The organism is Rhodococcus sp. NPDC057529, assembly GCF_042802055.1.
GTDB lineage: Bacteria > Actinomycetota > Actinomycetes > Mycobacteriales > Mycobacteriaceae > Rhodococcus_F.
Window position 1 is genome coordinate 57672 of sequence record NZ_JBHVEY010000020.1, and the last position, 57671, is coordinate 115342.

General features: G+C 69.1%; 49 protein-coding genes and 3 pseudogenes (1 of these 52 only partly in view). 27 read left to right on the top strand and 25 right to left on the bottom strand.

Going from position 1 to position 57671, the window contains the following annotated elements; genetic code table 11:
* Window positions 1–215: 215 nt before the first annotated feature.
* Window positions 216–707: a hypothetical protein gene (locus ACFU5V_RS31715; RefSeq protein WP_378703870.1), complete on the bottom strand. Its 492-nt coding sequence runs from the start codon at window positions 705–707 to the stop codon at window positions 216–218.
* A gap of 193 nt (window positions 708–900) precedes the next feature.
* Window positions 901–1134 carry a hypothetical protein gene (locus tag ACFU5V_RS31720; protein ID WP_378703872.1) on the bottom strand — a complete coding sequence of 78 codons (234 nt, stop codon included), beginning with the start codon at window positions 1132–1134 and terminating at the stop codon, window positions 901–903.
* A gap of 621 nt (window positions 1135–1755) precedes the next feature.
* On the opposite strand from ACFU5V_RS31720, the gene ACFU5V_RS31725 reads away from it, so the two are divergent.
* Together ACFU5V_RS31725 and ACFU5V_RS31730 are read left to right on the top strand one after the other, a co-directional pair.
* On the top strand, window positions 1756–2886 hold the full coding sequence (locus tag ACFU5V_RS31725) for an ATP-binding protein (RefSeq protein WP_378703874.1): 1131 nt from the start codon (window positions 1756–1758) through the stop codon (window positions 2884–2886).
* Between the two features lie 337 nt (window positions 2887–3223).
* The gene (locus ACFU5V_RS31730; RefSeq protein ID WP_378704021.1) at window positions 3224–3529 is read left to right on the top strand and encodes a WhiB family transcriptional regulator; all 306 of its coding nucleotides are present in this window, start codon (window positions 3224–3226) and stop codon (window positions 3527–3529) included.
* A gap of 222 nt (window positions 3530–3751) precedes the next feature.
* On the opposite strand, the gene ACFU5V_RS31735 is transcribed toward ACFU5V_RS31730, so the two are convergent.
* Window positions 3752–3991 carry a hypothetical protein gene (locus ACFU5V_RS31735; protein ID WP_378703875.1) on the bottom strand — a complete coding sequence of 80 codons (240 nt, stop codon included), beginning with the start codon at window positions 3989–3991 and terminating at the stop codon, window positions 3752–3754.
* Window positions 3992–4139: 148 nt separating this feature from the next.
* Between ACFU5V_RS31735 and ACFU5V_RS31740 the strand changes: the two genes are divergently transcribed.
* On the top strand, window positions 4140–4484 hold the full coding sequence (locus ACFU5V_RS31740) for an Lsr2 family protein (RefSeq protein ID WP_378703876.1): 345 nt from the start codon (window positions 4140–4142) through the stop codon (window positions 4482–4484).
* 84 nt (window positions 4485–4568) lie between these two features.
* Here the strand turns inward: ACFU5V_RS31740 and ACFU5V_RS31745 are convergent, their stop codons facing one another.
* A complete protein-coding gene (locus ACFU5V_RS31745) occupies window positions 4569–5069 on the bottom strand; it encodes an N-formylglutamate amidohydrolase (protein WP_378703877.1) in 501 nt (166 codons plus the stop codon).
* 395 nt (window positions 5070–5464) lie between these two features.
* Here ACFU5V_RS31745 and ACFU5V_RS31750 point away from each other — a divergent pair, with 395 nt between their 5' ends.
* From ACFU5V_RS31750 to surE, 6 genes are all read left to right on the top strand, one after another.
* Window positions 5465–5671 carry a hypothetical protein gene (locus ACFU5V_RS31750; protein WP_378674541.1) on the top strand — a complete coding sequence of 69 codons (207 nt, stop codon included), beginning with the start codon at window positions 5465–5467 and terminating at the stop codon, window positions 5669–5671.
* 519 nt (window positions 5672–6190) lie between these two features.
* A complete protein-coding gene (locus tag ACFU5V_RS31755) occupies window positions 6191–6523 on the top strand; it encodes a hypothetical protein (RefSeq protein WP_378703879.1) in 333 nt (110 codons plus the stop codon).
* Between the two features lie 5 nt (window positions 6524–6528).
* A complete protein-coding gene (locus tag ACFU5V_RS31760; RefSeq protein WP_378703880.1) occupies window positions 6529–8424 on the top strand; it encodes a hypothetical protein in 1896 nt (631 codons plus the stop codon).
* Window positions 8424–9221 carry a hypothetical protein gene (locus ACFU5V_RS31765; protein ID WP_378703882.1) on the top strand — a complete coding sequence of 266 codons (798 nt, stop codon included), beginning with the start codon at window positions 8424–8426 and terminating at the stop codon, window positions 9219–9221. The genes ACFU5V_RS31760 and ACFU5V_RS31765 overlap by 1 nt, the downstream gene beginning before the upstream one ends.
* 159 nt (window positions 9222–9380) lie before the next feature.
* Window positions 9381–10328, top strand: coding sequence for a 1-phosphofructokinase family hexose kinase (locus tag ACFU5V_RS31770; protein ID WP_378703884.1), 948 nt, complete (start codon window positions 9381–9383; stop codon window positions 10326–10328).
* On the top strand, window positions 10325–11092 hold the full coding sequence (gene surE / locus ACFU5V_RS31775) for a 5'/3'-nucleotidase SurE (protein WP_378703886.1): 768 nt from the start codon (window positions 10325–10327) through the stop codon (window positions 11090–11092). Before ACFU5V_RS31770 ends, surE begins: the two co-directional genes overlap by 4 nt.
* Before the next feature lie 290 nt (window positions 11093–11382).
* Here surE and ACFU5V_RS31780 read toward each other — a convergent pair whose 3' ends face one another.
* Complete coding sequence (locus tag ACFU5V_RS31780; protein ID WP_378703888.1) at window positions 11383–12291, bottom strand: hypothetical protein; 909 nt, start codon at window positions 12289–12291, stop codon at window positions 11383–11385.
* Window positions 12292–12326: 35 nt separating this feature from the next.
* Between ACFU5V_RS31780 and ACFU5V_RS31785 the strand changes: the two are divergent.
* Window positions 12327–13161, top strand: a pseudogene (locus tag ACFU5V_RS31785) (SDR family oxidoreductase); the annotation flags it as partial.
* A gap of 129 nt (window positions 13162–13290) precedes the next feature.
* Here the strand turns inward: ACFU5V_RS31785 and ACFU5V_RS31790 are convergent.
* Window positions 13291–13560 (bottom strand): Rho termination factor N-terminal domain-containing protein, encoded by a 270-nt coding sequence (locus tag ACFU5V_RS31790; protein ID WP_378703890.1) that lies wholly within the window; start codon window positions 13558–13560, stop codon window positions 13291–13293.
* A gap of 36 nt (window positions 13561–13596) precedes the next feature.
* Window positions 13597–13839 carry a CsbD family protein gene (locus ACFU5V_RS31795; protein ID WP_378703891.1) on the bottom strand — a complete coding sequence of 81 codons (243 nt, stop codon included), beginning with the start codon at window positions 13837–13839 and terminating at the stop codon, window positions 13597–13599.
* Window positions 13840–14198: 359 nt separating this feature from the next.
* Between ACFU5V_RS31795 and ACFU5V_RS31800 the strand changes: the two genes are divergently transcribed.
* The 3 genes and pseudogenes from ACFU5V_RS31800 to ACFU5V_RS31810 all read left to right on the top strand — a co-directional run bounded on the left by ACFU5V_RS31800 (window position 14199) and on the right by ACFU5V_RS31810 (window position 15661).
* Window positions 14199–14729 carry a hypothetical protein gene (locus tag ACFU5V_RS31800; RefSeq protein ID WP_378703892.1) on the top strand — a complete coding sequence of 177 codons (531 nt, stop codon included), beginning with the start codon at window positions 14199–14201 and terminating at the stop codon, window positions 14727–14729.
* Window positions 14730–14845: 116 nt separating this feature from the next.
* Window positions 14846–15130: pseudogene (locus ACFU5V_RS31805) on the top strand (YetF domain-containing protein); the annotation flags it as partial.
* Window positions 15131–15412: 282 nt separating this feature from the next.
* The gene (locus tag ACFU5V_RS31810) at window positions 15413–15661 is read left to right on the top strand and encodes a DUF6480 family protein (RefSeq protein WP_378704023.1); all 249 of its coding nucleotides are present in this window, start codon (window positions 15413–15415) and stop codon (window positions 15659–15661) included.
* 59 nt (window positions 15662–15720) lie between these two features.
* On the opposite strand, the gene ACFU5V_RS31815 is transcribed toward ACFU5V_RS31810, so the two are convergent.
* The 8 genes from ACFU5V_RS31815 to ACFU5V_RS31850 all read right to left on the bottom strand — a co-directional run bounded on the left by ACFU5V_RS31815 (window position 15721) and on the right by ACFU5V_RS31850 (window position 20716).
* Window positions 15721–16134 carry a lipopolysaccharide assembly protein LapA domain-containing protein gene (locus ACFU5V_RS31815; protein ID WP_378703894.1) on the bottom strand — a complete coding sequence of 138 codons (414 nt, stop codon included), beginning with the start codon at window positions 16132–16134 and terminating at the stop codon, window positions 15721–15723.
* Window positions 16135–16313: 179 nt separating this feature from the next.
* Entirely contained in the window at window positions 16314–16796 is a 483-nt protein-coding gene (locus tag ACFU5V_RS31820; protein ID WP_378703895.1) for a hypothetical protein, read from the bottom strand.
* Between the two features lie 9 nt (window positions 16797–16805).
* Entirely contained in the window at window positions 16806–17264 is a 459-nt protein-coding gene (locus tag ACFU5V_RS31825; RefSeq protein ID WP_378703897.1) for an SRPBCC family protein, read from the bottom strand.
* A gap of 176 nt (window positions 17265–17440) precedes the next feature.
* Entirely contained in the window at window positions 17441–17692 is a 252-nt protein-coding gene (locus ACFU5V_RS31830; RefSeq protein ID WP_378703899.1) for a hypothetical protein, read from the bottom strand.
* 250 nt (window positions 17693–17942) lie between these two features.
* A complete protein-coding gene (locus ACFU5V_RS31835; RefSeq protein ID WP_378703901.1) occupies window positions 17943–18311 on the bottom strand; it encodes a hypothetical protein in 369 nt (122 codons plus the stop codon).
* A gap of 23 nt (window positions 18312–18334) precedes the next feature.
* Window positions 18335–18574 (bottom strand): hypothetical protein, encoded by a 240-nt coding sequence (locus ACFU5V_RS31840; RefSeq protein WP_378703903.1) that lies wholly within the window; start codon window positions 18572–18574, stop codon window positions 18335–18337.
* 368 nt (window positions 18575–18942) lie between these two features.
* Complete coding sequence (locus ACFU5V_RS31845) at window positions 18943–20250, bottom strand: hemolysin family protein (protein WP_378703904.1); 1308 nt, start codon at window positions 20248–20250, stop codon at window positions 18943–18945.
* A 208-nt stretch (window positions 20251–20458) separates the two neighbouring features.
* A complete protein-coding gene (locus tag ACFU5V_RS31850) occupies window positions 20459–20716 on the bottom strand; it encodes a hypothetical protein (RefSeq protein ID WP_378703906.1) in 258 nt (85 codons plus the stop codon).
* A gap of 537 nt (window positions 20717–21253) precedes the next feature.
* Here ACFU5V_RS31850 and ACFU5V_RS31855 point away from each other — a divergent pair.
* Window positions 21254–23959: a cation-transporting P-type ATPase gene (locus ACFU5V_RS31855; RefSeq protein ID WP_378703907.1), complete on the top strand. Its 2706-nt coding sequence runs from the start codon at window positions 21254–21256 to the stop codon at window positions 23957–23959.
* 130 nt (window positions 23960–24089) lie between these two features.
* Entirely contained in the window at window positions 24090–25253 is a 1164-nt protein-coding gene (locus ACFU5V_RS31860; protein ID WP_378703908.1) for a PQQ-dependent sugar dehydrogenase, read from the top strand.
* A 113-nt stretch (window positions 25254–25366) separates the two neighbouring features.
* On the opposite strand, the gene ACFU5V_RS31865 is transcribed toward ACFU5V_RS31860, so the two are convergent.
* Window positions 25367–26434: a calcium:proton antiporter gene (locus tag ACFU5V_RS31865; RefSeq protein WP_378703910.1), complete on the bottom strand. Its 1068-nt coding sequence runs from the start codon at window positions 26432–26434 to the stop codon at window positions 25367–25369.
* Window positions 26435–26960: 526 nt separating this feature from the next.
* Between ACFU5V_RS31865 and ACFU5V_RS31870 the strand changes: the two genes are divergently transcribed.
* Window positions 26961–27404 carry a pyridoxamine 5'-phosphate oxidase family protein gene (locus tag ACFU5V_RS31870; RefSeq protein WP_378703911.1) on the top strand — a complete coding sequence of 148 codons (444 nt, stop codon included), beginning with the start codon at window positions 26961–26963 and terminating at the stop codon, window positions 27402–27404.
* Here ACFU5V_RS31870 and ACFU5V_RS31875 read toward each other — a convergent pair.
* On the bottom strand, window positions 27355–27747 hold the full coding sequence (locus ACFU5V_RS31875; protein WP_378703913.1) for a CNNM domain-containing protein: 393 nt from the start codon (window positions 27745–27747) through the stop codon (window positions 27355–27357). The genes ACFU5V_RS31870 and ACFU5V_RS31875 overlap by 50 nt on opposite strands.
* On the opposite strand from ACFU5V_RS31875, the gene ACFU5V_RS31880 reads away from it, so the two are divergent.
* Complete coding sequence (locus ACFU5V_RS31880) at window positions 27662–28129, top strand: PASTA domain-containing protein (protein ID WP_378704025.1); 468 nt, start codon at window positions 27662–27664, stop codon at window positions 28127–28129. The genes ACFU5V_RS31875 and ACFU5V_RS31880 overlap by 86 nt on opposite strands.
* A 469-nt stretch (window positions 28130–28598) precedes the next feature.
* On the opposite strand, the gene ACFU5V_RS31885 is transcribed toward ACFU5V_RS31880, so the two are convergent.
* Both ACFU5V_RS31885 and ACFU5V_RS31890 read right to left on the bottom strand, forming a co-directional pair.
* On the bottom strand, window positions 28599–29255 hold the full coding sequence (locus tag ACFU5V_RS31885; protein WP_378703914.1) for a response regulator: 657 nt from the start codon (window positions 29253–29255) through the stop codon (window positions 28599–28601).
* Entirely contained in the window at window positions 29252–30265 is a 1014-nt protein-coding gene (locus tag ACFU5V_RS31890) for a histidine kinase (protein WP_378703916.1), read from the bottom strand. Before ACFU5V_RS31890 ends, ACFU5V_RS31885 begins: the two co-directional genes overlap by 4 nt.
* 131 nt (window positions 30266–30396) lie before the next feature.
* Here ACFU5V_RS31890 and ACFU5V_RS31895 point away from each other — a divergent pair, with 131 nt between their 5' ends.
* Window positions 30397–30672, top strand: a complete 276-nt coding sequence (locus ACFU5V_RS31895; RefSeq protein ID WP_378703917.1) for a hypothetical protein — start codon at window positions 30397–30399, stop codon at window positions 30670–30672.
* 148 nt (window positions 30673–30820) lie between these two features.
* Window positions 30821–33793 carry a UPF0182 family protein gene (locus tag ACFU5V_RS31900; RefSeq protein ID WP_378703919.1) on the top strand — a complete coding sequence of 991 codons (2973 nt, stop codon included), beginning with the start codon at window positions 30821–30823 and terminating at the stop codon, window positions 33791–33793.
* Between the two features lie 64 nt (window positions 33794–33857).
* Here ACFU5V_RS31900 and ACFU5V_RS31905 read toward each other — a convergent pair whose 3' ends face one another.
* Complete coding sequence (locus tag ACFU5V_RS31905; RefSeq protein ID WP_378703920.1) at window positions 33858–34187, bottom strand: hypothetical protein; 330 nt, start codon at window positions 34185–34187, stop codon at window positions 33858–33860.
* An 899-nt stretch (window positions 34188–35086) separates the two neighbouring features.
* On the opposite strand from ACFU5V_RS31905, the pseudogene ACFU5V_RS31910 reads away from it, so the two are divergent.
* The 3 genes and pseudogenes from ACFU5V_RS31910 to ACFU5V_RS31920 all read left to right on the top strand — a co-directional run.
* Window positions 35087–35302: pseudogene (locus ACFU5V_RS31910) on the top strand (MaoC family dehydratase N-terminal domain-containing protein); the annotation flags it as partial.
* A gap of 455 nt (window positions 35303–35757) precedes the next feature.
* Entirely contained in the window at window positions 35758–36057 is a 300-nt protein-coding gene (locus tag ACFU5V_RS31915; protein ID WP_378703922.1) for a hypothetical protein, read from the top strand.
* Between the two features lie 248 nt (window positions 36058–36305).
* Window positions 36306–36851: a ferritin gene (locus tag ACFU5V_RS31920; protein ID WP_378703924.1), complete on the top strand. Its 546-nt coding sequence runs from the start codon at window positions 36306–36308 to the stop codon at window positions 36849–36851.
* Between the two features lie 191 nt (window positions 36852–37042).
* On the opposite strand, the gene ACFU5V_RS31925 is transcribed toward ACFU5V_RS31920, so the two are convergent.
* Entirely contained in the window at window positions 37043–37441 is a 399-nt protein-coding gene (locus tag ACFU5V_RS31925) for a hypothetical protein (RefSeq protein WP_378703925.1), read from the bottom strand.
* Window positions 37442–37588: 147 nt separating this feature from the next.
* Between ACFU5V_RS31925 and ACFU5V_RS31930 the strand changes: the two genes are divergently transcribed.
* Both ACFU5V_RS31930 and ACFU5V_RS31935 read left to right on the top strand, forming a co-directional pair.
* Complete coding sequence (locus tag ACFU5V_RS31930; protein WP_378703927.1) at window positions 37589–38494, top strand: hypothetical protein; 906 nt, start codon at window positions 37589–37591, stop codon at window positions 38492–38494.
* A 666-nt stretch (window positions 38495–39160) separates the two neighbouring features.
* Window positions 39161–39337, top strand: a complete 177-nt coding sequence (locus tag ACFU5V_RS31935) for a hypothetical protein (RefSeq protein WP_378703929.1) — start codon at window positions 39161–39163, stop codon at window positions 39335–39337.
* A gap of 46 nt (window positions 39338–39383) precedes the next feature.
* Here the strand turns inward: ACFU5V_RS31935 and ACFU5V_RS31940 are convergent, their stop codons facing one another.
* Genes ACFU5V_RS31940 through ACFU5V_RS31950 form a run of 3 tightly spaced genes read right to left on the bottom strand, consistent with a single transcriptional unit; the run spans window position 39384 to window position 48268 of the window.
* Window positions 39384–43949, bottom strand: coding sequence for an amino acid adenylation domain-containing protein (locus ACFU5V_RS31940; protein ID WP_378703930.1), 4566 nt, complete (start codon window positions 43947–43949; stop codon window positions 39384–39386).
* A 54-nt stretch (window positions 43950–44003) separates the two neighbouring features.
* The gene (locus tag ACFU5V_RS31945) at window positions 44004–47447 is read right to left on the bottom strand and encodes an amino acid adenylation domain-containing protein (RefSeq protein WP_378703931.1); all 3444 of its coding nucleotides are present in this window, start codon (window positions 47445–47447) and stop codon (window positions 44004–44006) included.
* A 47-nt stretch (window positions 47448–47494) separates the two neighbouring features.
* Window positions 47495–48268, bottom strand: coding sequence for a hypothetical protein (locus ACFU5V_RS31950; protein ID WP_378703933.1), 774 nt, complete (start codon window positions 48266–48268; stop codon window positions 47495–47497).
* Between the two features lie 105 nt (window positions 48269–48373).
* Here ACFU5V_RS31950 and ACFU5V_RS31955 point away from each other — a divergent pair, with 105 nt between their 5' ends.
* Window positions 48374–49351, top strand: coding sequence for an ABC transporter substrate-binding protein (locus ACFU5V_RS31955; RefSeq protein ID WP_378703934.1), 978 nt, complete (start codon window positions 48374–48376; stop codon window positions 49349–49351).
* A gap of 10 nt (window positions 49352–49361) precedes the next feature.
* Here ACFU5V_RS31955 and ACFU5V_RS31960 read toward each other — a convergent pair whose 3' ends face one another.
* Window positions 49362–55904: an amino acid adenylation domain-containing protein gene (locus ACFU5V_RS31960; RefSeq protein WP_378703935.1), complete on the bottom strand. Its 6543-nt coding sequence runs from the start codon at window positions 55902–55904 to the stop codon at window positions 49362–49364.
* A gap of 167 nt (window positions 55905–56071) precedes the next feature.
* On the opposite strand from ACFU5V_RS31960, the gene ACFU5V_RS31965 reads away from it, so the two are divergent.
* Both ACFU5V_RS31965 and ACFU5V_RS31970 read left to right on the top strand, forming a co-directional pair.
* On the top strand, window positions 56072–56707 hold the full coding sequence (locus tag ACFU5V_RS31965) for a GNAT family N-acetyltransferase (protein ID WP_378703937.1): 636 nt from the start codon (window positions 56072–56074) through the stop codon (window positions 56705–56707).
* Window positions 56704–57671, top strand: the 5' portion of a protein-coding gene (locus tag ACFU5V_RS31970) for a (2,3-dihydroxybenzoyl)adenylate synthase (RefSeq protein WP_378703939.1). It continues 640 nt past the right edge of the window; only the first 968 of its 1608 coding nucleotides appear in the window; it begins with the start codon at window positions 56704–56706; its stop codon lies off the right edge, out of view. The genes ACFU5V_RS31965 and ACFU5V_RS31970 overlap by 4 nt, the downstream gene beginning before the upstream one ends.

Below are 57671 nucleotides of genomic sequence, written 5' to 3' on the forward strand. Positions count from 1 at the left end.
GCCACGTCACCGCCAACCGTTCTCAAGATGTGCGCGGTCGGCTATCGGTGTCCGGCGCGCTGTCTGCGTTTGCGGGCTGTGTCCGGGCGGCGCCGCGGCCCGCTTGTCATCCTCGGGGGATAGCACGCACGTGGTTGTCGGTGACGGTGGAGCTGCTCGGCGGACGTCACCGGCGGCGGGGACGTTCATCTCGTCGAACAGGATTGGTACACCTGTCATCGACGGGCACCGGATCCGAAGGTGGTGGGGAAGGGGCTGGGTCCGAGCGTGAGGGTGACCGAGGTGGGGTGGAGTCCGACGTGCGGCCAGCCGGTGGTGACGGTCAGTGACCTGGTGGTCGGGTAGGTGCCGATCCAGTACTGCGGTGTGGTGCGATACGGCCCGGATCCGTCCTGCCCGGAATCGGGTGTCGGGTGGAACGGGTCGGCGAACCCGGCGAGGTCGTCGGCGCCGAGGTGCACGGCCAGGTAGGACCATTGCGCCGACCAGTCCCCGGGGTCGGTCAGGGGCCGGGTTTCGTAGCGCGCGAAGTCGGCGCGGACACCGGTGACGCGCAGCGTGAACCGCAGCCCCAGCCCGGACGCGAACGCGGTCGCCGCCGACAGCTCGAGGGCGAGGTCCTTCTCTGCCACGATCGGCATGCCCGTGTGCACGACGATCCCTCCGGTGGTGGGCGGCGCGAGGGCGGGCCAACGATGGCGGCGCATGCTTCATCGTCGCATCACCCGGCCCCGAGGTGCCTGTGAATTTCCTGAGAGTCCCACTCCCAGAAAGTAATTTGAGGCCACAACCTCGCAGGCCGGTAACGGAAGAGCGGGGTGCATATCCACCACAAGCGTGCTGCCGCCCGGGGAGCGTATCTGTCCGCTCCCCGGTAGCGGGCGGGGCATTCCGGCCGGATCAGAGGGCGGCGGTGACCAGACCGGCGACGCCGGCGACCGCGACGAGCGCGAAAAGGGCCAGCGGAAACAATCCGAGGGCGGTGCACGCCAGGGTCGTCAGCAAGACCAGGCCGATGATCACGGCGATCCCCGATTCCCAGGACTCGAGCAGCGCCATATCGGTCGGCGCAGCCTCGTCGCGGCCAGTGGCGGGCTGGGTGGTGCGCAAATGCGGGCCGGGGATGGCGGTCACGGGGTGCGGATCCTTTCTGGGCGTTGCTGGTTCGTGCGGGTCCCGGTATCGGGTGCAGAAAATTTAGCACTCTCTATGGTGGAGTGCTAATGCAATATTGCCGTCGGCATGTTGCGGTGAACGCCGTGGTCGACCGCACACGGTGGGAGGCACCTCGGGTCAACCGCGGACAACGGACCCCCGGGAGCGGGCGGTCCAACCGTCGGCGGACCGGTTGCACGCAGCCTCTGCAGTCCTGCGCGTCCGGAGGTTCGCGCATCGGTAGTTGCACCGACGGTGCGACGGAGTGCGCTGGGCGTGCAGTCTCATACCTGCCGGCGTCGCCGACGACGGCACTGATCGGCGGTGGCGAACCGCGGGCCGGCGAAGCGGTGACGGATCCGTAACTTCTGCCCTCGTCGGGGGCTTTCGTGAGAGTTCACGGGAACGGGCCCGCTGCGGGGGACGTGTCATCGGCCCCGGTGGGCGTAGTGCGCCACTCGTGCGCGACGCGCCGAGTCTTCGCCCTTCATTGAGCCAAGACGCTCGGGCTGCGAGGGGGTCGAGGAGCGGATCGCTACCCAACCCTAAAGAAGCTAAAAAAGCTAAAAGGAACTAAAGGGACTGGTAGCGTCGTCCTTCATGAGGAATCCGTTCACCCCGTCGTTCGGGGCACCGCCGCCGTCTCTGGTGGGTCGCGCCGATCTCGTCGAGGACTTCGGCGACGCCCTCGACGACGGTCCCGGTGCTCCCGGTCGCGCGACGATCTACACCGGGGCCCGTGGGGTCGGGAAGACCGTCATGCTCAACGAGGCGGAGGCCCAGGCCCGCAGCCGTGGCTGGCTCGTCATCTCCGAGACCGCCACACCCGGGTTGCTCGACCGGCTCACCGGGGAACACCTGCCCCGGTTGCTGCGCGAGCACGGTCAGCCCGGCGGAACGAAGCGGCGCCTGTCCGGGATCACCGCCGCCGGGATCGGGGGCGTCAACTGGACCACCACCGACTCGCCGGCGCCGGCGGTGAGCCTGCGTCACCAGATCGAGGAACTCACCGCCGCCCTGGCCGCACACGAGACCGGCCTGTTGATCACCGTCGACGAGATCCACCGCAAACTCGGCGACGACCTGCGGGCGCTCGGTGCGATCGTCCAGCACACCTTCCGCGAGGAGCGGGAACTGGCCTTCGCCGCCGCAGGTCTACCCGCCTCGATCAGCGATCTCCTGGGCGACGACGTCCTGACCTTCCTGCGGCGGGCCGACCGACATTCCCTGGGTGCGGTGCCCCTCGACGAGGTGGCACAGGCCATCCGGGAGCCGATCGAGGGCACCGGACGCTCGATCGCCGAGGCCGACTGCCGCACCGCGGCGGAGGCCACAAACGGTTATCCGTTTCTGATTCAGCTTGTCGGATACCACATTTGGCGGCAGAACCGGACCGCGCCGGTGGTCTCCACCGACGACGTCACCGCGGGTGTCGCCGCGGCCCGCCGCCGGATCGGATCGTTGGTCCTCGAGCCCAGCCTCGCCGGGATCTCCGACGTCGACCGGAGTTTCCTGGTCGCGATGTCGCAGGACGACGGCCCGAGCCGGATCGGCCAGATCGCCGTCCGACTCGGCGTGGACGGAACCTATGCCAGCCAGTACCGGTTGCGGCTGATCGACGCCGAGCTGGTCGCGTCGGTCGGTCACGGGATGCTCGACTTCACCATGCCGTACCTGCGCGAGTACTTGCGCGAGCACGCCGCCGCGCTAGGGCTGCCGAGACATTCCTGAACTCTGAGGTCGCGCCGCCAGCGGATCGAACGTGCAGGTGAACCCGCCGCGTAGGAATCCGGGGCCAACCGGGATGTTGGACATGCGACCGAGTGGCGCCGGGGCCACGTACTCCGGTATACCTCTGCAAACAGGGTGACCGGTTTCCTATATCGACACGGCGTGACCGGTACCCCGTGGCCACATGAAGGCCCGACGCCCGTTGTCCTGGCCCTGGCCCGGTGGTCCATTCCCGGGCTCGGAGCAACGACGGGCTCGGGAAACGGAAAGGGAATCGGCAGTGTCACCCGCAGGAACCGCACCGCTACCGGCGCACCAGACCCCGACCCCCGGGGGCGTGGGGTGGCAGGAGCGGGCCGCGTGCCGCGGACTCGACTCGTCGGTGTTCTTCTCCCCGGACACCGAACGCGGCCAGGCCCGGGCCCGGCGCGAAATCCAGGCCCAGCAGATCTGCCATAACTGCCCGGTGCTTGCCGCGTGCCGTGACCATGCCCTGGCGACGGGTGAGCCGTACGGAACCTGGGGCGGGATGACCGAAACCGAGCGCAGGCGACATGCCCGTCGCCGCGGCGAACCCCGATCACTGCCACCGCGGCGACCTGTATCCGACGATGCCGAACGCGAGTGGGCATCCGCCCGGTAGCGGACGCGGCACCGCGGCACCGATCCTCGGATGCATCAGGGTCGGCGGCGGCGGCCTCCCCGCGCCCTGCTGGAGGCACCCACCATCTGCGTAGGGTGTTGGATCCGCCCCCGGGCGCACATCAACGGAGGCAGTGGTGGTCGGCTTCCCCGCAGCGAGATGGGGCAGAGAGTCGGTTGCCATGCGTCCTCGGTCCTCACCCGTGGTGAGGACGGTGTTCGTTTACTGCGTTGGCTTGCTGCGACCACGCAGTCGGTGCAGCCGGACCACCGCCGAGTGCTCGGGGTCGACGAACAACAGACTCTCGTCCCGCAGAATCCGGGCGGCGACACGATCGCACCGATACGCGAACACTGCGATGTGTTCGGACGCGGTGACGTCCTCCACCAGCCGCAGGGGAAGGCGCGCGATGCGGTAGCCGAGTCTGATCGCGTTCAGCGGTAGCGACCTCATCGTCGTCATTGCACGATGCTAGGCCGGTGCGCACGCCAGTGGACCACGCCGGTGGTTCGGCGGATCCCGCTGTCGGCCGCTGAGCTCGGCGGGGTTACCTGGTACTTCCAGTACTGTCATCAGATCCGGACCGACGAAGAACGCGAGGAGTGAATCTGTGGCACGCAAGGTCATGGTGGAGCTGGTGGACGACATCGACGGCACCGTGTTCGGTGACGACGGCGAGAGCATCCACTATGCCGTCGACGGTGTCGAGTACGTGATCGACCTGAAGGACGAGCACGCGAGAGAGCTCCGCGAGACGTTCGAGTACTACATCGCCCACTCCACCCGGGTCGGCGGCCGCAAACACCGCGCGGACCGGTCGGCTGCCCCTGCTCCGCGGCGGTCGTCGGACGAGACGAAGAAGATCCGGGCCTGGGCGCGCGAGCAGGGCTACGAACTGTCCTCGCGGGGCCGTATCCCCGCCGAAATCGAGCAGGCCTTCCGCGACGCCCACTGACCACGGGTGACCCGTCCTCAGGGTCGTTCACCGTCGGCGAACACACCGGCTGCCGCGAGCGACCACGCGCTGCATGTCGTGAGGTCACGCAGTGGTGACGATCCGAATCTCGGGATCGCTGTCGCCGGTGCGGATCCGGTAGTGCGGACAGCCGGCCACGTGGCGGGGCGCTCGGATCGGCTGCCGGTCGGTGTCGAGGTAGAGCCGGTACGCCAGTTGCCCGTCCCGGTGCTCGCCGGTGTCCGGGTCGACGGCGCCGAGGAAATACCCCTGCCCAGCGTCGATGCCGGCGAAGATCGCCCGCGCCCACTCGTTCGGTTCGGCGACGGGGAGATGCCGCGGCAGGCCGGTGGCGGCGTCGACACTGTGCACGAGCACGGTGACCACGAACCCCGAGACCGCCGGCGCCCACGGTGCGGCCGGGACCTCGAACATCGTGAGCGAGGTGTGGATTAGCAGTGCGACGTTGGTGCCGGTCCGGGCCGGGGTGGTGATGATATGCGGGTGCGCCGACGGCACCAGTGTGGTCAGTAACGGCAGCGCTGGAGGTTGCTCGGCGGGGAGGTCGCCGGAGGGAGCGGACACCAGCAAAAGGCTACAAGGTCACCCGTTCATGGCGTCCTTCAGCGATCACCCACCATGGCGGCAACAGCCCGTGTTCGTGGACACGAATGTCCACAAATCGGTGTGTGCGCTGCGCTGCTTCTCGGGCCGGGTGGGCGGCCGCGGCGGGGATTGGGGCTGGGCGCTGATTGTCGCCGAGACCACCGGCCTGTGGGCTCTCCGCGAGGGGGAGGTCCCTGGGCTGCTGTGCGGCCTTCACCCCGAACCTGGCTGCAACCGAGGACCGACAGCGACTCGAACACACGTTCGAAGTACGTGTTAGGCTCTCCCTTGCGGGGCGGGTGGAGGCCGAGCGTCTCGGGAAGCATCCGCCCCGCGCCAACTCGAGTGCCGAGGTGAGACCGATGGACAGTGTGATGAGCAAGGCCGATGAACTCGATCGTCTGGTGGGCGAGCTGGTGACCCTGGATGAGCAGCGCGTGTGTATCGGTACCAAGCTCGTCGATCTCGAGCACTATTTCCGTAAGGCCGGCTACCCCGAGTTGTCGCGGCGTGCACTGGATGCCTTCATGACGCGGTACCTGGGACGCGTCCTCGAGCTCGCCGACGGGATGCGCGAATAAGTGTGGACCACCCGCGTTGGTCTGACCACGGAGCCGTAGCCGCACGCTCTCGTGTCGGTCGTGGTGTGTACTCTGTGCGCAGTTCCGGGGATCCCCCCCAAACTGGTTCTCGGAACCCCGGCCCCGGCGTCACCCCCCCGACGTCGGGGCACATCAATGCCCGGACATCTCGACTGCACGCCGACCGTCGACAGCCGCGGCCTGTGGCCCGGCCACGGCCACGGCGGTTCGCTGCGCCCGCCGAGCAGCTCCACCGTCACCGACAATCACGGTCGTGCCATCCCTCGAGGATGGGCAGGCGAGCGGTGGCGCAGCCATGCCACCAGCCCGGATGGGTCCGCAGCGCCCAGTGCTGGCGGGATCTCGCCCAGCTCGGCGCTCACCCCGCGACCCCGACATCGCAAATGTGCGTGCAACACTGCGCGTATTAGAGCGTGTGATCGTGCGTGCATCGGGTAGTCTGAGGCCAGCGGCGGCCGGCACCACGCGCGGCCGGCCAAGGTGGGCGAAGGAGTGGGTATGGCGCAGACCGGAAAGCGGGGCGGACACTCGTCGCGGCCCAGCGGCGGGGGCCGAACGTCCAAGCCACGCACCGATGCCCGAACCTCGACAGGTGGTCCTGAGGTCTCGGCGTCCACCGATGGGTTGTCGTCGAAGCTCGAGTCCCGCAGGGGTCCGGTGAAGGTGCAGCTGAACACGTGGGTGTTGGCGTCGACGGAGGCCCGGTTGAAGTGGCTGGTGAACAACCGTGGGTTCACGGTCACCAGCGTCGTGGATGTGGCCCTGCAGGAGTTGCTGGACCGCTACGACGTCCCGCCGGCCGATCCCGATGGCCGGATCGGGGAGCGGTAGAGCCGATGAGTCGTCCGTGGGAGCAGATCGCCCTGTTCGACCTACACCAGCCCCCTCCGCCGGATCCTGCTCCCGCCGATGCCGCCGATGCCGCCGAGGTCGACGCGGAGGACACCGCCGCGGAAGAGTCGCCGACACCCACTGTTGCCGCGGAACCACCGACATCCACCACTGCGGCGGAACCGGCGGAGTCGCCGGAACCGACCGTTGCCGCGGAACCGCCGACTGCACCGGCGCCCGAGCCGGCAACCTCGTGCCGGCCGGTGTGGGAGTCGCTGCCGGCCGGTGCCGAGGCGGATGAGCACGCGGTGATCGTGACCGCCGCGGGAACGTACACCCCGTCGGGGCGGGAGTTGACGGGCCCGGTCGATTCGGTCGAGAAGCTCGACAAACTGGTGCGCTGGGCCGCTCTGAAGCCGTTGGGTACGCCGCCGCAGGTGTGGATCGTCAACCAGGGCGCATGCGAAGCGTTGGGGTGGGTGATCGACCCCGGCGACGAGGACGACTTCAAGGACACAGAGGCGCTGCGCACCCGCGCCGCCACCGACCTGACCGCAGTCCTACAGGCCACCCTGACACCGATGCTGAACGCGGGCTGGGAGCTGCGCAGCGATCCGGGGCACGTGGTCCACCTGTCCCGCAGCATCGGCAAGTTCACCTCGATGGTCGACGTGGTGCTCGAGCCATACATGTGGACATACTGGAACAAGGACTTCGGCTGGCACAACCGGGTCGGCGAGATGGGGATCCTCGGTTCACCCACGGCGGGAACGTATCTCCCCGACGACGACCTGCCCGCCGCGCGGGAGTTGGGGCGCCGGTTGGCCTGGTGCGCGAAACACCTCGGCGTACTCCCCGGGCCGACACCGGCGCGGACCGGCGCCGCGATCGTCGACAAGATCAAGCGCGAACGCACCCGGACGGGCAAGGGCCTGGTCGTGGCGACCGCGAGCCCGGTCCCGCCGCTGGACGGGGCCCCGCGCGGGGACCTCGAACCCGCGGCCGGGTGGACCCGAATGCCCGACGAACAGGACCTGGACGGGGTGTGCCGGTTGGTGTCCATCGACCAACGCGCCGCCTATCTGGCGTCGGCGGGGATGCTGGAATTCGGGTACGGGCAACCCACCCATCTGACCGGTCAGGCGGCGGCCGCGGCGGCGGTGGGGGAGAAGGGGGCCCCGTTCGGGCTGTGGCGGATCACCCTCCCACCGGCACAAACCCTGTCGCTGCCCGAGAAACTCCCGCTACCGCACCCACACATGCTCACCGACCAGCCGGTGCAGACCTGGGTCACCACGGTCAGCCTCGACGGGTTGTGCTCCCCGGTCGCGGATGGGGGGATCGGCGCCGACCTCGACGACCTCGACATCGTCGAAGCGTGGGTGTTTCCGCAGCAGGGCCGGGTGCTGGACAAATGGGCGAAGATCCTCCGCGAGGCCCGGAAGGTGTCGGTGGACACCGGGGATGCGGCGACGAAACGGTTTATCGGGTCCTGCTACAAGGGGTACATCGGGCGGATGGTGAACCCGGACATGTGGACCGCGACCCGGATGGCCCATCATCACCAACCTGTGTGGCGGGCGGCGATCATCGCGCACTGCCGGTGGCGCGGCCGGCGGGTGGCGATGCGGATCGCCCGCGAACACGGCCGGTGGCCGATCCGCACGGTCACCGACTCCTGGGTGTATTTGCTCGCCGAGGGGGAGGACCTCGCGGATGAGAGTGCGGCGTTGGGGAAGATGTCGGTGGAGAAGGACACCCCCCTCACCGACCCACTCCGGTCGGCCTTCACGTCCACGGAGGATGTGCACGAGGTGAAACTGGCGATCAATGCGGCGTTCGCCGACGACGACTTCGAAGCCGACGACTTCGCCGATGACGAAGGGGAGGGGGCACTCTGATGGCACAGCATCTCCCGAGGCCGCGCACCACGAAGCTGCCGCAGCAGGCGGTCGGTCTGGACGGCCTCAAGGTGTCGGTCGCGGACGCCGCGACAAGCGGTGTCGAAAAATCCAAGCAGGTCAAGTCCGGGGGGTTGGCTGGGCTGACCAGCAAGGTGTCCGTCACACAACTCCGCAAGGAGCTCGGGAACGAGGGGTTGCGGCAGGCGGCGATCGATGCCGGCCGCATCCCGCCGTCGGCGCGCACGTTGCGCCGGTGGGCCCAGCAGGGGCGGATCCCGCACGCGGATGTCCTCGAGCGGGCCCAACGCCGTGCGGCGATCGAACGCCTCGGTGGTATCGACGCGGTAGCCGCGAAGATCGGCCGGTCCCGCTCCGCGGTGTCCCGGTACCGGTCGGGGGAGACGAACGAGTTGCGGGCCGACGCGAGCAAGAAACTGAAAACCGTGAAGGCGCAGGACATCATGAAACGGGCCGGGGTGCTGCGACCGGACGGCACCCCGAAACGGGCGGTCATCCGCGTCAAGGGTGGTGTGATGGTCCGCAACGGCGCCGACGAGGGCTACGACTACCGGGTCCGCACCTTGGATTTCGCGAACTCCGACACCCCGTTCAGCAGCGACGAGTCCCGCGAACTCGCGACCGCACTGGCGAGTGACGATCACGCCCGGGTCGTCGCACTCCTGGAGCGGCACGCCACCCTCGACTACCCGGAGAACAAGGGCTTCGACAGGTACAGCGACCAGTTCGGGTTCCACTTCGACCACATCGACTCCGTCCACATCGACTGGATCTGACCACAGGACGGACCGAACCACGGGGATACGTCGTTCCGCGGGTAGAGGCGGGGAATCTGTTGTTATCCCGGTCAGCACACCGGGCGCAGCATGAATTGATCTCCGAATGGGTACATGTCGGCATGCTGCGCCGACAACCGGAAAGAGGTTCCCTCGACCATGAATGCCGTGTCCGCTTTCGTGTTCGCGCCGTCGCCCCTGTTGACGGTGACGATCGAAGCCGCTCCCGACGAGAGCGCGGAATTGCACGTGCACGGCGGCGGGCAGGGCTTCTGGATCGCGCGGATGGCCGTGACGCTGGGATTGGACACCACCTTGTGTGGGGTGTTCGGGGGTGAGGCGGGAGGAATCCTCGAATCGCTCATCGCCCGGGAGGGCATCACGGTGCGTGCGATCCACACCTCCGGGGAGAACGGTTCGTATGTGCATGATCGACGCGCCGGTGACCGGGAACCGATCGTCGAGGTGACGCCCAGGATGCTGTCACGGCACGAAGTGGACGACCTGTTCGGTGCGTCGCTCGCCGAGGGGATGAAGTGTGACGTGGCAGTGCTGGGCGGTCCGCACGCGGACGAGGTGATTCCCGCCGAGGTGTACACGCGCCTCGCCGCCGACTTGATGGCGCTCGGCGTTCCGGTGGTCGCGGATCTGTCCGGGCCGACGATGACGGCGGCGCTCGCCGGTGGTCTGACTGTGCTCAAGGTCAGTCACGAGGATCTCATCGAGGACGGCCGGGCGGAGTCCGAAGATCCGGCGGCTCTCGCGGACGCGATGACGGAGCTGGTCGAGGAGGGGGCGCGCACCGTCGTGCTGTCGCGGGCGGGGGACCCCGCGATGGCGATGATCGACGGCGAGTTGTGGGAGGTGGTGGCTCCCCCGATGCATCTGGTGGACCACCGGGGCGCCGGCGATTCGATGACGGCGGGTATCGCCGCCGGGCTCGCCGACGGTAAGTCGCTGACCGAAGCGTTGCAGCTCGGCGCGGGTGCGGGTGCCGCGAACATCACTCGTCGCGGTCTGGCGACGGGACAGCGTGATCTGGTGGTGCAGCTCGCCGAGACCGTGGAGGTGCGCAGGATGACACTGCCGGGCAGGTCTGCGACATGAGGGCCCTGGTCACCAACGACGACGGCGTCGACAGTCACGGAATTTTCGTCCTGGCGCGGCTGGCCCACGATGCGGGACTGGATGTGGTGGTGGCGGCACCCCATGAGGAGCGCAGCGGTGCCAGTGCCTCGCTGACGGCTCTCGCGAGCGACGGCCGGCTCGCAGTGTCCCGGCGTGAGTTCCCGGATCTGCCCGGGGTGGAGGTGAACGCGGTCGAGGCGTCCCCCGCCCTCATCAGCTTCGTCGCTGCCAGTGGTGCTTTCGGACCGCCGCCCGACATCGTCCTGTCGGGTATCAACCATGGGCCCAACACCGGTCACGCCGTGCTGCATTCCGGTACGGTGGGCGCCGCGCTCACGGGGGCGACGCACGGGACGCTGGCGTTGGCGGTCTCCTTGGCCGCCACCGACCCGCGGAACTGGGACACCGCCGCAACTGTGTGCAGGCACGCGCTGGAATGGATTCTCGAGCACGGCACGCCGGGTGCGGTGCTGAACGTCAATGCGCCCGACATTCCGCTGGACGAGTTGAAGGGCCTGCGACCTGCGCCTCTGGCGAAGTTCGGTGCGGTGCAGGCGAACATCGGGGACGCGAGCGATGGGTTCGTGACCGTGACGTTCACCGAGATCAGTGCCGGGGACTCCGAGGATTCGGACGAGACCGACGCCGGACTCCTCGCCCGCGGGTGGGCGACCGCGACCGCGCTGCGCGCACCGTTCGAGGCCGTCGACGTGGATCTGCGTACGTTGCGCTGGGTCCGCTGAGATGATAATTGTTGTGACTCAAGTCAACTGGGTAGCAGGTCGGGGAAGCGCCGGGCCGGCCCGGTCATCGTCCACGCCGGCCCTGGGCTCGCCGGCGCGGCCCAGGGCCGAGCGGGTCAGCTCACCGGAGGTGACGTACGACGGGGTGGGCGGGGATCACCCCCATCGAAAACTGGCTCACACAACTCCTCTCACGATCGCGGCCACCGTGAGGTGTCCGTTCTGGAGAATGCCGGCTCGGCACGGTTCTCGACACCGCCACCAGCCAGCGTCCCGGTGTTCCTCGCCCGTCACGGCGCTGGGGGCAGGATGGTCGCGGGCAGGGTCCAGTCCGGAGGGATCGCGGAGGCCAGTTGGTTGAGCAGGCGATCATCGCCGGTGTTGTAGCGGTCGATCACCTCGCCGATCGGGATCTGGTCCGGTGCGGGTGGTGGGCCGGGTTCGGGGCCGAAGGCGCCGAGGACGTCGCTGGTGTGCTGGTCGGTGGTGCCGTAGGTGTTGGCGGCAACGGAGAAATCCGGGCCGAAGGATGCCGAGGCCACGACGCTGGGACCGTAGTCCGACCACCCCCATTTGGTTCCGGTGACGGACGGCAGTCGGCCGGTTCCCCAGTTCTGGTGGGTGCCGTCGGCGGCGACGGGTGCGGCGGTGGCCATCCAGTCGAGGATCGGGCTGGTGGGGTCGGTCGTCTTCTTCGCTTCCAGGAAGGCGACCGTGTCGGCGGTACTGGTGGCCGAGTTGCCCCAGTATCCGGCACCGGTGGTGCTGGTCAGTCGGTACTCGGCGGCGATCGCATCGACCGAGTGCGGGTATTTCGCGTAGGCGCGGTCGGCGGCGTTGTCGTCGCTGTCGCGGATCATCCGCTGCCCGAGTTCCCGGTCCTCGGCCGAGCCGTCACCGCGGCGGATCATGTAGTCGGCTATGTACAGTTTCACGATCGACAACCCGGGGCGGGCGGCGGTCTGATTCGGGGTACCGACCCGGGTGCCGGAGGGGGTGTGCGCGAACGACAACGCGGTTCGCGGCGCAATCTCCGCAATCGCGTCGGGAGTCGGCGCGGCCATCGCCGTCCCGGCGCCTGCGCACACCACCACACCGCACGCCAGCGCCGCAAAGGTGGCCGACCGTACCGACTGCGCAACCGAAACCGGTTGTCTCCGGGAACCGTCCTCACGAGGGGACGCTGACGGCGCGGCCATATCGCACGCATACCCCGTGTCAACCGTTCCGACCCATGCGCACTGACCGCACAGCCGTAACTTCTCGAGGCGGCGTTGACGACCACAGCTCGGCGACCCCAGCGGGCTTGACGTCAAGCGCGAGGGCTCCGGGTACCCAGCGCGATTCCCTGCGGCCCCGAACCGCCGGGCACCTGCGGATCGTGCATCTCGTGATCGCTGCTGAACAGCTCGACCGCAAGCTCATTCTTCCGATCGTTGTTCATCTCTCCGTAGAAGCGGCGCACCACTGCTTCGTCGGAGCACAGGGGCGGCGCTGCCGCACTCGCCGGCGAGCTGGCCGCACCTGCGCACTGCCGCGACGTGGTAGCACACACCGTCTCGGAACTGGGCGGACTCGACATCGTCGTCAACAATGTGGCCTACCAGGAACCGGTCGACGACTTCCTCGAGTTGTCCGAGGAGCAGTGGCGGCGCACGTTCTCGGTGAACATCGACAGCTACTTCCACGTGAGCAAGGCGGCGGTGCCGCATCTCGGCCCGGGTTCGGCCATCATCAACACCGGTTCGGTGAATGGGCTGCGCGGGAACAAGTCGCTGATCGACTATTCCGCGACCAAGGGTGCGGTGACCGCGTTGACGTACTCGTTGGCGCAGGTGCTGTTGGACCGCGGAATTCGGGTCAATTGTGTAGCTCCCGGGCCGGTGTGGACCCCACTGATCCCGGCGACCATGGGCGAGGAGAAGGTCGCGACGTTCGGGGAGGGCGCCGTACGGGCGGGCCAGCCCGACGAGATCGCGCCGTCCTATGTGTTCTTCGCGTCCGGTCTGCTGTCGTCGTACTACTCCGGGGAGGTACTCGCCCCGCTCGGTGGGGAGACACTGCCCGGCTGGCTGCAGCGGTGGTGCCGGTCCGCGCATGCGCACCCGACACCACCGGGCCAGGGCCGCCTCGTCGGTGTCGGCTCTGCCTCCGGTCGCGGGGCAGCCGGGTCCCGGTCGACGGGCGATCGCCGAGCTCTAGTGATTGCGCAGCTCGTCGATGAGATCGGTCTTCTTGAGCTTCGAATAGCCTTCCAAGCCCAGCTCTTTCGCCCGCTTCTTCAGCTCGTCGACCGTCCAGTCCTCGTAGGATGGCGACTCCCCGCCAGCCTTCCCGACATTCGTGCGGCCACGACTGGCCGCCGCATTGGAGATGCGGGCCGCCTTCTCCTTGGAATCCCCCTTCTCCCGCAGCTCCTCGTACATGTCCTGGTCTTTGAGCTGGGGCTGCGAATCTTTGCGCGGCATCGGGTGCTCCTCCCGTCGAGTAGCTCGTGGCTGGGTCTATTTGTCCTGCTCGGCGCGCTCGCGTTGTTCGTGGACGCCGGCCTCGCCGCGGGCCTTCTCCGCCGCCGCTTCCTTTTCCGCCGCCTCACGTTGGGCCGCGGCCTTGTCCTGCTGCGCCTGCCCCTCCCGGGTCAGGTCGTCGCGGCCGGTGACAGCGCCGGCCGCCTCCTTCGCCTTTCCCTTCACGTCTTCGACCACACCCTTGACGGCTTCGGCGGGACCTGACTTGTCATCAACCACTGGTTCCTCCTCGTCGGTGAGTACCTGCCTTCGTGTCCGACGCCTACCCGTGCGCCCGGAACCTCAAACGACCACGTAACGACACGAGCCGAGGACAACGGCCAGGGGCGCCGCGATTCGGATCCCCATGACAGAACAGACTTCGAGGGTGTGTCAGCAGGCCAGCCGAAGGCGTCGCCTCGCGACGACCTGTTGTGCGTGAGCAGGTCAGCGCAGGGGAGTGGACGGGGAGAGTGTTCGCGACTCGGCCAGGTGCCGGGAGAACGCCGCGGCGTCCCTATCGAAGTCGACCCTGATCGTCCCAGCGCAGACTACGCGGATAGGGGTCGCGGGCTGCCGGTTCGTGAGACGTTGGGATGATGAGCCCCACCGCCCGCGTCCCGGAGTCGGTGCTCGACGATGTCCGAGAGCGTGCGCGCACGCCGGCCGTCACCTGGCTGCGCCGGGGCGCGGTGGCATTGCTCGTTGTGGTGGTGGCGCTCGGTGCGGTCGGTCTTCTCGGTGTGCGCAGCGGCACCGCCCACGCGACGGGAGACGGGTACGAGCTCACCCTGACGTATCCGCAGATCGCGCGGGCGGGACTGGATGTGCCGTGGGACCTGACCGTCCGCAAGCCGGGCGGTTTCACCGGCCCGGTGGTGATCGTCGTCGACTCCGACTACTTCGAGATGTTCGAGACCCAGGGATGGACACCGGAACCGTCCGCGGAGACCAGCGATGCCTCGCGGACCTACATGAGCGTCGATCCGCCACCGGGGGACACCCTGACGCTGGGTTTCGACGCCTACATTCAGCCGTCGAGTCAGCTCGGGCATGCGGGATCGGTATCGGTGTCGGAGAAGGGAGTCGACGTGGTCACCCTGGAGTTCACCACCTGGCTGGTGCCCTGATGGAGATCGTGATCCGGGCTGCGGTCCTGTTCCTGTTCCTGTGGGTGATCACCCGTGTCGTCGGACGGTCGACGGTCGGTGAACTGAGCACGTTCCAACTGTTTCTGTACGTCGTGATGGGTGACCTCGTGCAGCAGGGGGTGACGCAGCAGGATTACTCCGTCACCTCGGCGGTCCTCGCGGTCGGGGTCTTCGCGCTGCTCACCCTGGTCCTCACCCTGGTCCTCGCCTGGGCCAATGCGCGATTTCCGCGGGTCCGAGGCGTGACGCACGGTGTGCCGGTCATCATCGTCCGTGACGGGATACCCGACTCGGACCGGCTGCGCTCGGAACGGATGTCGCTCGACGACTTGATGGCCGATGCGCGGCAGAAGGGTATCCGCCGGTTCGACGAGATCGAGCTCGCGGTGCTCGGGACCAACGGCCGCGTGTCGTTCTTCACCCAGGCGAGGGCGCGCCGGAACAACCCGGCATCACCTGACGGGGGACCGGGTTCGTGTGGTTCCTCGTGTGTCCGAAATGGGGCGGCCGACGCGAGCGTCACCCGCGGTCGCGCCGCGATGGACGGGACGTCCTCAACCGTCTGGGCATCGGAATTGCGGGTACTCGCATGTCACATCCGTTCGCTCGGAGCACCGAGCACCGAGCACCGTGCAGACCGTATCCGACGGAGGTCCGTGTCGATGACCGCTCAGCCCCCGGATCCTGATCCGGCGAACACCCCCGACCTCGAGCCGGGCGGCGGTGTCCCACCGGGTTCGACCCCTCCGGACGCCGCACAGACTTCCGGGCTGTCCGCGCACGAGCCACGCACCAGCTGGTCGTTCCCGCCCACCGGCATTGCCACCATGGTGGTCATCGGGGTGATCGTCGTGATGTTCGTAGCGATCGCGGTCCTGCTGGTGCTCGACATCGCCGGAGTCTTCGACTGAATCCACCGGATAGTGGTGGAGCCGAGCCGGGACGCGGGGACCCTCGGTCTCTGCCGACTTCACCGGTCGGTGGTGAGTGCGCGTTGCCGGGTGGCGGCATGGCGGAGCTGCACAATCCGTATGCCACCGGCGATCGCGATGATCACCGCTCCGGAGATCGCTGCGAACAGCAACGCCACCCCCAGAGGCAGCGCGAAGTCCCACCCGAACAACTCCAGGGTGATGCTGTCGAGGTTCTGCAGGATGAACACCAACAGCAGCAGCAGAATCAGCACGCCGGTGACCAGTCCGGTCCAGAGCGCACCGGTGCGAGTGCGGGTGATGCCCTTGCGTCGGGCGAGGTCGGGATGCAGGTCACTGCCAGCGTCCGGGTCCGGCGTCGTGCCCGATGGAGGGACAGGAACACCGCTGCGCCGCGGACCCGGCGAGACATCGGCGTTCGGATCGGCGGAATCCCCTGAGGTCGTCGACATGTTCGGTCGAGTACCCACACACCATGGTGGCTACCCCGGTCCCGTTCGCGTGGCCCGTGCGGTGACCGAACCACCAGGGGGCCGGATCAAGAAGCGGCCACCGGCGCCATGGTCGCCGACGCCCTGCACCCACCGGCCACGGGGCTGCTCCGATCAATGGTGCCGCACCCGCGGTCGTGTCAGGGGGTGTCCGGGAAGTCGGTGGTGTCGGCGCCGAGGAGGGCGTCGAGCCAGATCAGCGCCTCGACGAGGGTGGTGGCCCGCACGGTCGGATCCGGTTCGGTTTCGGCGTCGCACAGTTCGGTGCGGGCAGCGGCGCGGTCGCCGGCGAGCAGGGCCAACACCGCCCGCCCGAACCGTCCCTCGCGCGCAGGCAGATCCTCGGCGCCGAGCGTGCGGCCGGCGGTGGTGTGGACCTCGAGGACGAACGATTCGCCGTGGTCGGCGTCGCCGAGGCGGGCGACGACGACCTCGGCCAGCGCGGCGACCAACCAACCCAGCACACCGCCGTAGAGGGCGCCGCGCACCGGGTCGGGGCCGGGCGGGCGGATCAGCGGGATCAATTCCGCCGACAGAGTGGCGAAGTCACGCTCACCGACCAGGGTGAGCAGATAACCGGCCAGCCGTCCTTCCGGGGCCGACCGGCTGTGGTACGCCGGCACCAGCTGAGGTCACGGCTCGGGGTGGATGTCGCCGCGCCAGCCGGTGGCTAGGGTGCCGCGGTCCTCGACGAACCATTTGTACCGCTCCAGGTCCTTGGTGACCCGCCGGGACAGCACCCCGGCGGCGTCGGCGACGTGTTCGGCGACACCGCCGGGGTCGATGTCCATCTGCGCGGTGACCCGGGTGTGGGTGTCGTCGAGGTGGGCGAAGGTGATCACCCCGGCGTGGGTGGGACCGGAGTCCGATTTCCAGGCGATACGCTCGTCGGGGTACTGCTCGGTGATGGTGGCATCGAATTCACGTCTCTGTCCGCCGATCTCGACGGTCCAGTGGGTGTGGGTGTCGTCGAGCTGGCGGACCTCGGTGACGCCCTTCATGAACTGGGGGAAGGACTCGAACTGGGTCCACTGGTCGTAGGCGACGTGCAGGGGAACGTTGACATCGACGGATTCGGTGACGGTGCTCATACCTGTGCTTACCCGGGCCCCGGGTGCATCACACTCGGTACTCACGGGCACCCTGACGCACCGGAGCGGCGTAGACGTGTCAGATGCACCGAGTCACCGAGTCACCGCGTCAGAACAGGAGCTGGCGGTGGGGGTGCGGTGCCGCGGGGGCGGTGGCCGCCGATGCGTGAAACGGGTCAGTCCGGTGCGTCGTCGCCGGTGTCGGTGGGGGTGGTCTCGGCCCGTTCGGCGGCGTTGCCGGGCACATCCTGCGCCTCGTGTTCGGCGGCGACGCGTTCTTCGAGGTCGTCGACCAGTTCGGACAGTTCGCGGTCGCGTTCGGTCGGTCCGCCTGCGGCCTCATCGGGTGAGCCGTCGTCTGCGGGGTGAGGGGCGTGTTCGTGGTCCGGTCCGGGCCGGTCTGCACGGTCGTCGAATTCTGTTCCCATGTCATCGCCCTTCCTGTGTCCTGTCCGGTTGCTCTGCCCGCGACTGTACGGCTCCCTCGTCAGCAAGGCTGCTCCGGATTCGAGGTGGTATCGGAGCCCCCTCCGTGCCCGGCCCCGGGTCCGTGCCTCGATGACGACGACGGGCGTCGTCAGGAGTGAACGGCCCCGCTCGGGGTGGTGACCGAGACCGTACTGGGCGTGGTGGCAGTGGTCCACGCCCTCCGCTGCGGCATTCGACCGGATGCGGGCCCTACGGGGCGACGACCCGCGCGGACAAACCGAGGTAGATCAGCATGAAGGTCAGCAGGATCCATCCGGCGCCGTGCCAGATCGGCCAGGTGCCCCCGCTGCGCCAGGCGCGGTAGGCGTTGACGAAGGCGCCGAGGCCGCCGAGGCCGCCGAGCAGCAGGATGCCGGTGGGTACGAACATCACGATGGAGTGGCCCACCTCGGTGCAGGTCACCGGTCGGGTGTCCGCGCAGTCCCGGCGGTCGGCATCGGTCGCGATGAGGGTGATCGCCATGGCCGCCAGCGCGGCCCCGACCACCGCGCCCGCGTACCACCCGGCCCGGCGGAAGGTGGTCGGGTCGGACCAGCGTTTCTCGACGTCTCCGGTCACGGGCAGCGCGTCTTCGGTCCCTTTCAGTCGCCGGTGCGGTCGGCGAGGTCGGTGTGGCCGGCCTTGCGGGCGCAGTGCGCGCAGCAGTACATCTGGTCTTCCGCTTCGACGCCGTGTCCGAGGATGCGGCACCCGCAGTGCCCGCATTGCGGGGCCATGGCCTGGGCGGCGCATTCGAAGCTGTCGAATACGGCGGTGCGGTCGCCACGGGTGACGGTGAAGGTTTTGTCGTACTGGTTGCCGCACGTTTCGCAGGTTCCCATCGAGAATCATCCTCTCGTCGGTAGCACGGCCGGTGCAGCGGATACCCGGGAAACGGAACGAGCAAACGATCCACGAACCAGCGAGCCCCATGCGGTCGGATGCCGAATGTCTCGCGCGCGACGAGAAGTCCGTTCCCGCATCATCTTCCCTGGGAAACCGCACTTCAGGGCAGTCTTTCAGGGGAAGGTAGCCGTGACCGTGCTCGGGGTATGACCCTCGCGGGACCCCGGTGAACTGCTGTCCTGTGCCAGCGAATCGTCCTGTTGCCGACGCCTTGCTCATCGTGGGAGTGTCTTCCAGGGCCGTCGCCGCGCGCCCGGATCGCCCTGTCCGGCGCTGACTTTTGTTGAGCCCGGCGCCCCTTGACTTAGTGCCGGTCGGTGGCGGTGCGCCGCGGATCCGATGCCCGGCGGGTGACCCGGATGCGGGAGATCCGGCGTCCGTCGAGGGCGCTGACGGTGAGAATGTGGCCGTCGAAGGTGATGCTGTCACCGAGTTGGGGGACGCGCTGGAGTCGGTGCAGCAGGAAACCGGCGATCGTTTCGTAGGGGCCGTCGGGCAGGGTGATGCCGGTCGCCTGCTCGAAATCTTCGACGATCAGTAGCCCGTCGACAGGTTGACGGGGCGGCATCGGTGAGGGTTCGGCGGCGGTGGGGTCGTCGTATTCGTCGCCGATCTCGCCGACGATTTCTTCCACGATGTCCTCGAGGGTGGCAATGCCTGCGGTGCCGCCGTATTCGTCGACGACGATCGTCATCTGACGATTGTTCTGCCGCATGTCCGCCAGGGCTGCCAGCGCCGGTTTCGAGGCGGGCAGTTGCAGGACCGGCCGGCGCACGTCGGCCACGGTGGTGGCCTCGGACTGGTCGGCGCGGAGCAGGTCGCGGAGGTGGACGAATCCGACGATGTCGTCGAAGGACGACTCGATGACCGGATACCTGCTGTGTCCCCACTCGAGCGCCTGCCGCCCCGCCTGCGCCACCGGGGTGTCGGCGGACAGGAACCGGACGTCGGTGCGCGGACGCATGACCTCGGCCAGGGAGCGTTGGCCGGCGTCGAAGACCTCCGAGTGGATGCGGCGCTCGCTCTCGGCGATTGCGGTATGCCCGATGACGAGGTCGCGCAACTCGTCGTGGGTGATCGCCTCGTTCGTGGTCTTCGGGTCGCTGCCCAGGATGCGGACCAGCAGGTCGGTGGAGGCCGACAGCAACCAGATGACCGGGCGCATCACCGTGGCGAATCGGTCCAGAGCGGGCGCGGTCAGCAGCGACACTCCGGTGGCACGTTGCAGGGCAATGCGTTTGGGGACGAGTTCGCCGAGGGTTAGGGAAAGGTAGGCGATCGTCAGGGTGGTGCCGATCAGCGCGGTGGCCGAGGCGGGGCCGGGCGGCAGTCCCCACGACTCCAGGGTCGGCGCCAGGGCGGGCGCGATGGTGGAGGCGCCGTAGGCGGCCGACAGGAACCCTGCCACCGTGACGCCGATCTGCACCGCGGACAGGAACCGGTTCGGGTCGCGGGCCAGGGCGGCGGTCCGCATCCCGCGGCCACCGCGGCGCTCGAGGCGCCGAATCTGGCCCTCGCGCAGCGACACCAACGCGATCTCGGTGGCCGCGAACACGCCGCCGACCAGCACGAAGAACAGCACCAGTCCGGCATTGACCACCGTGTCGTTCATTGCGGCCACTTACCTCGAAGCGGCCGGGGTCTGTGACGGTGACCCATGGTCCTTTCACCTCGGAGGCGATGTGGATCTGCGGTGACCCTCAGTGTAGCCAAATCGGACAAATTGGACATTAGGGTGTGGTGGTCGGCGCCGCAGGAAAGGGGACGCACCCGCTGCGCGGGCGAGCGGCGACGGTCCCTGTAAGGATTGGTTCGGCTGGTCAGAGTAAGTCGACCAAGTGGAGTACGGACAGGGGTAGTGCAGGAATCGCTAAACCGGCGCTGAAGGATGCTGCCCGTGCACCGGCGCGCCGGTACCGGCTGGTGTGGAAGGCGAGGAGTCCGGCGAAGGTGATGAGCGTCGCGGCAATGAGAACACGGATCGGCGAGATCAGGAGCGCCGCGACACATCCGCAGACGAATGCGGCCGTCACCCACCAGGGTTGCAGGTCGTGGATCTCGATGGGCCTGGTCTTCATCGCACTCCTGTCACCCGTTTCAGGCTCGGTCGCACCGAAACCGGGCCGTGTCCACTGTGCCCCCTGCAGACGGGTGATCGCTCGGCCGCACGGGGTCACAGTGTGAGCTGAGGATCTGTCCATCGGCCCGCGCCCCGCGTCTCCGGTCCCTTCGGGTGACCGTCGGCTTCCTCTATGGTCAGCCTTGCGCTGGAATCGACCCGGCGTCAATAGGTGGGGGCGCCCATCTCGTCCGGATCGCGGGTGCCGTCGTCAACCCTGCTGCATGTTCGGCACCCCGAGAAATGGGTGTCGGACCCGATTGTGCCGCCTGGTCCGTGTGGGTGACGATGAACCCGTCCACCCGCGAGCGGTCGCCGATCAGCCCGGGCCAGTCATCCACAGGAGCGTTGCACAACACCACCAGCCGGTGTGAGAGTCGCGCGGATTCGAGGCGCGGTCGCTGCCACGAATCTGTAATAGGCGCGGCAGCGCAACAGGATTGGTCTGTGAAGCCGGTCTGTGACGGGTCACCCCGCCGAAGATGAGGTGCAGGCAATGGATCCCCCTTGGCATGCGTTGGAAGCGCCGGGGACGCTGGACCTGCTCGATTCGACACCAACCGGTCTGGCCTCGGAGGAAGCCGCCCGGCGCCTGGCCGTCCACGGCCCCAACACGCTGCCTGCCGGCCGCAGTGACCGGTGGTGGTGGCGGTTGCTGCGGCAGTTCCACAACGTGCTGCTGTACGTCATGATGACGGCCGCGGCAATCACCGCGTTCCTCGCGCACTGGGTGGACACGGCGGTGTTGCTCGGGGCGGTGGTGATCAACGCGATCCTCGGCTTCATCCAGGAGGGACGAGCCGAGTCCGCGCTCGAGTCGATCCGTGCAATGCTGGCCCCTCGGGCTCGTGTGCACCGGGACGGGCGGATCGTGGAGATCCCCGCCGCCGACCTCGTTCCCGGGGATGTGGTCCGCCTGGTCTCGGGGGACCGGGTCCCGGCCGATGTGCGGTTGATCCGGGTGCGCGAGCTCCGCGTCGACGAGGCGGCGCTCACCGGGGAGTCCGCGCCGGTCGACAAGACAGCGGACCCGGTGGACCGTGACACCGACCTGGCCGACCGCCGATCCGCCGCCTACGCGGGAACGGTGGCCGTGTTCGGGCAGGGCGACGGCGTCGTCACCGCCACCGGGGCGGGCACCGAACTGGGCCGGATCAATGCGCTGCTTGCGGGCATCGCGAAGACCACCACCCCGCTGTTGCGGCAGATCGACCGATTCGGCCGGTGGCTGGCCGTCGTGATCCTCACCGCCGCCGCAGGCACCTTCCTCCTCGGGATCGTCTGGCGCGGCGAATCACCGTCCGAGATGTTCACCCTCGTCGTCGCTCTCGCCGCCTCCGCCATCCCCGAAGGGCTGCCCGCGATCATGACGGTGACCCTGTCGCTGGGCGTGCTGCGGATGGCGCGGCGCCACGCGGTGATCCGCCGGCTGCCGGCGGTGGAGACCCTGGGGTCGGTGACGGTGATCTGCTCGGACAAGACCGGCACATTGACCCGCAACGAGATGACCGTGCAGAAGGTGGTCATCGCGCACCGCTCCATCGACGTCGGCGGGGTCGGCTACGCCCCGGTCGGCGACTTCACCGAAGACGACGGGGTCGTCGTCGACCCGGACGCCGACCCGGCCCTGCAGGTGGCAGTGCGGGCCGGAGTGCTGTGCAACGACGCCAAACTCCACGAGGCCGACGACGCCTGGGAAATCGACGGCGACCCGACCGAGGCCGCCCTGCTGGTCCTCGGTGTCAAGGCCGGGCTCTCCCGGGCGGCCGCGGCGGCGGCGTGGCCCCGGCTCGACACGGTCCCGTTCGAATCCGAGCGGCGCTTCATGGCAACCCTGCATCCCGGCGACACCGCGGGGGATGAGCGGATCTACCTCAAGGGGGCCCCCGAGCGGGTACTCGCGGCGTGCACGCACCACCTCGACGCCGGCGAAGCGGTCCGCATCGATCGCACCCACTGGCAGCGGCGCGCCACCGAGACCGCGGCGCAGGGACTGCGGGTTCTGGCCCTCGCCTACCGGGACCGCCCCTCCGCGGACGGCGTCCTCGACGCCGCCGACGCCGAGGACGGATTCACCCTGCTTGCGCTGGTGGGAATCATCGACCCGCCGCGGCAGGAAGCGATCGACGCCGTGCGGGACTGCCACCGGGCGGGCATCACCGTCAAGATGATCACCGGTGACCACGCCGACACCGCCGCGGAGATCGGGGCGCAAATGGGCCTCGGCGCCGGGACGCGGCCCGTGACGGGTGCGCAGATCGACGAACTCGACGACCCGGCACTGCGCCGCGTCGTCGCCGAGACCGACGTCTTCGCCCGCGCCAGCCCCGAACACAAGCTGCGATTGGTGCGGGCCCTCCAAGAGGGTGGCCAGGTCGTCGCCATGACCGGGGACGGGGTCAACGACTCCCCGGCCCTGACCCGCGCCGACGTCGGGGTGGCGATGGGCCGCACCGGCACCGAGGCCGCCAAGGAGGCCTCGGACATGGTGCTGGTCGACGACAACTTCGCGACGATCGCCGCCGCGGTCCGCGAAGGGCGCGGCGTCTACGACAACCTCAAGAAGTTCGTGCTGTTCATGTTGCCCACCAACGGCGGCGAAGCACTGGTGGTGATCGCGGCGATCCTGTTCCAACTGACGTTGCCGCTGACGCCGGCGCAGGTGTTGTGGATCAACCTGGCCACGGTCAGCACACTCGGGTTGGCGTTGGCGTTCGAGCCCACCGAATCCTCTGTGATGCGCCGTCCGCCCCGCCCCCCGACCGAGTCGCTGCTGTCCGGGTTCTTTGTCTGGCGGGTGGCCCTGGTGTCGGTGCTCATGATGTCCGGCGCGCTCGGGTTGTTCCTGTGGGAACTCGAATCCGGCACCACCGTCGAGGTGGCCCGCACCATCGCGGTCAATGCGATCGTGGTGACGGAGATGTTCTACCTGATCAACAGCCGGCACATCAGAGCGTCGGTTCTGAACCGGGAAGGGCTGTTCGGCAACAGGTACGTGCTCGGCGCGATCACCGCGTGCATCGTGCTGCAGGTGCTGTTCACCTACGCCCCGTTCATGCAGGCGATCTTCGGCTCGTCCGGGCTCACGGTGACCGAATGGGTCAAGGTCCTCGGCGTGGGACTTGTGGTGTTCTTCGTCGCCGAGGCCGAAAAGTGGGTGATCCGCAGCCGACGCCGGAGCAACGCCGCGCACGCCAGTTGACACCAGGAAAACACACAGATCGGCACATCGATTCCACCGTGCATTAAGGCTATACACCCCGCCGGGCGGAAGTGGTCGTCGCCTTTCGTGCAGGTCACAGACTCGTCACGCGTAGAAAGGGAACCCGCTCATGACGACACACCCACACCGGTATCTGTCGTCATGGGCGACGGGGCTCGCAATCTGCTGCACGGTCGCGACAGCATGCGGCGCACCCTCACCGGGCGGTGCGGTCGACTTTCCAGCACTGGACGTCGTCACCGAAATCGACGATCTCGACCATCCCTGGGACGTGGTAGCCGCGCCGGACGGCACCCTGCTGACCGGCGAGCGCTCCGGACGCTTCGTCGTCAAACACCCGGACGGCTCCACCGGCGTGCTGGCGGCGGATCTGCCCGACCTCGTCGTCCACGCCGAACTCGGCCTAATGGGCATCGCCCTCGCCACCGACTTCGACGTCACCCGCATCATCTACACCTGCCATACCCATGCGGCGGGCGCGGTCACCGACATCCGGGTGCAGTCCTGGACCGCGGACGCCCAGTGGACCGCCCTGGCGCCGACCGGCGTGCTGATCGACGGCCTGCCGCTCAGTGACCGCGGCCGGCACGGCGGCTGCCGGCTCCTCCCACACCAGGACGGGACGCTGTGGATCTCCACGGGAGACGCCACCCAGGCGGCGGCACCGCAGGATCTGCAGTCCCTCGGCGGCAAGGTGTTACGGATCGACGCGGCCACCGGGTCGCCCGCGGCGGACAACCCATTCCCCGGTAGTGCGGTCTACACCCTCGGGCACCGCAACGTCCAAGGACTGGCAGTGCGCCCGGGCACCGGGGACATCTATTCCGTCGAGCAGGGCACCCACCGCGACGACGAGGTGAACCGACTCGTCGCCGGCGGCAACTACGGATGGACACCGGACACCGGTGACGGGTTCTACGACGAATCCGTGCCGATGACCGACCTCGACCGGATACCCGAGGCAATCGCGGCGGTCTGGAGTTCCGGACCCGCCACCATCGCCACCGCCAGCGGCACCTTCGTCACCGGAGCGGGCTGGGGCGACTGGGACGGAGCCCTCGCCGTCGGCGTCCAGAAGGGCCGCAAGGTGCTGTTCCTGCGACTCGACCCCGCCGGCGCGCATGTCGTCGCCGAGGCTGCGCCACCCGAACTGGACGGCCAGTACGGCCGCATCCGCACGGTCGCCGCCCAGCCCGACGGGTCGCTGCTCGTCACCACCGACAACGGCGACGGCGACAAGGTGCTCCGCGTGAGACCCGCGGACGGACGGTGACGCTCCCAGCCGCCGACCCGAACGGCGGGCGGGTTCCCGCCGCGGCCCGAACGCTCACCTCGACTCACCGGCACGCCGTAGGCGCAGGACGGCGGTCGGGCCGCCGAATTCCATCACATCGGCACCTCCGATCCCGGATACGGGTGAATGCACAGGACCACATAGGCAGTGAGCAGCGCCAGGTGAAGTCCGCCCTGTAGCCGGATAGCGCGCCCCGGGACCACGGTCAGGACCGCCACCACCACGGTGAGAGCGAGAAGCACCAGTTGCGTCGGGCCGAGACCAAGGAGCAATGGTCCGTCCAGCCAGATCGAGGCGACCGCGACGGTGGGAATGGTCAACCCGATGCTGGCCATCGCCGATCCGAGTGCCAGGTTCAGGCTGGCCTGAACCTGGCGCCGCTGTGCTACCCGCACGGCGGTGAGGGTGTTCGGCGCCAGCACGAGGAGGGCGATGACGACGCCGACCAGGGATAGCGGCAATGCGCCGTCCCTGACCGGGCCCTCGATCGCGCGGGCTCCGACCTTCGCCAACCCCACGACCGCGCCCCACGCCACCACCAACAGGATCAGGCTCAGTCCGGCCATGGCGGCCGACGGTCGGCGGGGACTCTGACCGATCTCGGTGGGCGGATTCTCCGCGACGGCCGGGGGGAAGACATGGCGATGGGATCCGGTCCCGGTCAGGGCGAACATCCCGTACAGCACAAGCGAGGCCACCGCGGCGAAAGCCAGTTGGGCCGGGGGGAATTGGGACCTGGCCGGGCTGCTGGTGAACGTGGGCAGCACCAGGGAAAGGGTGATGAGCGAGACAACGGATGCGAGGCCGGCGCCGGTACCCTTGGCCTTGAACAGCGCGACCCCGCAGCGCCCTGCGCCGACGAGCAGGGCGAGCCCGACGATGCCGTTGACGGTGATCATCACCGCGGCGAAGACGGTGTCTCGTGCCAGGGACGCCGCCTGGGGGCCACCGGAGATCATCAGGACCACGATCAGCCCCACCTGGATGACCGTGACCGCGACGGCAAAGATCAGGGACCCGAACGGCTCGCCGACCCGGCGGGCGAGAACCTCGGCATGATGGACCGCTGCCAGGACCGCGCCGATCAGCGCCAGCGCCACCGCGACCGGTGGACTCACAAGGGGCCACGTGGTGATGGCCGACCGCCGACGAAGCGCCATGGTTCGACTGTGCCAGCACCTTTCGGGTCTCGGTCGCCGGAATGGCGATTCCCAGCGATCTGTGACCGAAATCCGCTGGTATCACTCTTCGCCGCCCACGTGCAGCTGCAGTCCTCACCCGGCATCCGGCGATGCGCGGTAGTCGCCGACGTGTGACGGTGCCTCATCTACGACCATCGGGTCCCGGGATGGTCATCAAGCCGTGCTGCGCGGCATTCTGGTGGGCGACGAATGCCTCCCGCCAGTCCCGATCCGTCAGAGCGAGGTGGTCGCCGGTGGCAGGGGCTGCAACCTCGAGTTGCGTCGCAATCTGTGCCCACGACCTGCCCGCCTCGAGGGCCCGAGCACCGCCCACGGGAACGCTGTCCGGTCGGGTGCGCTCGATGCACGCGGGTTGGGGTTGGCATCCATGCGACTCGCCCCGGTCGGCGTAAACAGTATGAAGGTGATGACTTTGTCCCCTGCCCCGTCCGGGTGCCGCCGACAATGCTGAAGGGGCGGAACGCGCACCGACGAACAGGACACCATGGACTCTCACCTGGAGCCGGCGAGCGCCCCGATCAACGGGGCGCTCCGGACGGGGGAGTGCCTGAATCTGTTGCGGTCCGTGGCCGCCGGGCGGCTGATCTACACCGACAATGCCCTGCCGGCCGTGTGGCCGGTGACCTTCGCCGCCCCGGACGGGCAGATCGTCATCCCCACCGGAGGACATCAGTGGTTCGACCGTTTCGACGCCACCGTCGTAGCCCTCGAAGCCGGGGCCATCGCGTCGGCGACGCGCACCGGCTGGACGGTCCTCGCCATCGGACGCTCCCGGTTGGTGATCGGCACCGACGGCCTCCACGGATTCGACGACCCCACCCGCGCGCCCTGGACCGAGGGCCCCGACGAGGGGTACCTCGTCTTCGACATCGAACGCCTCACCGGGCACCGAGCCGCCCTGCTCCGTCCCACCGGTGACCACCGCTGACAACGCCCGCATAAGCGCAGGCGCACAAGGTTTTCCGACGCCATCCCTCTCGGATGTTGCCGCGGGCCTGTTTCGAGGACCGTGGTCGCATCGGTGCCCAGCAATACCGTTGCGGCCCGTTCCGCAATGTGCCTGGTCGCTTCGTGTGTCGCTTTCGGGTCCCCCCACCGAGCAGGCACACCAACAGGTCGGCCGAGGCCGACAGCAGCCAGATCACCGAGCGCATCACCGTGGCGAACCGGTCCAGGTTCGGAGCGGTGAGCAGGGACACTCCACTGGAGCGTTGCAGCGCAATATGTTTGGGAACAAACTCGCCCAGGATCAAAGACAGGTACGCGATCATCGCACCGGCGGTATCCGCCGCCGACGGTACGGGCGCCGATGCGCGACGCGACCGCTCCAGCCCCGGGCTGGCGGTCAACCTGGAGGCTTACAATCGGGTTATGCGGAAGGGCGGTCCGGTGCGCGAGGTGCGCGAGGTGCCCGATGTGGTCGGCTTCGGCGCGGACGAAGCCTGCGCCATTGTGCGCGGGGCGGGACTGATCCCGGTCGGACCGAAAGGCGCCGGGGCGCCGACCGTCGGAGTGATCGTCGCCCAGCGGCCGATCGGAGCTGCCGGAATCGAAAAGGGCGGCGAAGTGATTCTGTGGAATCAGGACAGCGGAGGCGCGCACGGCGCACCGGTACCCCGGGGCCACGAGTCCGCGGCTCTGGATCCGGTATGACACCGGCCACTCCGGCGGACACGCGAGGTACTGCAAACTGCAGCGAGGTGGTGGGTCGGGGAACGCCAGTGTGGGCCGATGGCAGTGGCCCGTGCGGGTCAATAGGCGCCCGGCACCCGCACCGGCACAATCGGGTCCGACACCCATTTATCGGGGTGGACGACATGGAGCAGCAGGTTCACCGCCTGCGGTGCAGGGAATGGCTGCGCTCACCCATCGACGCCGGTTCGATTCCAGCGGAACCGGGGAATAGGTGGAATCCGGCGGTTATCCGCCAGGGCACAGGACACCGAGAATGGGTCGACCGGAGTCACAAACCGATCGATCCGCTCGCCGGCCGTCGCCACCTGACTGAACGAGAATCCCTGGAACACACAAAGGTACGGCAACTAACTCCATGTTGACGTCCTAGCTCGCGCCGACACCATGGTCGCAGATGCGTCTCCGCGGTGGGCGGGGAGTACGACGATTACGGCTCGATCAGTCCGGAACGGATTGCGTATCGGGTCAGGGCGAGTCGGTCTCGTAGTCCGAGTTTCTTCAGGATGTTTGCGCGGTGCCGGTCGACCGTTTTGGCGCTGATACTCAGGGTGTTCCCGATTTCTCGGGTGGTGTCGCCTTCGGCGATCAGTTTCAGTATTTCCTCTTCACGGGGGGTGAGGATGGTGCTCGGCAGCGTTTCTCCGTGCCGGGCTCGGTGCAGGTAGTCGCGGATGAGGGCGGTGACCGCGCCGGCGTAGAGGAAGGGCTCGCCCCGCAGGGTTGCCCGGCAGGCTTCGAGCAGGTCGCGGTCGGCGACGGATTTGAGGACGTAGCCGGAGGCGCCGGCTTTGAGGGCCTCGAAGAAGTATTGCTCGTTGTCGTACATCGACAGGATCAGGATCTTCACGTGGGGATGGGACCGGGTGATTTCGCGGGCCGCTTGCAGCCCGGTCATCCGCGGCATCGCGATGTCGAGGATCGCCAGGTCGGCCGGGGTGTGGGCGAGTGCATCGATCGCCTCGTATCCGTTGGCTGCCTCGGCGACCACCTGCAGGTCGGGTTCGGCGTCGAGGATCATCCGCAGGCCGCTGCGCACCATCGCGTGGTCGTCGGCGAGCAGAATGCGGGCAGGTTGCCTGGTCATCGCGGCCTCGATTGCACGTGGACCGGGACGATCAGCCGGATCTGCGTCCCCTCGCTGGACGACGAGTCGATGGTGAGGGTGGCGTCGACCAGCAGGGCGCGTTCGCGCATTCCGGTGATACCGGCACCGGCAGTGATCACTCCGCCCTTGCCGTCGTCGGCGATGCGCAGCGTCAGGTGTTCGTCGGTGGCATGGAGGTCCACCCGAACCTTGTCGGCGCCGGCGTGGCGAGCGATGTTGGTCAGCGCTTCTTGTGCGACGCGGTAACAGACGAGTTCGATGTTCGGGTCCGGCCGGGCGAGGTGGGCGTCGAGGTGTTTGACGACATCGACGCCGGTCGCCTGGGTGAATTCGCTGCACAGGGCGTTGAGCGCGCTGTGCAGGCCGAGGTCCTCGAGAACGTCGGGGCGCAGCCGACGGGCGATGCCACTGACCTCGTCGAGGCTGCCGCGCACGGCATCCTGGGCGTGGTGCAGGTCCCCGCGAAGTCCCGACGGCGCTTTGTCGACGGCGCGTTTGAGCGCAAGCAATGCGACGGTGAGGCTTTGGCCGATCTCGTCGTGCAGCTCGCGCGCGATCCGCGCTCGTTCGGCTTCCTGGGCGGCGAGTGCCGACCCGCTCGCCGAGGTTCGCTCGGTCTCGAGCCGGTCCAGCATGGCGTTGAACGAGGCGATGAGATGCCGGAGGTCGCCCGTGCCTCGGTCGTCGATCCGGTCGCTGCGGCGTGGGGGGTCTACTCGGCTCATGGAACTGGCGAGTTGGTCGAGCGGTGCCAGGCTCGACCGCAGCAGAAGGGCGTTCGCGGCGAGGATCGCGGCCAGTCCCACGACGAGCACCGGGATCTCGGTCAGCCGGATGTGCGTCGACACCGTCGCCGGTGACAGGGCGAGGGCGAGGGTGCCGACCGTGAAGACCAGCCCGTTGATCACGAATACTCGCCAGAACAGCGCGCCGGCAGGGGTTCGCGCTTGTCCTCGGAACCGGTCCACGACCGATGCGCGACGGTTCATGGGTCCAGCTTGACCGCTGCACATCGCAAATGTCCATACATGTCGGTGCCCAGTGTAAATGGGTGTCGGACCCCATTGTGAGAGCATCGATCGCCTGCACAGACTGGGTTCATCTCCAGTAGGGGGCTTCGATGTCCATCGATCGGATGACGGTACCCGGTAAGGGCGTGCTGCACCACGTCGTCGCCCGCGCCGGCGGACACCTCTACCTGCTGGTCGATCCCCGCGGCCCCCGGCACCTGCTCTGCTATGACGACTCCGATGTCGAGGTTCCCGCCCGGGCGATCGCTCTGGCACCGGACGAGGCCGACCAGGTGGCCGAGATCCTGCACAGTCAGCCGATCGCCGACCGACTCGCTTCGCTGGAACGGCAGGTCAGGGACCTGATTCGGGGGCGAGGTAGATGACGAAGAGCTGCCCGCTGATCGCCGTGGTCGAACCCGCCCCACCCACCCCCGGAGTGGGCCGAAACGGGCATGCTGTGTGTGTCGTCCGGCCCGTTCACAACACGTCGCCGGCCGTTGCGATAGGTGTGGGGGTCCGCGGGAGGTGAGCATGCAACCGTCGGAGGAGGTGCGGCCGCTGTCACGGCGGGCGATCCGATCGATCTGGGTGCTGCTGGGCTTTGTGGCACTGCTGGTGATCGGGCCGCGGCTGATCACGGTGTATACGGAGTGGTTGTGGTTCGGTGAGGTCGGCTACCGGACCGTGTGGGGCACGATTCTGCTGACTCGGCTGGTCTTGTTCCTCGCGGTGACCCTGCTCATCGGTGCCCTGATGTTCGGCACCCTGATCTGGGCCTACCGGACGCGGCCCCTGTTCGCGGCCGCAGCCTTGGCGAAGGACTCGATCGAGCAGTACCGGACCGTGGCGATGAGCCGGCCCCGGTTGTTCGGCATCGGTATCCCACTGCTGCTGGCTCTGCCGTTCGGGCTGAGCGCGCAAGCGAACTGGGCCACCGTGCAACTGTTCCTGCGCGGTGGCGATTTCGGCACGGTGGATGCGGAATTCGGGCACGACATCGGTTTCTATGTCTTCGACCTGCCGCTCTACCGGCTGATCCTGACCTGGTTGTTCGTCGCGGTATTCTTCGCCTTGTGGCTCAGCCTCGCCGCGCACTACCTGTTCGGTGGGATCCGGGTGACCCCCAAACGCGGCGGTAACCCCATCGAGGTCACCGCCGCTGCGCGTGTCCAGCTCGCGGTGCTGGCCGGGTCGTTCGTCGCGCTGAAAGCGGTCGCGTACTGGCTGGATCGGTATGCGTTGCTGTGGGGCAGCCGTAAGGAACCCACCTTTACCGGGGCCGGGTTCACCGACATCAATGCCGTCCTGCCGGCGCGGCTGATCATGTTCTCCATCGCGATCGTGTGCGCGATCGCGTTCTTCGCCGCAATCGTGGTGCGGGATCTGCGGATTCCGGCGATGGCTACCGCGCTACTGGTGTTGTCCTCGATCCTGGTCGGGGGAATCTTCCCGGCGCTGATGGAACAGTTCTCGGTGCGCCCGAACGCGGCCGATCGGGAACGCCCGTACATCGAACGCAACATCGCCGCGACCCGGCAGGCCTACGGACTGGGCCCGGACCGGGTGCAGTACGAGCCCTATCCGGGTGTGGGCACCCAGGCGCCGCGCGACGTCCCGGCCGACGTCACCACCATCGCCAACGCGCGACTTCTGGACCCGAACGTGCTCTCCCGCACCTTCACCCAGCAACAACAATTGAAGAATTTCTACGGTTTCACCCCGACACTCGACATCGACCGATACACCATCGACGGGGAGGTCGCCGACTACATCGTCGCCGCCCGGGAGCTGTCCCCGAACAGCCTCAGCGGCAACCAAACCCAGTGGATCAACCGGCATCTCGTCTACACCCACGGCAACGGGTTCGTCGCCGCCCCCGCCAACCGCGTCAACGCCGCCGTCCGGGACGCCTCCGGCCAGAGCGCCAGCAGCGACAGCGGCTACCCGATCTACACCGTCAGCGATCTCGCGTCCCAGGCGACCGGCCAGCAACTGATCCCGGTCGACCAACCCCGCATCTACTACGGCGAGGTGATCGCGCAGTCCGAGGACCCGGACTACGCCATCGTCGGCGCCGAGGCGGGCGCACCGGCGCGCGAATACGACACCGACATCTCCACCTACACCTACACCGGCGCCGGCGGAGTACCCATCGGGAACTGGATCAACCGGCTGGCATTCGCCGCCCAATACGCCGAACGCAACATCCTGTTCTCCGGCGCCATCGGAGCCGAATCGAAGATCATCTTCAACCGCGACCCGAAAACCCGGGTCGAGCACGTCGCCCCCTGGCTGACCACCGACACCAACCCCTACCCGGCCGTCGTCGATGGGCGGATCACCTGGATCGTCGACGCCTACACCACCCTCGAGCACTACCCCTACGCACAGTCCGGAGCACTGACCGAGCCGGTGATCACCGACACCGGGCGCCCGCTGCCCCGGCAGGAGATCTCGTACGTCCGCAACTCGGTCAAGGCCACCGTCGACGCCTACGACGGCACCGTCGCCCTCTACCAGATCGACCGGGAGGACCCGGTCCTGGCCGCCTGGATGAGCGTGTTCCCCGGAACCGTCAGGCCCGGCGAAGCGATCTCCGACGAGCTGCGCGCCCATCTCCGCTACCCCGAGGACCTGTTCCGGATCCAGCGCCAGCTGCTGGCGAAATACCACGTCAACGACCCGCGGGAATTCTTCACCAACAACGCCTTCTGGTCGGTGCCGTCAGATCCGACCTCGGACAGCACGGCGCAACAGCCTCCGTATTACATCCTGGTCGGAGACCCCGAGACGACGCAGCCGTCGTTCCGGCTCGCCAGCGCCATGGTCGGCTTCAACCGCGAATTCCTCTCCGCCTACCTATCGGTGCGCTCCGATCCCGACGGATACGGAACGATCGAAATCCTGCAGTTGCCGACCGACACCCTGACCCAGGGCCCGCAGCAGATACAGAACTCGATGATCTCCGACACCCGCGTGGCCTCCGAACGCACGTTGCTCGAGCGGTCGAACCGCATCCACTACGGCAACCTGCTCACCTTGCCGATCGCCGACGGCGGCGTCCTCTACATCGAACCGCTGTTCACCGAGCGGCTGTCCACCACCGCCGAGGGCTCGACGTTCCCGCAGTTGGCCCGGGTGCTGGTCAGCTACCGCGAACCCGGCACCGGCGGTGTCCGGGTCGGGTACGCCCCCACCCTCGCCGAAGCCCTCGACCAGGTCTTCGGTCCCGGCACCGGCCGCGCCGCCACCGCCCCCGGCGGCGACGCCGCCACCGCACCCCCACCGGCACCCGAGACCGCCCCCGGACCCCCGGTTCCCGACGGCGTGCCGCCGCAGGCGGTGCCGGAGGAACTGACCGGCGCGGTCCTCGAACTGAACGCCGCCCTGACAAACCTGCGTGCCGCCCAGCACACCGGGGACTTCACCGCCTACGGCACCGCCCTCGACCGCCTCCAACGCGCCATCGACGGCTACCTCGCCGCCGGCGGCACCCTCAACTGAGGCTCGGTGCCGTCGCCGACACGCCCGATGTGCGCACCAGCGATAGTGTTTCGCCGCTCGGCGATCAGGGAGTGCGGGACAGGTAGACAAACGCGGCCAGGAGCACGAGCTGCACTCCGCCGTGGAGCGCGGTGGCGCGGCGGGGAACCACGGTGAGCACACCAACGACGGTCAGCGCCAGCAACAACAACTGCGCGGCTTCGAGGCCGAGCACCACCGGTCCGTCGAGCCAGATTGCGGCCAGCGCGATGGAGGGAATGGTCAGCACGATGCCCGCCATCGCCGACCCGACGGCGACCTTCACGCTGACCTGAAGTCGATTTCGCCCGGCCGCACGCACCGCGGTGAGCGTCGCCGGGAGCAGCACCAGCAGCGCGATCGCACCGTCCACCACCGCATAAGGCAACCCGGAGTCCGACCCACGACGCCAATCCCATCACCGCGACCACCGCCACCCCCCACCACGAGCCCGACGCTTGCCCATGCCCTGCGTCCCGTCACCGGCACTGCCGATTCCTCGACGGTCGCTGTGGCGGCTGATCGCGTCGTCAACGAGACGTCCCGAATCCGCCCGGTCGTCGTGAGCACGAACACGCCGTAGATCAGCAGCGACACCATTGCCGCGAAAGGCAATTGAACGAACGCGAACTCGGAAATCGGCACGCTGGTGGCGACCGTCGGCAAACACCAGCCCCAGGAAGATCAGGGACAACATCGGGGCCAGCCCCGCTGCGGCGCGTTCTGCGTCGAATCCCGCTACCTCGGAGGGTGATCATGACGCCGAAATGGCCCCCACCGGTCCAGGCCGCCCATGGCTGACCGATGGGGTCCATCGCCCGTGTGGCGGCGTCCGACGGAAAATCGATTCGGCGTCGGCGCGCTGCGTACGGGCACACCCGCCCAATCTCGGTTGGGCGGACTCTCGCCTCGGTCTCGAAGGTCCGAGATCGCGATTTGCCGCTGCGTCGTGCGACTGGTTGGACGCTATCGCGATCCAAGGTAAAGCGCAAGTAAAGGCGCTCGGGTTTCGGAACGACCGCTCCGCGCCCCGCCGAATCGACGCACCGAACGAAGTGCCGGGGACGGGCTTCCCGTTCGCCCAGGTTCCGGTGTGCCACAATCCACTCCACTCCGACTCCGATCCCGGCCGCTGGGGGACGACCGGCTCCCATCAGCCACCGCCGGTCGTGGGCGGGGAGATCAGTTGCCGCACGCACCCATCCGACGCGCGCCATCCAGGAACGGGAGTGCAGTGCAAGGCGACCGCACATACGAACCGGCAGGTTCTCCTCGGTGGCCACCATCCTCGACGACACCAGGACGACCCGGGCGCAGCGGACGGCGGGCCTGGTCGGTCATCACTACCGGGTCACCGACTTCTACGAGGTCAGCCGCGAGAAGATCCGCGAGTTCGCCAGATCCCTGCAACATCCCCATCCGGCGCATCGGAGCGAGGAGGCCGCCGTCGGCCTGGGCTATGACGGCCTGATCGCCCCGCTCACGTGCATCCCCGGTCGAGTGGGTCGCCCAGGCGCTGTGGGGGAGTGTCCTGCGCTGAGGTTGGGGAGCTGTGTCGCGCGGTTGGCGCACTGTCGAACAGGGCTGCCCACCGCGGCGCCGTCGACGGGTTCGCCGTCCATCCGAATCGAGGTCCCACTGATGGTGCGCACCTCTCGATGACAATCTTCCGCTCGCGCGACTATGCCGCACGGACGATCAGCGGACGTGCTGGGATGGCTGCTGCTGTGAGGCCCGATCGGGTGGGTGCGGCTGTCGTTGTCGGCATCGGCTGTCGTTGTCGGCATCGGCGGTCCGGCTTCCGGGCTGACTCACGTCTCACCTGGACGTAACCTACTGTTGCGTAACCTACGCTCCCCACCGCCCCGACCGCGGTAGGCCGCGAAATCCCGGCCGGTTGTGCCACCGGTGACATCGACCAGGACGACGAGGCGGCGATCCTGCTGTTGTCCACCGCCACGGATTCACGACTGGACTGGTTGCGCTGCGGTGAGGCCCTCTCGGCGCTCCTGCTCGCCTGCACCGATCGCCGGTTCGCGACGTGCCCGGTCACCCACCTCACCGAATCGGGCGAGACCCGGACGCGGTTGCGGGAGTTGACCGGCGGCGGGAACCTTCCGCAGGTCCTGATCCGGGTCGGGATACCCAGGCGTCCGGAGTCGACGATCGCGGTGACCACGCGACGACCGCTCTCAGGGGTCCTCATCCGCGAACACCCTGTTGCCGGCGGCACTCCCGGCGCGTAAATCGGTTCCTCGAGCACCCCTCCTCTTGCCGTCACTTAGGGCAAGGCGTGGGTGTGCGTTGGACGCACGCGTGCGACCATGCGCCCACCGAACTGGCGACCACACACACGCGCATTACGGGTCGAACGTCCCGACGCGCGTCGACACCGCGCCGTCCCTTGTCGGCGCGCTCTACATGTGGTTACCCTAACCATGGTTAGGCAGGACTTCGATGACAGGCCTTTGTTGCCGGCGATATCGTGTGCGCCATGACTTCCGCCGCCGCGCACACGACGAAGTTTCACGCCCTTCTCCAGGACCAGATTCGCAACGAATTCAACGCGTCGCACCAATACGCGGCGACTGCAGTCTATTTCGACAACGCAGATCTGCCGCAGCTGGCCCGGCACTTCTACAAGCAGGCCGTCGAAGAGCGCAACCACGCCATGATGATCGTCCAGTACTTCCTCGACCGCGACATCTCCGTCGAACTCAGCGGAGTCGATGCGGCCAAGAGTGCGTTCGCGAACCCGCGCGAGCCCATCGCGTTGGCGCTCGCCCAGGAGGAGACGGTCACCGAGCAGATCGTGCAGCTGGCGAGCACCGCCCGCGAGGAGGGCGACTACCTCGGTGAGCAGTTCATGCAGTGGTTCCTCAAGGAGCAGGTCGAGGAGGTCGCGACCATGACGACGCTGCTGACCATCGCCGACCGCGCGGGCAGCAACCTGTTCGACCTCGAGGAGTTCGTCGCCCGCGAGATGAGCGGCGCTCCTGACGCTTCGGGTGCACCGCATGCTGCCGGTGGTGCCATCTAGAGGTTGGCGCTTCCGCTGCTGTCACCCGCGGAGGTCGGGAGCGAGAGGGTTGCGTGGGAGCCCCGTTTGTGGACGCACGGCTCCGAGGGCGACGCGGTGAAGAGGCGGCGGAGTGCCGTGTCCCGCCGGCGCGAAACACGACTGACGCGGCCGGCGAGAAACCGGGTATACGGCTCCGCCCCCGGTCAGCGTTACGCGCGAATTGTTGATTCGACGCCCGTGTCAAAGTGTTCGCCCGAGGCCTGTGCGGTGTTGAACTGGTGGCATTGTTCGACGACGGCGGCAGGATCGCACCCCTCGCCGGGGGTCGAGGACACCAGCAGCCGGGTGTACGGATGCTGGGGTGCCTGTAGCACTTCGGTGGCGGCGCCTTCCTCGACGATGGCGCCCTTGTAGAGCACGAGGACGCGTTGGGTGACTTCGGGGCGACCACGGCGAGATCGTGGCTGACGACGAGCAACCCGACGCAGGACTGCTACCGTCCCGTCGAGCAGGGTGAAGATCTGAGCTTGGACGGAGACGTCGAAGGCGGAGACGGCCTCGTCGAGGATGACCACTCGGCAGGACTGCCAGTGGCCTGTGCAAGCCACGGGTCGACGTTGCCCACCGCTGAGCTGAGGGGGCTTCGATGCGGCGTGGACGTCGGCGAGCCGCAGCCACGGAAGAACAATGATATCCCCGCTCGCGTCGGGGGTGGTGTATGGGTGGCGGCCGCCGGTGGTGGGTACACGAACCAGATGACTGTGCTGTCGGCATCGGTTCGCGCGGACCGTTCCGGGCTGCTGATGTCGGTGTGGTGGCCGGTGCGGTCGGTCACCCTGGCCGCGCTGGTGTCCGGTGTGGTGGTGTGCGCGGGAGCCGGGGAAGTGGCGGCGGCACCGATTCCCGACGGATTCTCCGAGGTTCCGCCGCGGACAGCGTTGTCGTTCGCGCACACTCCGTCCGGTACGAGGGTTGGCACCGCGAACCAGACCGACGCCCGGCCGGGGTTGTCGATCGTCAAACTGTTTGTGGCCGACTACATGCTCCGGCACGGTGACGGCTCGGCCGAGGACCGCGACCTCGCGCAGCGGATGATCCGCGACAGTGATGACAACGCCGCGGAGCGCGGGTATGCGAAGTATCCGCAGTCCATCGACGCGATCGCCGCCGAGTACCGGCTCACCAGTACGCACGGCGGCCGGCAGTGGGGCGGCTCGGTCACCAGTACCGCCGACACGGTCACCTTCTTGGAAGCAAAGAAGACGACCGACGTCGACAGCCCGATCCTCGGCTGGATGGCCACCGCCGCTCCCGTCGCCGCCGACGGCACTCATCAGAACTGGGGGACCGGTCAGCTTCCGTCCGTCACCGGGACCAAGTGGGGCTGGTCGGACTTCGGGCCGAGCGTGGTGGCCTCGGCGTCCTTCGGTTCGGACTTTTCCGTCGCGGCCAGCACATTCGGTACCACCGACCAGCACACCGGGGATGTCCTCGGTGCCTTCGGACCGGAATCGGGCCAACCGTCTGAGCCGGCGCAGGTTCCGATCGGCGAGGTGATCGACCACTACAACACCGGCAATGACCCCCTCCTGGAACAGCTGGCCAACCTCTCCCCGCCCGGCTGGACCGTGCCCGCCACCGTCCTACGCCCGGCGCCATGACGTACCGCGGGATATCCGAAGTCTCGAGGCAAGGCGCGCCCTTTCCGTCATGGTGGGCGAGCACGGCCTATTTCGCACCGCCAATATGGCACGGCTCGACCTGGCGGCCTCACGTGCGGTGACTTCCGGCTCTAGCCGGGTTCGCGGTGCGAGGTCGGAGCCGTCGTGGAAGGCAGCCCCCGCACGGCCTGTAATAACTCGCGTAGTTGGTTTCGACTGTGCGCGCCCACATGCGGACGGTGGCTGAGTCGGGCCCATGTGTGCGAGTCGCGTGACCGACCGCTCGAACTGGGCTGCGGGAGAACCTCGGGTGCCTCCCGAAAACCGGCCGGTGTGCCTCACCCCGTGTACGCGCGAAACTGGCGTGTCCGATGGGCGATTGGGGTGCGATATGCCCCTTCCCTTGGTTGGTTCGGATTCATTGCTGCACAACGCGATCTGCTGAGCGTGACAGCATACCCATTTTCACATGATGGCAGTCCCCGGGTTGGTGATGTGGGGTTGGGGCGTGCGGGCGTCGCGGTGCGAGGTGCTCACATCGCAACGTGACCGGAATCGGCGGGCACGCTCGTTGATGTGAAGTATCTTGCTACGCAGGTCAATTCGAAATCTCGTTGTGGGAGCAGCGGGGCGCACTTGTGGGCGGACGCGACCACGGTCAATCTGGTGACCCGGGTACAGGGCTGTGCTGCGGGCGGAGACATCGTCCCGTCCCGGGACGTTCACGACGACCCGGAGGTGGCGCCGCTGCTCGCGACGTCCGGCTACCGGTGCGACGTCTTCACGACCGGGCTGAAAGGAATCGGCGAGGAGCAGACGCCCTGGCGGCTTCGCCGCCCATGAATGGTTGAGGAGTGCAGAGACAGCGTCCCCGGGCACGCTTTGCCGCTCACGTGTCCGGGTGTCGCGACTGCTCGGCGAACGCGGCGAGGACGCCGGCCCACAGTTGCGTGATGCGGTCGATCTCCTCCTGCGTGAACACGTCCCGGCTCCACCGCCAGCTGGTGACGATCTCGGGGCCGCGCGAATTCGACCCGACCGCGGCGATCACCTCCAATTCGTATCGCAGAGGGAGATCCGGTTCCGGGGCGAGGGGGAGGTGCGTGTGGAGATCCCGGTCCGTGATCGGCGACCAGTCCCCCGACGTCTCCGGCCCGAAATCGAAGCGGCCCAGGTAGTTGAATTCGATCTGCGGATCGACGGCGAGCTGCGGGTCCTCGGCGGCCCACCGCAGCAGTCCGAAGTCGGTGCCCGCGTTCGGGACCGCCCCGACGTCCGCTGCGATGTCGGCGAGGACACGGTCGAGCAGGGCGCTGTCCGGGGCGTCCGGGTCGAGCGTGTGCGCCCAGGCTGCGCCGGCGCCGAGCCGCACGGGGAACACCGTGGTGAACCACCCCACCGTGCGGGTCGTGTCGGTGCCCGCGTCGGACATCAGGTGGTCGGCGCGGCCGTGTCCTTCGAGCGCGACCAGTGTGCCCGCGGCGGGATCGTCGCCGCGCTGTCGCCGCCACTGCGCGACCGTCGCTGCGAGTGCCGCGAGGAGGATCTCCCGGACGCCGGCGCCGCCGGACGTACGAGCCAGCAGCGACGCGGTGACCTGCGGTGACGTGATCGTTGTGGTCTCGGCCAGGGACGACGCGCGATCCACCGCCGGGTCGAGACGCCGCGAACCCAGCGACGGGTCGGGGCCCGCGCACTGCCGCACCCAGAAGTCCCGCTGCGCCGGGACGTCCGATGATGCGGCGCGTTCGGTCATGAGTTCACCGAATCGCCGGTACGACGTCACCTCCGCCGCGACCGCCGCGCCCTGCCACGCCGCAGCGAGATCGGCGAGCAGCACGGCCCACGACACCGCGTCGACGGAGAGGTGGTGGACCGTGAGCAGCAGCACGGGCGCACGAGACTGCCGGGCGCGACCGACGTCGTCATCGCGCTGCTGCCGGAACAGCACCGCCTGCAGCGGCACGCCGTGTTCGGGGTCGATCCGGTCGATCGCCGCACGCGCCTCGGTGCCGAGATGGTCGCCGAGGGCACCGGTCACCTCGACCGACTGCAGCATTGCCGCGACCGGCACCGTTCCCGTGTCGCGCGTGACGACGCGATATCCCCGGCCGGTGCGCGTCAGCGTCGCGCGCAGCATGTCGTGTGCGTCGACGACGGCTTGCAGGGCGCCGGCGAGCCGGTCCTCGGTCACGTCTGTGGGGAGCCGGATCAGCTGTGTCTGGGTGAATCGGCGGAACCCGTCGAACGCGAACAACCACGACACGACCGGCAGTGGCGGCACCTCCCCGACGTCCGCCGGACCGCGTGCCGTCGGGGTCGCCGCAGCACGGTCCGCCGCTGCCGCGAGATCGCGGACGGTGGGATGCGTCGCCACGAGGCGCGGGGTGATCGCGACGCCGTGCGCTCGGACCTTGTTCACGAACGAGATGGCGGCGATGCTGTCGACGCCGAGGTCGAAGAAGTCGGTCGTCGCACCGATGCGCTCGGTGCCGACCAGTTCCGAGAGCAGCCCCAGCAGCAGTGCCTCGGTGGGGGTTTCCGCCGCGGTGTGCCCCTCGCCGTTGTGCCGGCTCTCGACGGCGAGGAGCGCCCGCGCGTCGAGCTTTCCGTTCGGCGTGCGCGGCAATGCCGTCACCCCGGTGAAACGTGACGGGATCATGTACGCCGGCAACGTGTCCGCGAGCGCGGTGCGCAGGACGGACGGGTCGAGGTCCCCGGACGAGACGACGAAGGCGGTCAGTCCGGGGCCCGTCGGACGTTCGGCCGTCAGCACGGCGACCGAGGTCACCCCGGGCAGCGCCTGCAGCGCCGACTCGATCCCCGCGAGTTCGACGCGGTGACCACGGATCTGGACCTGGTCGTCGCCGCGGCCCAGATAGTCGAATGTGCCTGCCGGCGTGCGGCGCACGAGATCGCCGGTGCGGTAGAGGCGTTCGCCGCGAGCGAAGGGGTGCGCGACGAAGCGCTCGGACGTGCTTCCGGGTCGGCCGAGATAGCCGCGGGTCACCTGGTCCCCCGACAGGTACAGTTCCCCCGCCACGCCGTCCGGCACGAGGCGCAGCGCCGAGTCGAGCACGTAGGCGCCCATCCCGGCCATCGGGCGCCCCACCGACGGCGCCGGGGTGTCGGCGAACCCCGCGACGAGTGCGTCGACGGTCGTCTCGGTGGGGCCGTAGAAATTGAAGACCGCGGTGCCCGGCAGCGTCCGGCACCGCGCCCACGTCGCCTCCCCGACGGCTTCGCCGCCGAGCCCCAGCACGGAGAGCCGGCACCGGGTCTCGCCGCCGTCCTCGAACAGCAGGCCCGCCGACGCCAGCTGGGTGAACATGGCGGGGGATGTCTCGAGCACGTCGACGCTCCGCGCGAGAATGCCGCGGACCAGTAGGTCCGGGTCCCGCATCGTGTCGTGGTCGAACAGGGCGACAGCGTGACCGTCGAGTAGGGCGAGCAGCGGCTGCCACGATGCGTCGAACGTCAGGGACCAGGCGTGGCCGACGGTGAGCGGCCGCCCTTGTCGCCGCGCCGCCGGGCGGTACACCCGCAGGCGGTGGTCGGCGAGGAGCCTGACGATTCCGCGGTGCGTCGCGACGACGCCCTTGGGCTCCCCCGTCGACCCGGACGTGAAGATGACGTACAGACTCTGCGCGGGGTCGACGTCGACCGCCGGGCGCGGCGCCGGCGGACCGGCGAGGACCGCGTGCACGTCGACGGCGCGCAGCCCGGCGATCGCGAACTCGGGGGTGGTCAGCATCATCCGGGCCCCGGTCTGGGCGAGGATCGAATCACGGCGCGCCGCAGGACTGTCGACTGCGAGGGGCACGGCCGTGCCCCCGGCCTTCGCGACCGCGAACAGCGAGATGAGGAACTCCGGAGACCGCGGCAGCACCACGGCGACCGCCTGCTCGGGCCGGATGCCGTGGCCCAGGAGTTCTCGCGCCAGCCGATTGGCGGCAGCGTCGACCTCCCGGTAGGTGAGGGTGATCTCGGCCGTGGTGATCGCCGCGGCGTCCGGGGTGTTCGCAGCGTGATGCTCGAGGAGTCCGTGGACGGTGGCGGCGGGCGGCAGTTCGCCACACGGAATCTCGGGAGTCACGGCGGCAGCGAGAATCCGTTCGCGCTCACCGGGGACGAGGATGTCGACGACGCCCGGCCGCGCGTCGCCCGCGCGGGGCAGTTGACGGAGCACGTGCAGCAACCGTTCCCCGACCTCGCGCGCGCCGAGGTGCGGGAGGAGGTCGGGGCGATGCTCGACGACGAGCCCGAGCGTTCCGCCGTCCAGGTAGGGGACGAGGGTCAGCGGGTAGTGGGTGAGGCTGTCCATCTCGACCGGGGTGAACGTCACCCCGTCGGGCGCGGTCACGGGGTCGGCGACGCTGCCGCGGGGCGCGTTCTGGAACACCATCAGCGAGTCGAACAGGTCACCCGTGCCCGCCAGCCGTTGCACCTCGGACAGCCCGACGTACCCGTGTGTCCGCAGCCGGGCGGACTCCTGCTGCAGGGCAGTGCACTGCTCGCGCACCGTCGCTGCGTCGTCGAGCCGGACATGCACGGGGAGGGTGTTGATGAACAAGCCGATCATCGTCTCGACCCCGGCGATGCTGTCGGGACGGCCCGCGGTCGTCGCGCCGAAGACGACGCCGGTGCGGTCCGTCAACCGGCCCAGGAGCAGCGCCCACGCGAATTGTGTTGCGGTGTTGACGGTCAGACCGTGCGCGCGGGTCCACTGCAGGAGGGCGTCGGTGTCTCGGGAATCGAGAGTCAGTTCCGCCTTGCCGGGCAGCGTGTCGACCCCGGCGGAGGTCCGGCGCGACCGTCCCTCCGCGAGCATCGTCGGGCCGTCGATGCCCGCGAGGTGATCACGCCACGCCGTGAGGGCCGCGGCCTTGTCCTGCGCAGCCAGCCACGCGATGTAGTCGCGGTACAGGCGCGGGGCGGGGAGGTGATCGAGGGATCCGCCCGTGAGATAGGCGCCGACGAGTTCCTGCACGAAGATCGGCACCGACCAGCCGTCCATGACGATGTGGTGGGCGGTGCAGATCAACCGGAACGACGCGGGGGCCCGCCGGGCGAGCACGAATCGCAGGGCGGGACCGTCCGCGAGGTCGAACGGCCTGCGGCGTTCGGCGTCGGCGAGTGCGGCCAGTTCCCCGGCCGCGGCGTCCACCTCCCGCCACGGCACCGTCACCCGGGCCGGAACGATCTGCACCGGATGCGGAAGGTCACGCTCCCAGAAGGACACCCGAAGGTTCGGGTGCCTGCCGAGGACCGCGTCGATGCTCCGCCGCAACAGCGGAACGTCGACGGGTCCGTCGATGTCGGCGACGAACTGGATCGTGTACGGGTCGACGCCGTCGGTGATGGTGTGGGCGAGGGTGAACAGTCCCTCCTGCAGTGGGCTGAGCGCGAGGACGTCCTCGATCTCCGCGGGTGCGGGGTTGTCGGTCGCGGTCATCGTCGGTCTGCTGCCTCTCGGGTGGCTCGTGCAGTGCAGGTGAGTGCGCGGCGGTCAACCCACATCCGCGGCGATCTCGTCGTCGTCCATGCCCGCGACCTCGAGGTACACCTCGGCCACCTGTTCCAGGCGTCCGGGCACGGGGTCGTTCGTGTCCAGGCGGTGCGCGAGCGCGGCGACGGTGCGGGCCGCGAAGAGGTCGGCGACGGTCGCGTGCGGCGCCTCGAGCCAGTCGCGTATCCGGGCGATCGTCCTGGTCGCGAGAACGGAATCGCCGCCGAGGGCGAAGAAGTCGTCCCCGGCCCCGACCTCCCGACGCCCGAGCACGGTGCCGACGAGGTCGGCGAGCGCGGCCTCGAGACTCGTCCGAGGCGCCACGAAAGCAGGGGCTGCGACGCCGTCGTCGAGGACGGCGTGCACGGCGCGGCGGTCCAGCTTCCCGTTCGGGGTCAGTGGGAAGGCCTCCAGGCTCACGATCCGTTCGGGGATCATGTGGGCCGGCAGGAGGTCGGCGAGTTGCCCGGCGAGATCGGCTGCCGGTGTCGAGACGGTCACCGCGGCGGCGAGTTTCGGTGTCGCCGTTCCGACGACGGCTGCCACGGCCCGGTGCACGGACGGCAGTGCCCGCAACGCGGCCTCCACCTCACCCAACTCGATCCGGTATCCGCGGATCTGCACCTGGTGGTCGGCGCGCCCGAGGAAATCGAGAGTACCGTCCGGCCGGTACCGGGCGAGATCACCGGTCCGGTACCAGCGCTGCCCGCCGACGTCGACGAATCGGTCCGCGGTGCGTTCCGGGTCGCCGCGATACCCCCGGGCCACACCGTGTCCGCCGATCCACAACTCGCCGGTCACCCAGTCGGGGCAGTCGAGTCCGGCGGTGTTCACGACCCGGCACTGCACGTTGCCGAGCGGGGTGCCGTAGGGCACGGACCGCCACGAATCGGGTGGCTCCACCACCTCGCAGATCGTCGAGTGGATGGCGGTTTCCGTCGTACCGCCGAGTCCGGCGAACCGGCACCCCGGGAGGTGTGCGGCCACCCGCCGCGGAAGGTCGACCCCCACCACGTCGCCACCGACGATCACGACACGCAGCGATCCCGCGAGAGCGTCGCCGCCGGCGGACAGCACCATGTCGAGGATGCTCGGCACGCAGTTCAGCACCGTCACCCGGTGCCGGCGAACGGCGTCGACCCAGCCGTCGGGAGACTGCCGTGCCTCGTCGTCGACGGCCACGACGGCGCCGCCCGCCGACAGCGGTCCGAAGATGTCGTACACCGACAGGTCGAATTCCAGCGCCGACACGGCCAGACTGCGATCTTTCGCACCGATGTCGAAGCGCGCGTTCAGGTCTGCGATCGTGTTCATCGCCGCACGATGCGGAACCTCGACTCCCTTGGGCGTGCCCGTCGAACCGGACGTGAAGAGCACGTACGCCGGTTCCTCCGGATCGGGCCGGGCCGCGGTCGGACGCGGCGCCGGATGGGTGGCCGCGGCATCGACCGCCAGCGCCGCAACTCCGGTCCCGTCGAAGATCGCGGGGTCGGTCGTGATCGCCGCGACCACCCCGCTCGTGTCGAGGATGCGCGCGCGGCGTGCGTCCGGCTGGTGAAATCCGATGGGCACGTACACACCACCCGCCGCCAGGACCCCGAGGACCGCGACGATCTGCTGCGGACCCTGGGGAAGGTGGACGGCGACGGCGTCGCCCGCTGCGACGCCGGCGTCTGCGAGTGCCCCGGCGACACGGAGCGCCCGATCGGCCAGCTCGCCGTACGTCCAGCGCCCGTCGACACCCCACAGCACCGCCGGGTGGTCGGGGGCGAGTGCCGCGTGCCCGAAGAATCCCTCGTGCAGGGTGGTCCGCGGGCGGTCGACGGCGGTGGCGTTCACCCTGGTCCGGGTCTCACGCTGGTCCGCGGGAAGCCCCGGTGCCGCACGGGCGGTCCAGGACGCGGAATCGGCGAGCCGGTCGACGGCCGCCGTGTACCGGGCGAACATCGCATCGATCACGCCCGGCCGGAACGCGGAGGCCCGCACGTCCCAGTTGAGGAGCAGCCCGCCGCGGACCTCGGTCACCTGGGCGTCGAGCAGCACCTGCGGACCCTGCGAGATGATCCACACCGGTTCGCCGAAGGTGTCGGTGGCGGTCTCGGAGAACAGTTCTCCCAGATTCAGGGCCGACGTGTAGACGACGGGGGCGAGCACCGGCTCCCCGCGGAAGCGCCCGAGGTCGCGGAGTACGTCGAGTCCGGAGTAGGCGTCGTGCGCGCCCGCGGCGTGCATCGCGCGTTGCAGCGCTTCGGCCCGCTCCGCCACCGACGCGGTGTCGCGCAGATCGACCTCGAGCAGGACGGACGACGTGAAGTCGCCGACGAGACGATCCACGTCGGGGTGGGTGTCCTCGCGGTGGAACAGCGGAAGGTTCAGCAGGAACCGCGGTTCGGTGGACCAACCCCCGATCACCTCGGCGAAGACCGAGGCCAGCGCCATCGCCGGCGTGATTCCCCGGCGCCGGGATTCGGCGAGCAACCGGCTCTTCGCGGGGGCGTCCAGCCGGCGGTGGTAGCGGACGGTGTGGCAGGGATCGACCCGCTCCGCGTCGGGGACCACGGGCAGTACCGGGGCGGCGGGAAGGTCGGCGAGCCGGCTCCGCCACCAGTCGCGGTCGCGGTCGCGTTCCTGAACAGAGTGCGCGACAGACTTTTCCAGGTACTGCCGGAAGCTGTAGTTCGTTGCCGCCGGCGCGCCGACGCCGTAGAGCCGGGCGAGATCGTCCACGAGGATGCGGTAGCTCATCGCGTCGGCGGCCAGCATGTCGACGTCCAGGTGCAGCCGGGCGCGGCCTCCCGGCAACCGGGTGAGTGTGACGTCGAGAACCTGCCCGTCCTCGACGGCCAGGCGCTGATGCGTCTTCGTGTCGCGGAGTTCGCCGAGCCGCGCCGACGTGTCGCCACGGTCCCGGAGATCCACCACGGTGAACACCGGCCTGCCCGGCGCTGCGAGTATCCGCTGGGTGCCGTCGGGGAGAAACTGCGCGCGCAGCATCGGGTGCTGCGCCACGAGCGCGTCGACGGCGCCCGCCAACGCGACGGGATCGAGGTCCGGGCCGTCGAATTCGACGTAGAGGTGGGCTGCGACGCCACCGAGTTCCTGGCCGTCCGCGCGTCCCACCCAGTACGCGTGCTGCATGGGCGCCAGGGGGAAGGCCTCGCCCGCAGCGGTCGGCGCGCTGCCGTCGGGGCGGGTCGGGGGATCGCGTGGCGCTCGTCGGCCGAGGAGCTCACGCCACTGCTCCACCGACGGATTCGCGGCGAGTTCGGCGAAATTCACGTCGAATCCGCGTTTGCGCCATCCGCCCGCGAGTTTCATCATCCGGATGGAGTCGAGGCCCAGACCGATCAGGTCGGCGCCGGGTTCGATGCGTTCGGCCGGGATTCCGAGTTGTCGCGAGACCAACTCGCGGATGTCGTCCGTGGGTATCCGCGCGCTTCCCATCGCTGCTCCTTCGCCGCACGCTCGCGCCAACCGTGTCGCGACCTACGTCAGGCCGGGCACGGCACCATCGCCATCGCCGCCAGTGCGCATCCGCTCTCGTTGGTCAGCTTCCAGTTCCCGTCGAGCCATTTCCACGTGATCGGCTGGAATCTGTCGCCGAAGCCCACGAGTGACGTCTTCAATTGAGCGGTGAGCAGGTCGCCGTCGACCGTCACCGGACCGACGACGGTCCAGCTGTATGCAGGACCGGCGAGTGCGAGCGCGTCGGCGACCGGTCCGATCATGCCGAGACCGGCTTCGCCTGCCTCGAGTTCGCCCGCTTTCGTCTCCGGCGCGGTTCCGGGGTCGAGGAGGAGTTGCAGTTTGCCGACCAACTGCGCCTCCGACAGGACCGGCGGGGCCGGTGGGGTCACGGTCTCGTCGGCTGCCGGCGGTTCCTCCGCCACCGCGGGCGGTGGTGGCGCTGCGGGTGCGGGGGCGGCAGCAGGCGGTGGCGCGACCGGCGGAGCCGACTGCACCGCGGCAGGCGGAGCGACCGACCCGGGCCGCGCGCTCACGCCCGGGGAGGCGGGAGCGGCCGGGCCGGGCGCCGGCGCCGGGGCCGCGGGGGCCTGGCTGGGAAATGCCGCGACGATGGTCTGCGGCGGCGAGACGGCCTTCTGGTCCAGCAGAACCATCCCGACGACGCCGATCGAGACGACGATCGCCGAGACGACAGCGGACACTCCCGCGGCGACCGCCACGGTGACCACGGACATCGAACCGGATTTCTCTTGTGATCGCATCTCGTCCTCGCTGAGGGACACGTGCTCGACCAACAATCTGTTAGCTTAGCCTTTTCTAATCCGGCTCAGGCTGGAACGATTCCTTTCATGCGGAGTCCGAAGCAGGTTCCACCCTCGCCTCACCGAACTCACCAGCCGTCCGTGGCGCGCGGCCGCATCCGGCGAATCGCTGCCGTCCTCGTCGCCGGCGCGCTCACCTTCGCGTCCGCGGCGGCCTGCGGCGAAGCGACACCCGCCAAGCCGGAATCGGGGCGCACCGTCACCATCGACCACACGATGGGCTCGACCACGATCGACGGGATTCCCGAACGGATCGTGGCTCTGGGCACGCAATGGCTCGACGCGACCCAGGTTCTGGGGGTCACCCCGGTCGGCTACATCGACAACGTCGCACTCACCACGGGCGGATCGCCGGGTCCGTGGGAACCGGCGGAGCTGGCGAACGGAACGGCGATCGATGCCCGCGGCGACATCGTCGAACAGGTCGCGGCGCTGAACCCCGATCTCGTCCTCGCGCCCGGATTCGCCACGGACCAGCAGTCGTACGACCGGCTGAGCCAACTCGCGCCGACACTGCCGAGCATCAGCACATCGCAGATCGAGTCGTGGGAGGACCAGGTCGAGATCATGGGCAGGATCCTGGACAAGGAGGATCAGGCCAGGTCGGTGACCGACGGCGTGCACGCCCGCATCGGTGAGGTCGCCGCCCGCAATCCCGGGCTGGCCGGCAAGACGTTCGCCACCACCTACCTGTACGGTCCGACGCAGCTGATGGTGCTCGCCGATCCGGACGACGGCGCCGCCGACCTGTTCTCCGATCTCGGCCTGGCGCTTCCACAGAACCTCGTCGACCAGGCAGGTGCCGGCGGTCGCATCCCGCTCTCTCCGGAACGGGTGAACGAGCTGAACGTCGACCTGCTGGTCATGACCGGCCAGGAGGGATTCCAGAGCAGCGCGGCGTCGCTGCCGGGCTGGGACGAGCTTCCCGCGGTCCGGAAGAACGGGGTCGCGTTCCTCGACCTCGCCACCGGGACGGGCCTCAACGTCCCGTCACCGCTGTCCATCCCCTACGTGCTCGACGCACTCGAACCGGCCCTGTCGGGCGCCGCGCAGGGCTGACCGGTCGCCGTCAACTCCGCGCGTCCCACGACTTCTGCAGCGCCGCCAACTGGTCGGGGTCCAGTCCGGACACACTCATCGGTGCGCTCGGCTCGGCGGGTTCCGGCTCTCCCTGCGCGGCGGCGCGGTCGCACGCCGCGGCCAGTTCGGCGAGCGTCGGGTACTCGAACACCAGTTGCGGGGTCAGCACCACGCCCGCGGAGCGCGCGCGGCCCGCCAACTGGATGGAGACGATGCTGTCGCCGCCGAGCGTGAAGAACCCGTCGCTCCTGCCGACGTCCGTGACCCCCAGGATCTCCTCGAACAGGGCGGCCAGCGCCCGTTCGGTCGCGGTGGCGGGGGGTTCGAAGCGGCCGCCGGTCGCCACCTGCGGGACGGGGAGGGACAGCCGATCGAGTTTGCCGGAGCCCGTCGTGGGCATGGTGTCGAGCGCCGTGACCGTCGCGGGCAGCATGTATCCGGGCAGAGTCCGGTCCAGGTGGGCGCGCACGCCGGCCAGGAACTGGCCCTCGTCCCGCTCCTCCCCGGTGTCGCGCGGAACCACGTAGGCGGCGAGCGACGTCGCACCGTCGCGGCCGTACGTCCGCGCCGCCGCCGTGGCAACCCCCGGCGCCGACCGCAGCGCGTTCTCCACCTCGCCGAGCTCGATCCGGAACCCGCGCACCTTCACCTGGTGATCGGTGCGCCCGGCGAAGACCAGACGGCCGTCCGAGTTCCACGACCCGCGGTCGCCGGTTCGGTACAGCCGCTCGCCCGGGCGGTCCGGGGCCGGGTGCGCGACAAAGCGTGCCGCCGTGAGACCCGGGCGGTTCCAGTACCCCCGCGCCAATTGAGCGCCCGCCACGTAGATCTCACCGACCACCCCCTCCGGCACCGGTGTCAGGGTGTCGTCGAGGACGAGCAGACGCACACCGGGCACCGGCCTGCCGACCCGCAGGACGCCCGGTTCCATCAGGCCGCGGACGATGGAGCCCGCGGTTTCGGTGGTGCCGTAGGCATTCACGACGTCGCTGTCCGGTGCCGTGCCCGCGAGTGCGGCGAGCAGCGACGGTGTGAGCGGCTCGCCGCTGCACACCCAGCGCGGGACCCGGCGCACGGTCTCGGGTGCGGTGTCGACGAGCACGGACACCGCGCTGGCCACGGCGGTGACCTGGCCGATCGGATGACGGCCGAGGAGCCGGGCCAGGGCCTCGAGGTCGCGTGCCTCGGCGTCGTCGGCGAGGATCAGCCGGGCGCCGGCGGCGAGGCCCGCCAGCAATTCGAGACCGCCGTCGAGGAAACTGAGCGATCCCTGCGCGAGCCGCACGTCACCGGCGTCGGATGCATCCGCCGGCGGGTGCACCGGGAACAACCGGGGCTGCCAGGCGAGGCGGTTCGCCATCGCCCGGTGTGTTCCGACGACCCCCTTCGGACGGCCGGTGGATCCGGACGTGAAGAGGAAGTAGGCGGCGTGATCGCCGCGGGGAAACGGGAGCGTCTCCACCGCGACGCCGTCGAGTTCGCCGCGGGTCGCCGGATCGTCCAGGACCAGCAGGTCCGCCCCCGGCACCCGCGGCAGCGTCCCCCCGATCGCGCCGGTCGTGACGATGCAGACCGGGGCGGCGTCGGCGATCATGAACGCGAGCCGCTCCGCCGGATACCGCAGGTCGAGGGGAAGGAACGCCGCGCCCGACTTCATCACCGCGACGAGTGCGACCACCATGTCGATCGACCGGGGAACCGCGAGGGCGACGAAGGTGTCGGGACCGGCGCCGCGCCGGCGCAACAGGGCGGCGAGCCGTTCGCTGAGAACGTGCAGCCGCGGATACGTGATCGTGTCGTCACCACACTCGACGGCGACCACGTCGGGGCCGACTGCGCGGCTCGGCTCGAGTAGTTCGGGCACCGACGTGGGCGCCGCGGGATCGGGCTCGTCGCCGCGCGACCAGCCGAGCAGTCGTTCCCGGTCCTCGGGTGCGCTGACGTCGACGGCGCGGAGGTTCGTGTCCGGGTGGTCGGCGAACTCCGCGAGGACGCGGCCGAGCCACGTGGCGAGGCGTTCGACGGTGCGGCGGTCGTACAGATCGGTGCGGTAGTTGAGCCCGCCCCGAAGTTCACCGTCGGTGACGTGGAAGTCGACGGTGAGATCGAACTTGGCCGTGTCGGATTCGGGCACGATCGTCGTCAGGCGCACGTCGCCGCCGTCCCCGACCGCCCTCACCTCGCTGTGCGCACCCGACTCACGCAGGTGCACCAGCACCTGGAACAGCGGATGCCGGGACAGCGAGCGGTCGGGTCCGAGCAGGTCGACGAGTCGCTCGAACGGCAGATCCTGGTGGGAGAACGCCCCGAGTGCCACCTCGCGGGCCCGGAGAACAGCGGTGCGCAGGGTGGGATCACCCGACAGATCGTTGCGCAGCACCAGCGTGTTGACGAAGAATCCGACGATCTCACGGAGGTCGTGGTCGGTGCGGCCCGCGACGGGAGTGCCCAACGGGATGTCCTCGCCCGCACCCAGTTTGGCGAGCAGCACCGCGACCGCTGTCTGCAGGACCATGAACTCGCTCGCGCCGCACGTGCGGGCCAGTTCGGCGATCCCGGCGTGCACGCGGTCCGGGACGGTGAACGTGACGGTGTCGCCGCGGCTCGAGGCGATCGACGGTCGCGGGCGGTCGCGGAGAACCGTAGTGTCCTCCGGAAGGTCGGCCAGCACCGACCGCCAGTAGGCGATCTGCCTGCCGCCCACCGTGTCGGTGGAGGTGTCGTCGTCGAGCAGTTCGCGTTGCCACAGTGCGTAGTCCGCGTACTGCAGCGGCAGATCCGGCCAGGTCGGTGCAGCACCCCGCAGGCGTGCGGCGTAGGCGACGGCGAGGTCGCCGAACAGTATCGGTGCCGACCACTCGTCGCCCGCGATGTGATGGATCACGAGCGAGACGACGTGTTCCTCGGGTGCGAGGCGCAGGATCCGGGCGTGGATCGGAAGGTCTGATTCGAGGGCGAAACTGTGCGCGGCGGCATCGGCGAGTTCCGCGGCGAGCCGGGATTCGCCGTCCGCGCCGAGGTCTACCAGCGGCACGTCGATCGGCGACGGATCGTGCACCGACTGGTACGGCTTCCCCTCGTGGTCCGGGTAGGTGGTGCGCAGGATCTCGTGCCGCGCGACGACGTCGCCGATCGCTTCGGCCAGCGCACCGGCGTCGAGGGGGCCGTCGATGCGGGCCGCGAACGGGATGTCGTACGTGGGGTTCGGCCCTTCGAGCCGGTAGAGGAACCACAACCGCAACTGCGCGTACGACAGCGGAATTCGCGGTGGCCGCTCGGCGCGCCGCAACCCGGGACGCGGGGACGCACCGGCCGCCTCGACCCGTGCGTCGAGCAGCGCGGCAAGGCCGGCGACGGTGGGGACGTCGAAGGCGTCGCGGATGGAGACGTCGGCACCGAACTCGGCACGCAACCGCGACACCAGTCGCGTCGCGAGCAGTGAGTGCCCGCCGAGGTCGAAGAAGGACTCGTCGACGCCGACCCGGTCGCGGCCGAGCGCGTCGGCGAAGAGTGCGCAGAGCCTGATCTCGGTCGGCGTCGACGGCTCCCGGGACGGGATCGGCGCCGGCGGTTCCGGTGCCGGCAGCGCACCGCGGTCCAGCTTGCCGTTCGCGGTGATCGGGATCTCGCCGACGACGGTGACCGTCGCCGGGACCATGTACTCGGGGAGCGTGTCGGCGACCCGCGCCCGCACGTCGGCGGTGTCGAGTGGATCGGGCGATGCCGGGACGACGTACGCGGCCAGCGACTTCCCGGCGGTCGCCGACTCGTGCGCGATCACCGCCGCCGCGGCCACCGCCGGATGCGCGGTGACGGCGGCCTCGACCTCGCCGAGTTCGATCCGGTACCCGCGGATCTTGACCTGGTCGTCGGCACGTCCGGCGAATTCGAGGTCGCCGTCGTGGTTCCAGCGGGCGAGATCCCCGGTGCGATACAGCCGTCCGCCGGGTGTGTGCGGGTCCGCGACGAACCGCTCGGCGGTCAGCGACGGGCGGCCCAGGTATCCCCGGGCCAGCTGTGAACCACCGATGTAGACCTCGCCCACGACGCCCGGCGGCGCGAGACCCAGCACCGGGTCGAGCACATACACCTCGGTGTTGGCCTTCGGCGTCCCGATCGGAACGGTCCGCGTCCCCTGCGCGGCCTCGACCTTGAACCGGGTGGCAGCGAGCGTCGTCTCGGTGGGCCCGTAGAAGTTGTGCAGCATGGCGTCGAACGTCGCTGTGAACGTGTCGGCGAGTTCACCCGGCAGCGCCTCCCCGCCGATCGGGACCCGGCGCAGACTGGTCCACTCGTCCGCTCCCGGCAGCATGAGAAACAACCCGAGCAGCGACGGCACGAAATGCATTGCGGTCACGTGTTCGGTCCGCAACAGGGCCGTCAGGTACGGGATGTCGGTCAGGCCGTCCGGCTTCGGAATGACCAGCCGGGCACCGCCGAACAGGGTTCCGAAGATCTCCCCCACCGAGACGTCGAAGCTCGTCGAGGCGACCTGCAGCAGCGCGTCGTCGTCGTAGGCGACGTACTCGCGTTCCATCCACTCGAAGTGCTCGACGATGGCGGCGTGCGAGATGGCCACACCTTTCGGGAGCCCGGTCGACCCGGACGTGTAGATGACGTAGGCCAGGTTCGCGGTCCGCAGCGGGCGGACGCGGTCCGCGTCCGTCGGTGGCGTCGCGGGGAAGTCGCGGGCCGCCGCCTCCGCGGCGTCCAGGTCGGCGAGGGTCGTGGTCGGACACGCGTCGGTGAGCATGTGGTCGATCCGGTCGGCCGGATAGGTGGGGTCGATCGGCAGGTACGCGGCGCCCGTCTGCACCACCGCGAGGGCCGCGACGACCATCTCGACGGACCGCCCGAACGGCAGTGCCACGAGGTCCTCCGGGCCGATCGACTGCGCGATCAGCCAGTGGGCGAGCCGATTGGCCCGGGCACCGAGTTCGGCGTACGTGATCCGGAGGTCGTCGAGTACCAGGGCCACCGCGTCCGGGGTTCGAGCGATCCGGGCCTGCACGAGGTCGGGCAGTGTCCGGGTGGCGGCCGGTGCACGCGCGCCCCTCGACCGGTCCGACACGCGCGCCCGGTCGTCGCCGAGGAGGTCGACGACGTCGATCGGGCCGTCCGGCTCCCCCGAGGCGGCCGACAGGAACTGCACGAAATGGCGCAGCAACTGGGCGGCGAGGTGCTCGTCGAGCACCTCGGTCTGGTACGCGAGTTCGAGCACGATGCCGTCGTCGAATTCCGCCATGACACCGAGCGGCACCTGGGCGACGGCGCCGTGCAGGTCTGCCCGCGCACAGGAAATTCCGGGCGGACCGAAACCGGGTCCGAGGCCGGAGCGGACACCGAATCCCAGACGTGGCAGCGCGTCGAATCCGCCGCCACGATCGGGATTCACCTCGCGCACCACGCGGTCGAGTCCCGCTCCCTGATGGGTGAACGCACCGACGGCGACGTCCCGGGTGTGCTCGACCAGGCTGCGGAACGATCCGCGGGGGTCGACCCGGTTCCGCAGGACGACCGTGTTGCCGAAATAGCCGAGAGCGCGTTCGGCCGCGGCGGGACGGTTGACGACCGGTGTGGCCGTGAGGAGATCGCCCGACCCGGTGTAGCGGTGCACCACCGCGACGAAGGCGGCGAGGAGGACCATGAACGGCGTGGCACCGGTCTCGTGGGCGAGGGCGCGCACCCGCTCGGCCACGTCGTCCGGCACGCGGCCCCCGAGGGCGGCGGACGCTCCCGGGACGGCGGTCGGCCGGCCGTGTTCGCCGGGCAGTTCCAGTGCCTCCGGCGGTAGCGCGAACACCGACCGCCAGTACGCGACGTCTTCGCGATCGGCTTCCGAGGTGTCGGGACGGTCGAGCACCGCCACGTCGAGGTACTGAGCGGTCTCGTCGCGAATCCGGAGGGCGTCGACGGGGGCGGTGCTCTCGTACGCCGCGGTGAGGTCGGCGAAGAAGATCCCCCAGGAATCGTCGTCCCACGCGATGTGGTGCGCGACGAGGAGCAGCACGTGCCGATCCGGCGCGGTGCGAATCACCGTCGTGCGCAACGGCGGGTCGGCCGTGAGATCGAACGGCCGGGCGAATTCTTCGGCGGCCAGGCGCGCGATCCGCTCGACGTGTTCCCCGGCCGCGAGGGCGGACACGTCGCGCACGGTCCACGTGGGTGTGCCCCGCTCGGCCACCACCTGGAACGGGGTGCCGTCGGCGTCGGTGTGGTACGTCGTGCGCAAGAGGTCGTGGCGGGCGGTCACCGTCTGCACCGCGCGAAGCAGCCGGTCGGTGTCGAGCACGCCCGCAAGTTCGACACCGACACCGACGTTCAGTGCGGCGCGGGTGGGGTCGAGGTCGTGGACGAACCACATGCGCCTCTGGCCCTCGGAGAGCGGGAACCGGGATCGCGGATCTCGGTTCCGGACGGCGTGGGCACGGACGGTATCGGCGGTCAGATTACGCTCGGCGAGCTTGCGGCGCAACAGAGTCCGTCGCCGCTCCTGCGCGGCCAGGTTCGGGTCGACATCGCTGGGTGACACCGTCGGAGGGTCCTTCCCACGTTCCGATGGTTTTGCCGATTCGGGTAGGCAATCAGGGTTGCCTTCCCTAGAATGGGTGAGCCTAGCCTAAATGAAACCACTCCGAGATTTCCGGCGAAAAGCAATTTCGACCGCCTCAGCCGGTAGCCGAGAGAGGCGGGACCCCGATGACCGGATTCGACCCGACCGACCTGCTGTATCGCCAGATAACCACCGGGCTACCGGCCGACGTGCTGGCCGTTCCCGCCCCGCCCGTGCCCCAACTCGGCGACCCGTACGAAGTGCGCATACCCGACCCCGACGGACCCGATCCGGAGGTGATCGCCGACTGGATGCAGCGCCCCCACCTGGTCGAAGCCTGGGATTCGGCCTGGCCGGTGCCGCGCTGGCGCGACTATCTCCGGGCCCAGCTCGCGGGAAACTACTCGGTCCCGTTGATCTACACCCAGCACGGCGTCGGCTCCGCCTACGTCGAACTCTACCGGGCCGCCCAGGACAGCATCGCCCGCTGCTACTACGCCGATCCGCACGACATCGGCGTGCACATCGCCATCGCGGACGACGACAACACCGGCCGCGGCCTCGGGCCCGCCGCCTTCGCGCCGGGCGTCCTCGCAGTCTTCCGGGACGACCCGCAGTGCAATCGCATCATGTACGACCCCGACCACCGCAACGCGTCCGCACGCCGGGCGCTCGAATCGGTGGGAGCGACGTTCCTCGGCGAGCACGAGACCGCGAATCGGCGGCGTGCCCTCTATGCCACCGTCCGGGCACCCGACTTCGTTCCGACAGCGCGCACATGAGCGAAAATGCAGACCACAGAGTCGGTTTCGTTTCCTTCCCCGACGCCGACTCCGCCCGATACCGGGCGCGCGGATACTGGCGGGGCGAACCACTGGGCGACATCCTGCGGCGTGCCGCACACCGCTGGCCACAGCGCCCCGCCGTCCTGGCCGACGACACGACCACCTACGCGCAACTCGACGCGGCGGCCGACCGGATGGCCTCGGGAATGATCCGGATGGGCATCGCCGCCGGCGACCGGGTCGTCGTCCAGCTCCCCAACGTCCCCGAGTTCGCGGTGGTGTTCTTCGGGCTGCTCCGGGCGGCCGCCATCCCCGTGCTGTGCCTGCCCGCGCACCGCGAACGGGAGATCGGGCACCTCGCCGCGCTGTCGGGCGCAGTCGGGTACGTCGTCGCCGACCGGGCAGGCGGGTACGACTACCGCGAGCTGGCACGGACCGTCCGTACCGTCGCGCCGTCCGTCCAACACGTCCTCGTGCACGGCGACGCCGGGGAATTCACGCCGCTGGCGTCGGTTCCCGCCGATCCCCGCGAGCTTCCCACCGTCGATCCGGCCGATGTCGCGGTGCTGCTGATCTCCGGTGGGACGACGGGCGTTCCCAAACTCATCGCCCGCACCCACGACGACTACGCCTACAACGCGCGGGCGAGCGCAGAGGTGTGCGGTCTGACCGGAGACGACGTCTACCTCGTCGCATTGCCTGCCGCCCACAACTTCCCGCTCGCCTGCCCCGGCATTCTCGGCACGTTCGGTGTCGGCGGCGCGGTGACGTTCCTCGCCGACCCGAGCCCCGAGTCCGCCTTCGCCGCCATCGAACGGCACCACGCCACCGTCACCGCCGTCGTGCCGCCGCTCGCGCAACTGTGGTGCGCCGCCACGGAGTGGGAATCCGCCGACCCGGGTTCCCTGCGACTGTTGCAGGTCGGCGGTGCGAAGCTGGCCGAGAACGCGGCCCGTGACGT

What these genes read in the sequence shown, in the direction of transcription:
- ACFU5V_RS31850 (WP_378703906.1), bottom strand. Translation starts at nt 20,716, where the DNA reads ATGAAGACCAGGCCCATCGAGATCCACGACCTGCAACCCTGGTGGGTG.
- ACFU5V_RS31885 (WP_378703914.1), bottom strand. Translation starts at nt 29,255, where the DNA reads ATGACCAGGCAACCTGCCCGCATTCTGCTCGCCGACGACCACGCGATG.
- ACFU5V_RS31945 (WP_378703931.1), bottom strand. Translation starts at nt 47,447, where the DNA reads ATGGGAAGCGCGCGGATACCCACGGACGACATCCGCGAGTTGGTCTCG.
- ACFU5V_RS31860 (WP_378703908.1), top strand. Translation starts at nt 24,090, where the DNA reads ATGACGACACACCCACACCGGTATCTGTCGTCATGGGCGACGGGGCTC.
- ACFU5V_RS31930 (WP_378703927.1), top strand. Translation starts at nt 37,589, where the DNA reads ATGACTGTGCTGTCGGCATCGGTTCGCGCGGACCGTTCCGGGCTGCTG.
- ACFU5V_RS31870 (WP_378703911.1), top strand. Translation starts at nt 26,961, where the DNA reads ATGGACTCTCACCTGGAGCCGGCGAGCGCCCCGATCAACGGGGCGCTC.
- ACFU5V_RS31840 (WP_378703903.1), bottom strand. Translation starts at nt 18,574, where the DNA reads ATGGGAACCTGCGAAACGTGCGGCAACCAGTACGACAAAACCTTCACC.
- ACFU5V_RS31755 (WP_378703879.1), top strand. Translation starts at nt 6,191, where the DNA reads ATGGCGCAGACCGGAAAGCGGGGCGGACACTCGTCGCGGCCCAGCGGC.
- ACFU5V_RS31890 (WP_378703916.1), bottom strand. Translation starts at nt 30,265, where the DNA reads ATGAACCGTCGCGCATCGGTCGTGGACCGGTTCCGAGGACAAGCGCGA.
- ACFU5V_RS31715 (WP_378703870.1), bottom strand. Translation starts at nt 707, where the DNA reads ATGCGCCGCCATCGTTGGCCCGCCCTCGCGCCGCCCACCACCGGAGGG.
- ACFU5V_RS31830 (WP_378703899.1), bottom strand. Translation starts at nt 17,692, where the DNA reads ATGGGAACAGAATTCGACGACCGTGCAGACCGGCCCGGACCGGACCAC.
- ACFU5V_RS31780 (WP_378703888.1), bottom strand. Translation starts at nt 12,291, where the DNA reads ATGGCCGCGCCGTCAGCGTCCCCTCGTGAGGACGGTTCCCGGAGACAA.
- ACFU5V_RS31765 (WP_378703882.1), top strand. Translation starts at nt 8,424, where the DNA reads ATGGCACAGCATCTCCCGAGGCCGCGCACCACGAAGCTGCCGCAGCAG.
- ACFU5V_RS31875 (WP_378703913.1), bottom strand. Translation starts at nt 27,747, where the DNA reads ATGATCGCGTACCTGTCTTTGATCCTGGGCGAGTTTGTTCCCAAACAT.
- ACFU5V_RS31845 (WP_378703904.1), bottom strand. Translation starts at nt 20,250, where the DNA reads ATGAACGACACGGTGGTCAATGCCGGACTGGTGCTGTTCTTCGTGCTG.
- ACFU5V_RS31900 (WP_378703919.1), top strand. Translation starts at nt 30,821, where the DNA reads ATGCAACCGTCGGAGGAGGTGCGGCCGCTGTCACGGCGGGCGATCCGA.
- ACFU5V_RS31750 (WP_378674541.1), top strand. Translation starts at nt 5,465, where the DNA reads ATGAGCAAGGCCGATGAACTCGATCGTCTGGTGGGCGAGCTGGTGACC.
- ACFU5V_RS31825 (WP_378703897.1), bottom strand. Translation starts at nt 17,264, where the DNA reads ATGAGCACCGTCACCGAATCCGTCGATGTCAACGTTCCCCTGCACGTC.
- ACFU5V_RS31770 (WP_378703884.1), top strand. Translation starts at nt 9,381, where the DNA reads ATGAATGCCGTGTCCGCTTTCGTGTTCGCGCCGTCGCCCCTGTTGACG.
- ACFU5V_RS31940 (WP_378703930.1), bottom strand. Translation starts at nt 43,949, where the DNA reads ATGACCGCGACCGACAACCCCGCACCCGCGGAGATCGAGGACGTCCTC.
- surE (WP_378703886.1), top strand. Translation starts at nt 10,325, where the DNA reads ATGAGGGCCCTGGTCACCAACGACGACGGCGTCGACAGTCACGGAATT.
- ACFU5V_RS31790 (WP_378703890.1), bottom strand. Translation starts at nt 13,560, where the DNA reads ATGCCGCGCAAAGATTCGCAGCCCCAGCTCAAAGACCAGGACATGTAC.
- ACFU5V_RS31760 (WP_378703880.1), top strand. Translation starts at nt 6,529, where the DNA reads ATGAGTCGTCCGTGGGAGCAGATCGCCCTGTTCGACCTACACCAGCCC.
- ACFU5V_RS31965 (WP_378703937.1), top strand. Translation starts at nt 56,072, where the DNA reads ATGACCGGATTCGACCCGACCGACCTGCTGTATCGCCAGATAACCACC.
- ACFU5V_RS31855 (WP_378703907.1), top strand. Translation starts at nt 21,254, where the DNA reads ATGGATCCCCCTTGGCATGCGTTGGAAGCGCCGGGGACGCTGGACCTG.
- ACFU5V_RS31895 (WP_378703917.1), top strand. Translation starts at nt 30,397, where the DNA reads ATGTCCATCGATCGGATGACGGTACCCGGTAAGGGCGTGCTGCACCAC.
- ACFU5V_RS31865 (WP_378703910.1), bottom strand. Translation starts at nt 26,434, where the DNA reads ATGGCGCTTCGTCGGCGGTCGGCCATCACCACGTGGCCCCTTGTGAGT.
- ACFU5V_RS31735 (WP_378703875.1), bottom strand. Translation starts at nt 3,991, where the DNA reads ATGACGACGATGAGGTCGCTACCGCTGAACGCGATCAGACTCGGCTAC.
- ACFU5V_RS31800 (WP_378703892.1), top strand. Translation starts at nt 14,199, where the DNA reads ATGAGCCCCACCGCCCGCGTCCCGGAGTCGGTGCTCGACGATGTCCGA.
- ACFU5V_RS31810 (WP_378704023.1), top strand. Translation starts at nt 15,413, where the DNA reads ATGACCGCTCAGCCCCCGGATCCTGATCCGGCGAACACCCCCGACCTC.
- ACFU5V_RS31815 (WP_378703894.1), bottom strand. Translation starts at nt 16,134, where the DNA reads ATGTCGACGACCTCAGGGGATTCCGCCGATCCGAACGCCGATGTCTCG.
- ACFU5V_RS31725 (WP_378703874.1), top strand. Translation starts at nt 1,756, where the DNA reads ATGAGGAATCCGTTCACCCCGTCGTTCGGGGCACCGCCGCCGTCTCTG.
- ACFU5V_RS31920 (WP_378703924.1), top strand. Translation starts at nt 36,306, where the DNA reads ATGACTTCCGCCGCCGCGCACACGACGAAGTTTCACGCCCTTCTCCAG.